Raw genomic sequence first — 57,671 nt, 5'->3', positions numbered from 1 at the left:
TCGACGATAGCCAGCTCGTCGAAGCCTTGACCACGCTGTGGTCGGACAGGCAGCGTCAGGTTGAGCTTGGCAAGAGGGCTCGCCAAGTGATTGCGAAGTACCATGCTCCTCGCCACTGTGCCGCCATATATGCCGAAGCCATCGAAGGGTATTACCAGCAGGCAGCTGTCGGCATACCGGGTTTGCTGGCCGCCATCGTTGAGCAGAAACCTGTTTTACCGTCACCGGAATGGCCAGCACTGGCTGCCTGCGTGGCAAAGAACGTGCCGCCGCGTCCGCGGCGCAGGCAATTACTGGTTGATATTTCGGCGCTAGTTGAAACAGATTTAAGAACCGGCATCCAGCGTGTTGTACGTGCGATATTAATGCATTGGTTGCTTACCCCGCTGTCCAGTTGGCAGATCGAGCCGGTGTACGGCATCACAGAGGCATATGGCTACCGCTACGCACGCCGTTTCACCAGCCGTTTTCTCGGTGTGTCTGAAGATTGGGCGGTTGATGAGATCGTCGAGGCCTATCCAGGCGATGTGTTTTTCGCACTGGACTTCCATAGTGGCCAAGTACTCAGACAAGCCCATGTATTGGGAGACTGGTATCGACGTGGGGTGGGCATTCATTTCCTTGTGTATGATCTGCTTCCTGTGTTGAGGCCCGAGGTATTTCCGTATGGCAGTCAAGACATGCACAAACGCTGGTTGGAAACCATAGTGCAGTTTGACGGTGCCATCTGTATTTCACGTGGTGTAGCCAACGAACTACAAGCATGGCTCCAGATGTTTGGCCCCAAGCGAGAGAGGCCTTATAAGGTGCAGTGGTTCTATCTGGGCGCTGATCCCGAAAACAGCGCCCCCAGCACGGGCATGCCGACCGATGCGCCGCAAATTCTGGCAGCACTACAGGCCCGGCCAAGCTTTCTGTCGGTGGGCACCATCGAACCGCGTAAAGGCCATGCCCAAACTCTGTCTGCCCTTGAAGTGTTGTGGGCACAGGGCGACGATGTCAATTTGGTACTGGTGGGCAAGCAAGGCTGGATGGTGGAAGCGTTGGGAGAGCGTTTACGCAATCATGCCAAGTTGGGCAAGCGTCTGTTCTGGCTCGAAGGCATTAGCGACGAATATCTGGAAAAGGTCTACGCTGCCAGTACCTGTTTGATTGCTGCTAGTGAGGCCGAAGGATTTGGGCTCCCGCTGATCGAAGCGGCGCAACATAAGTTGCCGATCATCGCCAGAGACATCCCTGTATTCCGTGAAGTAGCAGGGGGGCATGCGTTTTATTTTGAAAACTCGAAAGACCCGCAAGTCATTGCCAAGGCAGTTGCGCAATGGATTGAGTTAAACGCCAGCGGTCAAGCACCGCAATCGGAAAAAATGCCGTGGTTAACTTGGGAAGAAAGCGCCAAGCAGTTAATCAGCTTGCTGGGTGTTACATTGCAAAAATAATAGGAGAGCTTACAGTCAATAAAATATTTCAATCAGCGACAGAAATTTCCAAGTATTTTCAGGCGAGGTTTGTGCATTTGAATCATCTCCAGCAACCTAATCCAAGGTGAAGCGTATATTTCTAAATGGACAATCGATAATTTTTGAGGGGCTCGGGATAGAGGTATAATCTCCTGCAATCCCGGCTAGGCTGTGCTTACTTTGAACTTGGGTAGCGATTTCACAATCCAGTTGAGCAACACAGCCGTTTGATGTAGCCCTGGAATAATCACACCTTAAAGGATCTAAGCGAGACCCTATCATGATGAAGGTTGTCGTAGAAGCTACGCCGGTTTTACCTAAGCCCAGCGGTGTTGGCCTTTACATCCTCAATTTATTGGCCGCGCTGCAACCATTGCAAGAGCCAGAAGGCTTTGAATTGCGTATTGCTTATCAACCCAGCCTGCAAAACTGGCTGCGGGGTAATTTAGCAGTGCCTAAGGCTTTAAACCGCTATGACAACACTGCCATCCTCCCATTCCCTGTTAGGCTACTGAATGTCTTGGCCCAACTCCCGGGTCAGCCGCTCATATCACGACTGGAGCACCGGTTTGGTAAGCCCGACATTTACCATGGCACTAACTATGCGGTCTACCCCTGTCAGTATAGTCAGCGGGTGATGAATATCTATGATCTATCTTTTATTCGCTATCCGGACTATGTAACCGCGGTGGTGCGTAGCTACACTCAGCGGGTAAAGCAATGTCTGATCTGGGCTGATTTAGTGCTCACCATCTCGGAAAGCTCTAAACAAGATATTGTAAAGTATTTGGAAGTACCGCCAGAGCGCATCTGGGTTACCCCTCTAGCCAGTCGTTATGCTTTCGATGCCCTGTCGAGTAGTCCGGTGATACCAGAGCAAATTAATTTAGAAGAGGTTACCAAGCCAGCTATCGGCAACCGTCCCTTCATCCTATTCGTTAGTACCCTGGAACCTCGCAAAAACGTAGTCCAGCTGATTCAGGCATTTAATTTGCTCAAAAGTAGGTATCGGGTGGATCACCAATTGGTGTTGGTGGGCCAAAAAGGGTGGCAGTTTGAGCCGATCTTTGAGGCGATCGCGGCCTCGCCTTGGCAGCATCACATTCGCCATCTCAACTATCTTTCTGATGCTGAAGTGGCTTACTGCTATCAAAATGCCGATGTGTTTGCCTACCCATCTCTTTATGAAGGGTTTGGCCTGCCGGTACTAGAGGCCATGACCCTGGGCTGCCCGGTGGTTACAGCCAATACGTCGTCTCTGCCCGAGGTAGCTGGCGATGCGGCCCTGCTGGTAGACCCGAACAATGTAGAAGAACTGGCTGAGGCGCTAGGGCGGGTGATTAGCGATCGCGCCCTGCGGCAAGCCATGATTGAGCGGGGATACCAGCAGGCGGCTCAATTTTCTTGGACTCGGACGGCTAAATCGACTTTGGCGGCCTATCGTTCATTACTATAGGAAAGCTGATTCCTTTGATCTAACGAGCAACAATGGCTAAAAAAGCGTTGATTACGGGCCTGACTGGCCAAGATGGATCATATCTTGCCGAGTTATTGTTGTCGCAGGGATACGAAGTCTTTGGCATGGTCAGGCGCTCTAGCTCCAGCAGTTTTGAGCGCATCAGCCATTTTTCGAACCAAATTGAAGTTATTTCTGGTGATTTGCTCGATCAGTTCTCGCTGATGGATGCCATTGACCAGACGCAGCCGGATGAGATCTATAACCTGGCCTCTCAGAGCTACGTGCCCCTGTCCTGGACACAGCCTGCTCTGACGGCTGAGTACACCGCTCTGGGGGTGTCTCGGCTACTGGAGGCGATTCGGCGCTGTAAGCCCAGCACTCGCTTTTACCAGGCATCGAGCAGTGAGGTGTTTGGTCAACCCGATGAGTCTCCCCAAACGGAGCGAACGGCCTTCAGGCCCCGGAACCCCTATGGGGTGGCCAAGGCCTATGCCCACTGGATGACGATCAACTACCGGCAAAAATACGATCTGTACGCCTGCTGCGGCATTACTTATACCCACGAGTCGCCGCGGCGGGGGGCTGAGTTTGTCTTTCGTAAAATTACCCGGGGGGCGGTGCAGATTAAGCTGGGTTTGGCGACTGAGCTGCGGCTGGGCAATCTAGACGCCCGGCGAGACTGGTGCCATGCCCAGGACGTGGTAACAGCCATGTGGCTGATGCTGCAGCAGGAGAGCCCCGACGACTACATTATTGCCAGTGGCGAAACCCATTCAGTGCGTGAGCTGGTCGATTGTGCGTTTAGCTACCTGGGCCTGGACTACCAAAAGTATGTCAGCGTCGATCCGGCGTTTTATCGCCCGGATGAGGATGTGCAGCTAGTTGGGTCGATTGACAAAATTAAAGCTCAGCTGAGTTGGCAGCCTCAGTACTCGTTTCAGCAGCTAGTAGAATCGATGGTTGATTACGATCTCAAAACGCTGACGCAGCAAAAGGGGTAGGCCGATCGCAGGCATGGGGCACATCACTAAACGGCGACTGAATGACTGAGGCGGCGCTGCTGATCAATCTGGCGTTTGTACCCACTAAACCGACGGGGCTAGGGGTGTACGCGCTCAACCTGATTCAGCATCTTTCTACCAAAGACAGCTGTATTCTCAGCGATCGCGCGATCGCCGAATATCACCATTGGCCCTCTCCCCAGGGAGCTACAACCGATGCCGGCAAGCAAGGTCATGCCCGGCGGCTGTGGTGGACCCAGTTTCAGGTGCCTCAAATTTACCGGCAGCTGAGGTCGAAACTGTTTTTTTCTCCTGTCCCTGAGGCCCCGCTGTGGTCAGGGTGCCGCACGGTAGTCACGGTGCACGATTTAATTCCGCTGCACTTTCCGCAGCCGCGATCGCCGCTCACGCTGTACTCCCGGTATTACCTGCCCCAGGTCATTCGGCAGGCACAGCATATTATTTGCGATTCTGAGTCGACCCTGAGGGATATCTACCGCTTTTTTGGTCCGCCACCTGGGGCGACAACGGTGATTCCGCTGGCTTACGACGACGGCCACTACACGTTTCTAGATTTGCCCCGGCAGCCGTATTTTCTCTATGTCGGCAGCCACTACACCTACAAGAATCTGGGGCGACTGATCGAGGCCTTTGCTCAGACCAAACTACCTGACGTTAAGCTTCTAATTGCCGGAGTGCCTGACCCTCGCTACACGCCATTTTTACAGGCTCAGGTGAGGGAATGGGAACTCGACAATCGCGTTCAGTTTTTGTCCTACGTGCCCTATCGCGAACTGCCTCGGCTGATCAACCAGGCGATCGCGCTGGTGTTTCCCAGCCTGTGGGAGGGGTTTGGTCTGCCGGTACTGGAGGCCATGGCCTGCGGTACGCCGGTGATTACCTCAAAGGTCTCGTCGCTGCCTGAGGTGGCTGGGGATGCGGCTCTGCTGATTGATCCCTACAACGTTGAGGAACTGGCTGAGGCTATGAGAGCCGTAGCCCGCGACAGCGGCCTTTGGGCTCGACTACATGGGGCTGGGCTGGCGCGAGCAAGCGCCTTTAGCTGGCAGAAAACCGGACAGCAGACAAGCGCCATTTTGCAGCAGTATTTATGAGGTATAACCATCGCTATACGTTGTTAACCGGCCTCATACCCAGTCAGAATCGTTACTGCTCCGATGTTTACAGCCCCGATGTCATATGGGTGGCTGGCGTGAGGGCAAGCGATCTTTGCCCAGCCCAACCGGGGTTAGTTCAGGCCAATTCAGCATCAGTCACAGAAAAGCGCCGCCTAGAGGCAGCGCTTAGGAGAGGTTGTAACCGGCCTGGAGCCAGCCTACTGGGGCGGGTTTAGAAAGCGACCGGCAAATTTCATCACGGTGCCCAGGTCGGTAGTGCTGGGTGATCCGGAGTTGAGAAAGGTGTCTAGCAGCGGGTTGCCACCGCTAACCGCACCGGGTTTGGTAGCACCCATGCCGAGCAACCCCAGGGCCACGGGCAGCAGCCTGGGCAGCATGGTTTGAATCATGCCCGCGTTTAAACCGCTCTTTTGGGCGACGGCCTGAATCATTTGCTGCTGAAGCTGGGGCGAAATGGCCGCAGTCAGGGCGGCCACACCCCCGGCTCCGGTAAGCTGATCGAGCATGCCGTCGAGCTGACCAGCCCCAGCGGTGGCAGCCTGCTGCTGGAGGGCGGGCTGCAGCGCTCCACCCAGAGCGTTGAGCAGCGAGCCGACCTAATCGCTATTGAGGCCCTGGCTACCGGCCAGATCTTGAACCGAGGTGAGTACGGAGCTGAGCTGGTCAATGCTGCCCTGCTGGTTGGGGTTGTTGATCGAGCTGAGCACGTCGAAGAAGAGAGACATGGCGTTTCCTTTCAGGTAATGCAATAGTGGCAAACAGGCTAAAAGCAGAGCTGAGGGCTGGGGTGATGGGGCAAGCCCCTAGGCGGGTACGCGCACGTGGAGCGATCGCACCAGCTGTAGCCACTGGCCGCTGTCGGTGAGGTAGCCCAGTTCGGCCACGTAGTCGCGATCGGGGGTGGGGATGGGCACGTGGCGATCGGTATCGTTGGCCTGCAGAATGTACTCCTGAGTGGCGTGGGCGGCCTGGTCGTCAAGCTCCAGGTTGGTGGCATCGTGAATGCGCAGAGCCAGCACGCGGCCCCCGTCCTGCTGCAGAGCCTCCCTGTGGGCCGGGGCGACCTCCCAGTAGGCATAGGCGGCAGCGGCAGAGCGCGGCACCAAAATAATCTTGCTCTCGACTCCCCTATCGGTGCGTCGTCCGACCCCAGCGGCGGGGCTCGATTCAAAAGCGGCGATTGGGGCCGCAGCCGGGTCGGCGGTGCGATTCCACAGGGTGGCTGCTCCCAACGCAGCAGCGGCTCCGGCGGCAGCGCCCGCGATCGCCGTTTCAGGCGCTGGGGATGGAGCCGGCGGGGCAACCGGGCCTCCGTTGAGTAACCCAGTGGCCCCGCCCAGGGGAGCTTCGAGGGCGGTACCTGCGGCGGCAGGGCAGGCGGGTACCCGCACCGCCTCAGACTTGGCCAAGGTGTGCCACTGGTAGTTGCCGTCGACGTAGCCCACTTCGACCACGTAGTCGCGATCGTCGATGGCGATGGGTAGGTGCAGGTCGCCAGGGGTTTCGAGGGGAGCGTTGAATTCCTGCAGGCTGTTGAGGCCGTGACCGTTGCCCGGCAGGGCGGTGACGTCATAAAGGCGGGCCTTGAGCGCGCGCGAGCCTGTTTTAAGGTCGTCTATGGTGCTCTGGGGCAGCTCCCAGTAGGCGTAGGCATGTTTGCAGTCGCGGGGGGTAAGAATAACCCGTGTTGGGGTCGTGGCCTGAGCTGGACGGGCCATCGCAGCGGCACCTACCGCCGCCGCTCCCAGTCCCGCAGCAGCGGCGGCGGCAGTTCCAATCCCTGGTGCGGCTGGGGTAACGGTACTGGGGCAGACGGGCACGCGTACAGGGGTCGATCGCGCCAGGGCGTGCCAGGTGCCATCGGTGCCCAGGTAGCCCAGTTCGACTAAGTAGTCGCGGTTGTCAACATCGACGGGCAGGTGCAGGTCGCCCACGGCCACCGTGTCGCAGTCGAATGGGTAAGTGCGGTGGGGGGCCTGGCGATCGACATCGGCAATGTCGGTAACGTCGTGGAGCTTCAGCGCCAGTGAGCAGTTTTGCTGCCGCAGGGCCTCGACCTCGGCCTCGGGCAGTTCCCAGTAGGCGTAGGCATCGCGACAGCTGCGGGGGGTGAGAATGATGCGGCGATCGGTGGCAGCAGCCACAGGTGCGGCGGCCAGGGGACCAGCCGTCAGGAGAGTAGCCGGAGCCCGATCTTTGAGCAGCCACCAGAGCAGTCCACCTAGCAGGGGCAGGGCCAAGAGCCAGGGCCACCAGGGCAACCCACGAGCTGGATCCACAGCCACCGAATCGGTGGGTCCAAGGCTAGTTTCTGGGGCGACTTCTGAAGGAGTTTCTGGAGATACCTCAGCTGTTGGGACCGCAGCATCGGCCTCAGCGGCGGGAGCGGTTTCGGATTCAGGGGTGGCGATCGCCGCGGCCCGAGCTGCCTCTATGAGAGCTTCATTGTCGGGGTTGACGGCAAAGCCCAAAAAGGCCAGCGCTGCCGGAGTCGCCGTCTCGGCGTTGTAGACGTAGGAGAGCGGCTGCGAGAAGGGGTAGCGCGAGTCGTCGGGCAGGGTGTCGTGCATGGGCACGATTTTGACCGCCGGGTTGTTGAGAGCCTGTTCAGCCACGACGTAGCTAATGCCGTTTTCGTCGAGGGTGGCGGCAATCTCCTCGGTACTCGGTTCGCTCAGCGTGATGGCACTGGGGGCCGCCTCAAAGGCAGCCGCTTCAAACACCGGATAGGTGCGAAAGGCCTGGCGGGTGTCGCTGGTTTCGGGGTGATCGACCAGCACGATGGGAGCATCCTGGCCGCCAACCTCTGACCAGTTGGTAATTTCGCCGCGAAAGATCTGGGCAAACTGATCGATGGTCAAACTGCCCGCGAAGGGATTGCTGGGGCTGATCACAATGGCGATTTTTTGGCGCGATACAGGCACCTCGCGCAGCCCGGCGCTGGTCTCAGCCTCGGTGAGGGGGCGGCCCACGGCGGCCAGGTCGGTGCCGCCATCGCTCAACGACTGCAGGGCCTGATCGGCGCTTTCGTAGGCCACCTCTACCTCAGCGTCGCCGTAGAGGCTGGAAAAGCGCGATCGCAGCGCCTCGTTGACCAGCCGCATGGCCTCTGAGCTGTCGATGGTGAGCTGACTACCGGGCTCCAGGGACGTAGGGATTTCAACGCCCTCTAAAGGACTGGCGGTTTGAGCCCAGAGAACAGCATCTCGCTCGAACACAAGGCTGGTAGCTACCAGCAGAGGAGCTGTAGCCAGCCAAAGCAGGGCATGTCTCTGGGGTGTAGTAGCGCGGGGAACATGAGCGCCGTGGCGTTCAAACATAAGCAGGCACCAGGAAATCAATACGTAACAGGAGGCCGCAAAAAACAGTCACAAAACCTTGGTCACAAGGCCCTATCGCGAACCTGTGCAGAACAGTTTAAATTTGAATTAAACCAAACTAGCGATTTTTTAAACCACCACGACCGTTCCATAACCGTGCTGCTATGCCAAAAAACTGGCTAGAACAGCACACATTTTCTACCGCTGAACCGTTGGTCGATAACAGGTATTGAGCCTAAACTTATGGCTCAAGCCGGAGGGAGAAAACAGCTATTTTGGATGCTTAAAGCCTAGATCACAAACATAAGAAATTCATAAAAGCTGGTCCTGCTGAGCCTTTAAATCTGCGCTGCATCAAAGGTATTGCACTGATTAATATCGCCCGATTCAATACCGCGATAAAACCACTCGGCTCGCTGCTGCGACGAGCCATGGGTAAACGAGTCGGGGGTAACGTAACCCTGAGACTCCAGTTGCAGGCGATCGTCGCCAATTTGACTGGCGGCATTGAGGGCTTCTTCAATGTCGCCCTCCTCTAAAATTTGGCGCGCAGCCTGAGCATTGTGCGCCCAGACCCCGGCAAAACAATCGGCCTGCAGTTCTAGCCGCACCGACAGCTCGTTGGCCTGGGTGCTGCTGACTCGCTGCTGGGCGCGCCGCACCTCGTTAGATACCCCCAGCAGGTTTTGCACGTGGTGGCCAACCTCGTGGGCAATGACGTAGGCCTGGGCAAAGTCGCCCGGCGCGCCGAGCTGTGTCGATAGATCTCGAAAAAAGCTGGTGTCGAGGTAAATTTTTTGGTCGGCAGGGCAGTAAAACGGTCCCATAGCCGACTGCCCCAGCCCGCAGGCCGACTGAGTGGCTCCGGAGTACAGCACCAGGCTGGGTTCCGGGTAGTCGGCACCAAACTCAGAGCGGAAGATGGTGCTCCAGGTGTCCTCGGTCTCGCCCAGCACCGCCGAGACAAACTCCGCCGAGCGATCGGCCTCGGCCGGGGAAACCTGAGGCGCATTGTCGTAGGGGCTATTGCCCGAGCCCTGCTCGAATACCACCGAGGGATCGCCGCCCAGTAAAGCCACTACCAGCGCCAGCAGCAGCGATCCAATTCCTCCCGTCGCGGCCATACCGGGCACTCCCGCACCTCGGCGGTCTTCAATGTTTATACTGCGCCGACTTGACTGCCATTTCATGGGATTGACCTCGTTTTGCCCTACCCAGGCGGTGATGCTTTAGGTTACTCGATTACAAACGCTGATTTATAGATAATAAGTAGCGATCGCCCGACTGGCGATGGCAATTGTCGGCCTGATTAGCACGCTAAACAGCATAAATAAACCCCGGCCCTCCTGGGAAAGCCGGGGTGAAATGGTCGTTCCATTTATGGTCGTTGGCCTAACAATAGGACTTAAAGATAAGAAAGCCATAAGATTAGGGCGCGTCATCAATTCTGGCTGGAAACCGTGACCATCAAGCGGTGCCACGCCCGACCCAAACGACAGGCTAGGGGCTGTACCCGTTGATGCTTATGCCTTCAAAGGTTAATTGATGGCAGCCCCTAAGGCTCCAAAAGCCCCGCTGGAGGATCAATTTCGAGATAGCCCTCGGCCAAATTTACCACCGGCACAATGGCCGTGACAAAGGGCACTAGCACAGTCCGGGGCTTGGTCTGGGACGAATTTTCTACATTCGAAGCATAGTAAGTAACTTCGATGAGGTCATTGCCAGCGGCAAATACCTCGCTCACCGTGCCAATGTCTTGACCCGTCGCCTGAACAATGACCCGCAGCCCCACCAGGTCGGCCACATAAAACTCGTCGTCGTCAAGGCTGGGGCGATCGCCTGCCGCCACCAGCAGCACCGCATCACGCAGGGCTTCCGCCATCTCGCGACTGTCAACGCCAGCCAGCTGCACCACGTAGAGCCCTTTGCCGTCGATATAGCGCCCTCGCACCAGCTTGACCGGCTCGGGGGTGAGGCTGCGGGGGCGCTTCAGCCAGCGATCGCCCGGTTCGAGAAACCGCTCAGGAAAATCGCTGCTGGGGTACACCCGCACCTCGCCCTTGACCCCCTGGGGGGCGACAATGCGGCCAATTTCAACCCACTCGTCGGTGGTCGCAGCCGCCATCACGCCGGTACCGCCACGGCGTTAGTTTGATAGATCTCGGCTACCAGAGCGCCCAGGCGGGTGGCGGCCTCAGCCAGGTCTTCGCGGCTGGCGGTCAAACTCAGGCGCAGACACTGACGGGTGTGGGGCCAGGGCTCTCCCTGCTCTGGGCGCAGGCCGGGGAAGAAGGGGTTGCCGGGCACCACAATCACGCCCCGCTGCTTCAGTCGGTTGTACAGCTCCTGATCGGTGATGGGCAGCTGATCAAACCACAGCCAGGCAAAGATCGCCCCCTCACCCCGGTGCAGGTACCAGGGCAAATCGGCGGGCATGGCGCGATCCAGGGCGGCTTCAAGCACCGCAAACTTGTCCTGGTAGTAGGGGCGAATTACCTGCTCCGACAGGCGGGCCAGCTCGCCGGAGGCAATGGCTCGGGCGGCGATCGCCTGGCCGTAGCGCGACGAGTGAATGCAGAAGTTGGTCTGAAAACACTCCAGCACCCCAATCATGGCCGGATCGCCGATCGCCACCCCCAGCCGCTCGCCCGGCAGCCCCGCTTTTGAAAGGCTCATGCAGTGCAAAATGTTATCGCCAAACACCGGCTCCATGGGGGTGAAGTTGAGCGCTGGGTAGGGCGGCGCGTAGGCCGAGTCCACCAGCACCGGCACGTTGTGAACGGCGGCGAGGCTGGCAATGTGCTCGACATCCTCAGTCGTCAGCACATTGCCCGAGGGGTTGCAGGGCCGCGAAAACAGCACGAACCCGGTGTCGGCGGTAATCTCCAGCTGGCTGAAGTCGGGCCGATAGCGAAATCGATGGGCCGCCGCGTCAGCCTCAATGGTCGGGCGGTAGGCCCGCACCGCCTCCGGCACCAGCGAAATGCCGCCGTAGCCAGTGTAGTCGGGGCTGAGGGGCAGCACGATGTCTTTCATGCGCCCGGTAGCGTGGTAGCCACCAAAGGCATTGGCCGCCAAAAAATACAGCGCCTGACTGCCGGGGGTAATTAGAATATGGCGATCGCTCAGATCCAGCCCGTAGCGCTGGTTAAAGTCGTCTTTAATGGCCGTAATCAGCGGCTCGTAGCCCTGGCTGGTGCCGTAGCGGCACACCACATTGCCGTACTCATCGCTGGCCAGCAGTTCCTGGGTGCAGTCGCGCCAGAGCTGCTCAATTTCGGGCAAAATCACCGGATTGCCCGCACTCAAGTTAATAAACGCCTGCCCCTGCCCCGCCTGCAAGGTTGCAATAATGTCTTTCATAATGGCGCGTACGCCCGTTAGATGAGACATTTGCTCGCCGAATTGGGTCAGTTCAGGAGTCATGGCAAGGAAGGAGTGAGGGGTGGATGGGGAGCCCTACGGGCGGGGTGGATGGGTGCCAGCTTGAACCACGACGCTACGGCCTCTACATAGGTATGGCCACGGCCAGGATCACGACACTATGGTCAACCTAGTATAGTAGCCTCGCCAGGCTACTCACCATCCACCTCTCCTCATCCACCCTCCCACCCGCCTACTCATCCACCCACCTACCCATCCACCCTCTTCCCCCATGAACCCCTTAGCCGCTGGATTTATCGCGAGTCTCTTCGCTGGCCTGAGTACGAGCATTGGTGCGCTGCCGGTGCTGCTGCCCTTCGACCCATCAGAGCGCACCCAGGGCGTTTTGCTAGGCATTGGCGGCGGCATGATGCTGGCGGCCACCTCGTTCTCGCTGATCTTGCCCGGCACCGATGCGGCGATCGCCCTGGGCTACTCTGGCCCGATCGCTGCGATGGTGATGGTCACGGGCGTTTTGCTGGGCGGCGCGTTTTTGTGGGGGGCCCACAACCTGTTTCCCCACGAGCACTTTTTTAAGGGGCCGGAGGGACCAGAGGCCCAAAATATGAAGCGGATCTGGCTGTTTGTGATCGCGATCGCCCTGCACAATTTCCCGGAAGGCTTGGCGGTCGGGGTCGGCTTTGGCGGCGGTGAGCAGGCCGGGGCGGTGGCCCTGGCGGTGGGCATTGGGCTACAGAATATTCCCGAAGGGCTGGTAGTGGCGATCGCCCTGCGCAATATCGGCTATTCCCCTCGCTATGCCTTTGCGATCGCCTCCCTCACCGGCCTGATCGAGCCTATCGGTGGACTGTTTGGCGCTGCCGTAGTCACCCTCGCCCAGACCGCCCTACCCTGGGCCATGGGCTTTGCTGCCGGGGCGATGCTGTTTGTGATCGTCGATGAAATTATTCCCGACATCGATCAAAAATCCTTTGGCCAGCGCGGCACCGTCGGCCTGATGGGTGGCTTTGTCACCATGATGTTTTTAGATATTGCCCTGGGCTAGGCGATCGCTCCGGCCAGGTTGCCGCATTTTGCGCTTTGGCTGCGTCTTTAGTAGGTTTTGTCGGATGAAACTTTGGTGGACTTTAATGAATCTTGGTCCCAGGCGGCTGGGTTGTTTTGAATATAGTGCTGAATGCGCTCTAGGGATGCCTCGCTGCGGATGATGTGCTCGTAGTAGTTCCGCTGCCAAACCGGGGTGCCAGGAGCGTTTCGATAGAGATTGATGCGCTTTGTGGCCGCCGCCTTAAAGCCCGCTACGAAAGACGATATAGATTGAGCGCGCCGTTGGAGCGGCGGTTGGGGCGCACTGCTGTGCGCCCGTACGGGGATATCGCCTATAGCCGAAAGATTGCCCTGGAGGATTTCGGTGGGTAGCGGGGTCGGTTGGGGCGCACTGCTGTGCGCCCGTACGGGGATATCGCCTATAGCCGAAAGATTGCCCTGGAGGATTTCGGTAGGTAGCGGGGGCGGTTGGGGCGCACTGCTGTGCGCCCGTACGGGGATATCGCCTTCCACCAGATCGATCGCTTGATTGGATGGGCGAACGATTACTACGCCGTGAAGGTGGTTGGGCATGATCACCCATTCTCCCAGAGCAAAATTTGGACGTAGCTCTGGGGTCTTTAGCCACTCTTCGGCGACGATTTGGCCCAACATATTGAGCTGCATTGTGCCTTCTACAACCGTGCCAAACAGGTGCTGGCGCTGATGGCAGCACAGGGTAATGAAGTAGAGCCCCTCTGAGGCATAGTCGTAGCCGGTGAGGCGAATGGAGCGACGATGATGCTTGTTAGGGTCGTAGGGCATGGCGGCAGGGCACGCTGAGGATAGTTCAGAGTGCCCTGGTGGGTGTAGAAGGCTGCGGGGCCAGCGACACTAAATCTACACCGAGACCTCGTGATACTCGCCAGGGTGAATAGACTCAACTAGAGCCTGTATGCGATCGCAATGGGGTTAGATTCGAGGCCACGATGTAGACAACAAAACCACGATGGCAATTTGCCGCTCCGCCAGGTTTTGCTGGTAGCGCAGGTTGCGATCGGTCGTGATTAAAAGTTCATAACCCTCTTGCTCTGCGTTTTTTAGTAGGTCGCCATTGGTTAGCGCTGACCAACCTTTCTCATAGGCGGTATCGATGGTGTGCCCTGGCAGATAGCGACGGAGAGGAACTGGTGTGCCTTGGTCGAACAGGATTTTCATTGACTAGCTGACTGATTTAAAACCATCAGCTCATAATCGAGCAGGGCTTCTACCTGGGCACGGGTGACGCCGGGGAACCATTCCAGAAACTGATCGAGGGAGGCACCATCTTTGAGGTTTTCAAAGAGGGCAGCGACAGGAGCGCGAGTACCGCGAAACACCCACGCACCGCTAACTTTATCTGGGCTGCGTTCTAGGATGTGGCTGAGGTAAGTTGGCGTATCCATTCGGATTACCGTTTTTTCTCATTATAGGTGGGGGTGCGGTGCAGCTTGTTGTGGGGTGCAGCGCCGCTGTGCAACAGGGGTTAGCTCGGTGGTAAAAGACTGGATGCACCGCTTGCGCTACGGGGAAACTCGATATGGGTGGGCGGTGCGGTGCGGCCTGCCAGGAGAGGACGATGGGCGGCGGGGGATGGTGGGGCCGCGACAGCACCCTACGCACTCTGTTATTGCTCTCGAACCTGTCGCAGCAGGTCTTGGGTGATGGGGTGGTCGGAGAGGATAGAGGTTTGACCATCGGCAACAACAGCTTGCAGGAAGCCGACAAAGTTACCAAAAATGGTTTGCATGTTGGGATGGTTTTCTCCCAACCGTTGATAAGCAATTGCTATCGCTGCCAGGTATAGCGGTTCCGCCTCCCCGTAGCGGCCCTGCGACCGATATAATCCCGCGAGATTGTTCATGCTCGTCGCCACATCGGGATGATCGTCGCCAAGGCGATCGCGCGTTACCGCCAAACACTCTTGCCACCAGGGTTCTGCCTGCCCGTAAGCCCCTTGCCCTGCATAAAACCGCCCCAACCCCACAAAGGGCCAAACCAATCCCTCATTTTCTTCCGTCAGCCATGCTTGCCAAGTGGTAGCCGCCTCCGCCAGGTGCGGTATCGCGGCTGTCACGGCCAAAATCTGCTCACGAGTCGGGGTTTGTGGTATCTGCTGAGCCATCTTTACCATGGCCTGGCAGTAGCCCTGCTTTAGCGCCTCCGCTCCTTCCCATTGCTCCAGTTTGCTGCGAAAAAATTCTCGAATGAGCTGGTGCAGTTGCAGTTCTACCGGGGCACCGCTGGCGCTGACTACCGTTGCCAAACTGCGGTTGACCAACTCCTCATCGCGCCAGTCTTCTAGCTCGTCAGGGTCGGTGCCCTCGTACCACTCCTCCAGCCACTCCCAAAGAATGGGGGCCAGGGCAAATAGGCTCAGGCGATAGGCCAGCTCTTGGGCTACGGGTGTCAGGTCTTGCCAGCTCAGTTCAAAGGCGGCGGCGATGCTTTCGTGTTCGGCGGTCATGTCGGACTGGGCCTGGCACAGAGCTTTGACCTCCAGCCGTTTCTCGTTGAGCTGCTGCTGCATTTTGGCCAGAGTCCACCCCGGCTTGCGGGCCAAAAAGCGGCCCACCAGTTCTAGCCCCAGGGGCAGGTAGCCCAGCCACTCGCAGAGGGCTTTGGCGGTGTCGAGTTCCTGGTCTACTCGTTCAGCCCCAATCAGCGACCTCAGCAGCTCTAGCGATGCCGCCTCGCTCAGCACATCGATCTGCACCGTTTGGATGGATGCGCCTAGTTGCAGGCGAGTCGTGAGCAATACCCGAAAGCGGGATTCCTGCGGCGGCAGGTAAGGCTTAATGGCGGCATAGGCCGCATTGTCGTCGGGGCCGCTGACATCATCTATCACCACCAGCACATCGCCATCGCTGGGCCAACTACGCCAGCAAAACTGCGCTTGACGGGGTAGGTCTATATCGGTAGGCACGGTCAACCCCAAATGGTCACTGGCGAAGTTGACAATCTCGGTGCCGATGTCTTGCTCTTTGGCTTGCAGCCAGCAGATCCCGCCAGGGTACGTGCCTTCTTTGAGTTGACGTAGTGCATACCGCAGGGCTAGCTCGGTTTTGCCAATGCCCCCCATGCCGCGCAGAGCAGTAATAGCAACGCGATCCGACTGATGGAGTTGGGTGTGCAGGTTAGCGAGATCGCTTTCACGACCTACAAACTCCACCGCACCGCTGCGGGGCAAGTTGTGGGGCACGGCCACCAGGGCACAAGTCGCCGGCACCAGTTCCCCCAGCCGCTCGATCAGGCGATCCATATCATCCTGAAATTCGAGGGCCGAGCGGAGCGGCAGGTTTTGGCGGTAGGTTAGGGGTTCCAGACTGTCGGGCAAGTCCTCGGCGGTGGGGTGAGAGGCATTGTTCACCAGCAGCGGCAGGATAGGAATGTCGCGGCCCAGGGCCGTTTCGATTTCGCGCCGCACCCAGTCGTCGGGCTGGGGCAGGCGGCGGTTGCCCTCAGCATCCACTGCGTTCAGCCATCCGGGGCCAATCACCACCACCAGCACCCGGCAGGCATTCAGGGCTTGGTGAATGTCGTCTCGGTAGTCGTTGCCCCCACGAATGGACAGGGCATCGCGAAATACTTCCCCCGCCCCAAAGCGCCGCTCCAAATGGTCGCAGATGCGCCCTGTAATGTCGGCACTGTCGCTGATGCGGTAGGAGATAAAAATGCTGGGCATCGGTGGCAGAGCTGGCGGCGGCGGCGATGACGGGGCGGTTTGGTCAATCTTAACCTCAGTCTTCAGGCGCAGGGGGCGAGATTCCGAGCGGTTTGCTCCAGGTTCCGAGTCATTTTCTCGGCACGCCGAGCAGATTTCTCCAAACGCCGAGTAATTTTCTCGAAGCACCGAGCACTTTTCTCGGCACGCCGAGCGATCTGCTCCAAGTTCCGAGTTATTTTCTCGGAATGCCGAGCACTTTTCTCGGCGCACCGGGTTATTTACCCCAAACGCCGAGCACTCTTCTCGAAAGGCCGAGCCTTTTTGCCAAAACGCCCCAAAAGCAGCTCGTAGGGTGAGCACCGCCAGCCCTGTCAAGGCGTCCCAAAAACAAAGGTTTTAGCCCATCGAACTCTCCGAAAGCTCGATTAGGCGTAGGGTGCGTTCCCGGCCCTAGGCCAACTCGGCGAAGGTGCGGTGCGCTTTGCCCTGGCCGTAACGCACCGCTTACGTCAAGCGAATCACACGACATAGTGAGCGGTGCATTGCGGCCCCAAGGCAGTATCTCTGGGGCTTTGCGCGAATTTGTAGGCCGGGAATGCACCCTACGCGTGGAGTAGGCTGCGATCGCACTTACCTAGCCGAAAAATTGTCTGGAATATCTTCTATTCGTTCAAGTCCTAACTCCCGACCGAGCGCTTTAAGCTGGGCAAGGCTTAATTTCGCTTCGGTCTTGCCTGCAATCCAACGCTGATAGGTAGAGCGGGGTATGCCGCAGCGAACCGCCAACTCATCTTGAGTCAGTTTGGTGCGCTCTAACCTCAAAACCTCTATGGGTGAGAGCTTTGATTCTGCCTGTGGAGCGCTTTCGTCAGCCATTGGGAAATAGTGGGGGTCTCAAATCAAAGCCTCAGATTGACATATTCGAAATAAAGCCTCAAAATGAGACATGAGCTTTCAGGGAAGGCTGTATCGCATTTTGCGTAGCCTTCTCCTGGCTGTCGTGCCCCATTCTACCGTTACCGATCCTGTTCTTTTGCCATCTGCATTTGCGGGGGCCAGTTTTTGCTGCCTGTGGAGCCGATCGCCAGCCACAGGCATAGATGTTGCATCGGGCGCAATGCTTGCGCCCCGACGGAATAACCCTCGTTAAGGACGTTTTGAAATGCTGCAAACTCAATCGTTTTGCTCGCCTCCGGCCACCGAGGCGGCCCAGGCTCTGCTGCTCAGAAACGCGATCGCGGTGGTGCGCCACCGCCGCCTGCGCCACTACCTGGTCGGTGCCCCCGAAGATGCCCAGCACGCGATCGATCGCCTGCACCTGCTCGGCTACCTGGAGCGCATCAGCTGGAGCCACGCGATCGATATTCCCGCCCACGGCCTGATCATCCGCCCCGACCCTGGCGATGTGCTGCGCTACAGCCAGCGCGATGGGCGCTACTGAACATAGATATGAATCGAACATTCAACCTCCCTCGCAGGGCAAACGGCTGTTTGCCCCTACCCAAATCCATGCCTCAATTCAGCCACGCCGAAACTCCTTACACTGGGATGAGACGTTTTGAAAATCACTAACCCCGTCCCCTATGACTGTCGATGCCCCTCTGTTAAACCTGCTGTTCAGCGGTGCCAACCTCTTCGTGCTGCCCTTCTGGACCCTGATGGTGCTGGTGCCCAACACTAAGCTCACCCGCACCGTTATGGCCTCCTTTCTGCCCTTCGCCGCCCTGGCCGGGCTGTACCTGTTTCTGTTTGTCACCAGCTTTAGCAACGTGCAGGGTATCGAAGCCCTCTCCGACCCCAACCTCAGCCTCAGCGACCTGGCCGCCCTCTTTGCCAACCCCCATGTCACCGCCACCGGCTGGGTGCATTTCGTCGTATTTGACCTCTTCGTAGGCCGCTGGATCTACTGGCAGGGCCAGGAAAGCGGCGTCTTCACCCGCCACTCCCTCGCCCTGTGCCTGTTTGCTGGCCCCCTGGGGCTGCTGTCGCACCTAGTCACCGATGCTCTGTGGCGGCGGTTTTCGTCGAGCAAGGTGGAGGAGGCGTTGGGGTAGGTGAGGAAGGGGAAGTGAGGAAGGTGTATAAACTCCTCATCCCTCCATCCCCTCATCCCTCCATCCCCTCATCTCCCCGCCTACCCCACTCCCCCTCGTCCCCAAAGGGTGATACAACTATGCCAATGTTGGCCAGTTAGATAAACGTGATGACTTTAGCGTCGTGGGTTAAGAATCGTCAGCGCCTCTGGGCTAGTCGCCAGTGGCGGCGGGTGGCGCAGTTTGTGGGGCTGTTTGGTCTGTGCTTTGCGATCGCGATCGGCTGTGCGGGCAACGATCAGCCCGCCGCTGACGATGCCGCTGGGGCATCTGGGGATGGCCGCATTACCATTGGCACTACCCTCACCGCTCGCACCCTCGACCCCGCCGACGCCTACGAGACCTTCCCCGGCATTTTGCTCTACAACCTGGGCGATCGCCTCTACACCTACGAGCCCGGCACCACCGACCTGGTGCCCCAGCTGGCCACCGAACTGCCCACCGTCAGCGACGACGGGCTGACCTACACCATTCCTCTGCGGGACGATGTCACCCTCCACGACGGCACCCCCTTCAACGCCGAGGTGATGGCCTTTTCGATCCAGCGGTTTATGGAGAACGGCGGTCGCCCCGCCTACCTGCTGTCCGACAAAATTGCCGCTGTCGAGGCCACGGGTGAGTATGAGTTGACGCTGACGCTGAAGTCTCCCTTTGCCGCCTTTCCGGCCCTGCTCAGCTTCTCGGGCGTCACCCCGGTTTCGCCCGAGAGCTACGAAATCGGCACCGGCAGCTTTAGGCCCGACCAGTTTGTGGGCACTGGCCCCTACAAGCTGGCCTCTTTCACCAGCGACTCGATCAAGCTCGACGTCAACGAAGACTACTGGGGCGATGCCCCCGCCAACGACGGCATCGACATCCAGATCTTTACCAGCCCCGCCAACCTTTACAACACCTTTAGAACCGGCGGGCTGGATGTGGCCTACCAGACCCTCGACCCCGAACAGGTGGCGGCTCTGGAGCGCGAAGAAAGCTCCGGCGGCTGGCAGGTGATCGAGGCGGGCACCAACGTGATCAACTACATGGCGCTGAACCAGAAGATTGAGCCCCTAGATGACGTACGGGTGCGCCAGGCGATCGCAGCCATGGTCGATCGCCCCCTGCTCAACGATCGCGTCTTTCAGGGCCAGGCCGAGCCGCTCTACAGCCTGATCCCCGCCAGCTTCGACATTGCTGAGCCGGTGTTCAAAGAGGCCTACGGCGACGGCGACTTTGCCAAGGCCGAGGCCCTGCTCACCGAAGCCGGTTTCTCCGAGGCCAACCCCCTGACCGTGGAAATCTGGTATCCCTCCGCGTCTACCACCCGCAGCATCGTCGCCAACACCCTGAAAGAATCGATCGAGGCGGGGCTGCCCGGTCTGGTCACGGTCAGCGTGCAAAACACCGAAGGGGCCACCCTCTGGGAGAACGTCGGCAAAGGCATCTACCCGATCATTCTGGCTAACTGGTACCCCGACTACTACGACCCCGACACGTTCATTCAACCCTTTTTGAGCTGCGAAACGGGCAGCAACAACCTCTGTGAAGAAGGCCCGTCCCAGGCCAACGGGTCGTTTTACTACAGCCCCAAAGCCAACGAGCTAGTCGCCCAGCAGCAGGCCGAACAAGACCCCGCCGCTCGCGAACAGCTCATTGCCGATCTCCAGCAGATGATGGCCGACGATGTGCCCTACATTCCCCTCTGGCAAAACAAAGACTACGTCTTTGCCCAGGAAGGCATTGAGGGCGTCGCCGTAGAGCCGACCCAGCAGTTTCTGCTCTGGCAGATCAGTCGAGGATAACCCCCCATGTCCTCCCGCTCCGCCGCTCTGCGCTACTACGTCTTCACCCGGCTGCTGCTGGCCCCGCTGATGATTTTGACCATCACCACGGTGGTGTTTTTGCTGCTGCGGGCCACGCCGGGCGACCCGGTGGATGCGCTGCTGGGGGCCAGGGCTCCAGCGGCGGCGAAAGAGGCGATGCGATCGCAGCTCGGCCTCGATCAGCCCCTGATCATTCAGTACTTCAACTACCTGGGCGATCTGCTGCGGCTGGATCTGGGGTCTTCGCTGGCCACCCAGGGGCAGACGGTGTGGGAAATTATTCAGGCGCACTTTCCGGCTACGGTAGAGCTGACGGTGTGCGGCATGATTGTGGCGACGGTGGTGGGCGTGGGCGTGGGTGCCCTGGCGGCCTCGCGACCCAACTCGCCGCTCGACGCCGGGGGGCGGCTGTTTGGCATCATTACCTACGCCATCCCAATGTACTGGTTTGGCATGATTTTGCAGCTCATTTTTGCGGTGCAGCTGCGCTGGTTTCCCATTGGCACTCGCTACCCGCTGCGGGCTACCCCGCCTGACGGGCCGACCGGGCTGTACCTGCTCGATAGCCTGCTGACGCTCGATTTTGGCGCGTTTGCCACCACCCTCTACTACCTGGCGCTGCCCAGCCTAACTCTGGGGATTTTAATCAGCGGCGTGTTTGAGCGCATGGTGCGGGTCAACCTGAAGCAAACCCTGGCGGCAGACTACGTAGAGGCGGCGCGGGCGCGAGGCATTCCCGAACGGCGGATTGTGCTGGTGCACGCCCTCAGAAACGCGATGATTCCGGTGGTCACCATTCTGGGGCTGACCTTTGCGGCCATGCTGGGGGGCGCAGTGCTGACGGAGGTGACGTTCTCCTGGCCGGGACTGGCCAACCGCCTGTACGAGGCGATCTCCCAGCGCGACTACCCAGTGGTGCAGGGGCTGATGGTGTTTTTTGCCATGATTGTGGCGGTGATCAGCATTGCGATCGATATTTTGAATGCCTACATCGATCCGCGCATTCGCTACTAGAAAAGCCGCTGTTTTAAGGCGTGGTTGAGCCCGTCTGGCTGGCTAAGGAGGGGACATTGCTGGTTAGTTGAGGCGCTTTCCCGTTGACCTTTACGCCCATGGGGAAAAGACACCGAACGGCTGGTTGCACTAATTTTTAACCGCTTAAAAATAGTTCAGTCGCAGCCCCAGCGCGCGTCTGCCCAGCACCACTGTCGAGGCTATTTTTGCGTCATTAGCCCATTCAACGATTGGCGGTGTAGCCTAGAGATTAGGCCCAAACAGGGGCCTTTTGGGGGACCGTTTTCGTAGCATTGTCGCAGCGTTTTGTGGGCAATTGTTGAGAAAAACTACGATGGTTAACGTCATTTAAATACGAGTTAGCGCGTCGGTTGAGGTTTCTTTTGCGCTGTAGCAGTTGGGAATGCTAGGGCAACCGATCAACGCCTGGAGTACAGGGGTAGGCTATGTCAGTGGATGTGTTGAGTCGCAACAACGTGAGGGTAATTGGGCAGGGGCAGCGGCCCCTGATGCTGGCCCACGGGTTTGGCTGCGACCAGACCATGTGGCGGTTTATTACCCCAGCTTTTGAGGCTGAGTATCGGCTCGTTTTATTTGATTATGTTGGATCGGGCAAGTCAGAGGTTGAGGCCTACGACCCGCAGCGCTACAGCCAGCTCGACGGCTATGCCCAGGATGTGCTGGAAATCTGTGCGGCCCTTGAGCTAGAAAAGGTTGTTTTTGTCGGCCATTCTGTTAGCAGCATGATTGGTCTGCTGGCGGCGATCGCGGCCCCCGATCGCTTTGAGCGGCTGATTATGATTGGCCCGTCGCCCCGCTACATCAACGACGACGGCTATATTGGCGGCTTTGAGCGCCAGGACATTGACCAGCTGCTCGACATCATGGCGAAAAACTACCTCGGCTGGGCCCACTTTTTGGCCCCCTTGGTGATGCAAAACCCCGATCGCCCCGAGCTGGGCCAGGAGCTAGAGGAGAGCTTTTGCTCGACCGACCCCACAACGGCCACCCGCTTTGCCAGGGCCACCTTCTACGGCGACAACCGCAGCGACCTGGCCAGGGTAACGGTGCCTTCCCTGATTTTGCAGTGCGCCGAGGACGCGATCGCCCCCACTGAGGTGGGTCGCTATCTGCACCGCCACCTGCCCCACAGCACCCTGACGCTGATGGCGGCCACCGGCCACTGCCCCCACATGAGCCATCCCGAAGAAACGATTCAGCATATTAAAACCTATCTGGAGGCGGCCAGCCTGACCTCAACCTATGGTTAATCTTGGTTCTAACCCCGCGTCGGCACCCCAAAGCGTAGACCCCAGGCTTGAGCAGGCTCCCTGCGGGTTTCTGTCGGTGCGCGACGACGGCATCATCGACTACGTCAACGGCACCCTGTGTCAGCTGCTGGGTTGGGAGCAGGGTGCTCTGCATGGGCAAAACATCATCGCCATTTTGCCCATGGCCAGCCGCATTTTTTACCAGACCCACGTGTTCCCGATGCTGCGCATGCAGGGAGCGGCGAGTGAGCTTTACTTTTCGCTGCGATCGCGATCGGGTGACGATATTCCCATTTTGCTCAACGGCGTGCGGCAGCAGCGCCACGACGAGCCCATCAACGACTGCGTGGTGATTCCCATTCGCCAGCGCATGCAGTACGAAGACCAGATTCTCAGGGCCAAAAAGCTGGCCGAGGCCGCCACTGGGGGCCAAAAGCTGGCCGAGGCCACCCTCATGCAGCAGTACGAACGGGCTATAGCGCTGAGCCAGATCACTCAGCACATTCGCGAATCGCTCGAGCTACCTCAAATTTTTGCCGTGGCCGCCCAGGAAATACGCCAGGGTCTAGAGGCCGACCGGGTCGGCATTTTTCGCTTTACCCAGGCCAATGAGGGGGCTGACGAGGCGGTCGGCGGCGGGTTTGTCTCTGAGGCGGTGGCCCCTGGCGTCGATGCCGTGATGGCGACGCCGGTGCCGCACTACGGCTTTGGCAACCACTACCTGAGCGTTCGCGCCCAGGGGGGCAGCCTGGCCATTCGCAATCTGCAGGACCCAGACGAGATGCCGCCGCTGGCCGCGATCGCCTCGCTGTTTAGCCAGTTTCAGGTGCGGGCCACCCTGGTCGTACCGCTGCACAAGGGGCTGGATCTGTGGGGGCTGATTGTCATTCACCACTGTCAGGGGCCGCGCTACTGGCAGGGGGGCGAAGTTGAGCTGGTTGAAGATATTGCCGTGCAGCTGGCGATCGCCATTCAGCAGGCCGATCTGGTCAAACAGCTCCAGGTCGAGCTGCTGGAGCGCCAGCGGGCCGAGGCCCGCCTCACCGAGATCAACCGCGAACTCCAGCAGGCGACGGGGCTACTGGAGCAGCTAGCCCACATCGATCCGCTGACCAAAATTGCCAATCGCCGCCGCTTTAATGACCGCCTGGACGAAGAATGGAGCCGTCTCAGCCGCGATCGCCTGCCCCTGTCGCTGCTGCTGTTTGATATTGACCACTTCAAACCGTACAACGACACCTACGGGCACCAGCAGGGCGACAACTGCCTCTACGCCATTGCCCAGGCGGCGCAGGAGGTGGTCGGTCGCCCCACCGATCTGCTGGCCCGCTACGGCGGCGAAACATTTGCGGTGCTCTTGCCTAACACCAATCGCCAGGGGGCGATCGCGGTCGCTCAGCACATCCACCAGGCGATCGCGGCGCGGGCGATTCCCCACCGGGCCTCGACGGTGAGCGCTCAAATTACCCTCAGCCTGGGCCTCAGCACCCTCACCCCCCGCCGCGAGCAATCCTCAGCGGTGCTCATTCAGCAGGCCGACCAGGCCCTCTGTCGGGCCAAGCAGCAGGGGCGCAATGGCATCGTCACCTTTGCACCCGACTGGCTCGGTCAAGAGCAGCCCCCCTCCAGCTAGGGCTGCGGCCAAGTCCAGGGCCGGGTAGTCTGGAGGAAAATTCACCCGTTGGTATAACTTTACAAAAGCCAAACCGTTCGCCTACCTGCGTCCAGCCCGAGCACTTTAAAGTGCGTAACCATTAGGAATATAAAACTCGGTTCACGCTGATAACCTGAGGCGGAGATCTGTCCATCATCAAACTCAGACCTGCAGATGCGGCTAGGTCAGTCAAAGCCAGATAGAAAGCTCTTAGAAAAGCGCACTCGATGCATCGCTTACTCGCCAAAGCACCGCTCAGGCTGGTCTTAATCATTCCTTTTGTGGCTCAGGTTTCGGCAGCGGTAGGATTGGCCGCATGGCTCTCGATTCGCAATGGCGAAAAAGCCGTCCACGACGTGGCGATTCAGCTGCTGGATGACGTCAGCACCCTGACCCGCGATCGCATTCCTACCTTTCTAGAGATACCTAAACAGCTAAACACGCTTCACGCTAACAATGTGGAGCTCGAACATATCGATGTCACAGGCGATGTTCGCGCCCTCAGCCCCTATTTGGTCAAGTCACTCCAGGTCTTTGAGCCCGTCAACTTTACCGTGTTTGCCAATCCCCAGGGGCACTACATTGGGGCCAGGCGGGAAGCCGATGGCAGCCTGCAGATCGGGGTGATTGACGAGGCCACCGACGACAACCTGCAGTACTACAGCACCAACGAGCGGGGAGCGTTTGGTCAGCTGCTGCAGGAGATTGATTTACAGCCCGGAGATGTGCTGCAGCGGCCCTGGTACAAAGCCGCCGTAGAGGCTCAGGTTCCCACCTGGAGCGAGGTTTACACCACCCGCAGCACGGAGAGCCTGGCGATTACGGCGGCTCGGCCTTTGTATAGCGATCGCGGCAGCTTGCTCGGCGTTTTCAGCACCACGATCGCCCTAAGGCAGATCGACCAGTTTTTAGAATCGATCAAAATTGGCCCGTCAGGCCAGGTGTTTATCGTAGACGGGGCGGGGCGACTGATTGCCACCTCTACCGGCGAGCGCCTGTACCGCTTGGTCAACCGCGACGGCGTCGCAACCAAAGAGCTGCTCCAGGCTACCGAAAGCCAACACCCGCTCACCCGTGCTGCCGCCAAGACCTTACTAGACCAGGCTGGTCCTCTGGCGGTGCTAGACACGGCTCAAAATTTTGAACTGATTGCCAATCGTGAGCGAGATTTTGTCAAAGTCACGCCCCTGCAGGAATATACGGCGCTGGACTGGCGCATTGTGGTGGTGGCACCCGAAGCCGACTTTATGGCGCAGATTGACGCCAATACCCGCAATACTATCTGGCTGTGCCTGGGGGCTCTAGCCCTGGCCACCGGGTCGAGCATACTCACGGCCCGCTGGATTACGCGGCCTTTGCTGCAGCTCAATCAGGCGGCCAAAGCTATCACCCAGGGCTCCCTGGAGTCAGCCCAGAGCGGCGACGCGATCGTCACCAACCGTACTCGCGAAGTCAGCGAGTTGAGCCATTCCTTCAGCCAGATGACTCAGCAGCTCCAGGCTTCGTTTTCGGCCCTGCAAACCAGCGAGGCCAACTTTAGAAATATGGCCGCCAACGTTCCAGGAGCCCTCTTTCGCTACACGCTGCGCCCAGACGGCACAGATGCGGTGCTCTATATGAGCCCTGGCTGCTACCAGCTGTGGGAAGTTGAGGCTCACGAGGTTGAGCAAGATGCTAGCCTGCTCTGGAGCGTGATTGACCCAGAAGACTTGCCCGCCATGCAAGCGTCGGTTATGGAGTCTGCCCAGAGGTTAACAACCTGGAATCATGAGTGGCGAATTACAACGCCATCGGGTCGCCGCAAGTGGTTACAGGCAACTGGCCAGCCGATTCGCCAACCGGATGGCTCTGTGCTCTGGCACACGGTGATTTTAGATGTGAGCGAACGCAAGCAGGCCGAAGCGCAACTTCAGGATGTGACTAACCGCTTAGGGTTAGCGGCCCGGTCTGCCGACATGGGCATCTGGGAATGGGACATGGTCAACGACCACCTGGTCTGGGATGAGCAGATGTTTGTGCTCTACAACCTTTGCCCAGAAGACTTTAGCAACATCTACACCGCCTGGCAGTCGAGAGTGCATCCCGACGATTTGCCCGTGATCAACGCTATAGAGCAAAAAGCATGGGCTAGTCAGCAAGACTATGCCGCTGAATTTCGCATTATCTGGCCCGATGGCACGATCCGGCATATGGCCTCTTTTGCTCTGGTGCAGCGCGATGCTGACGGGCGGCCCTTGCGAATGGTTGGGGCAAATTTGGATATCAGCGATCGCAAACAGGCAGAGGAACAACTCATATACAGTGCCCTTCACGACACGCTCACCGATCTACCCAACCGCGCCTTACTGACCGATCAGCTGGAGTCGTCGCTTCGCCGGGTACACCGCTCAGACACCTATCACTTCGCCCTCCTGTTTCTCGACCTGGACCAGTTCAAGGTGATCAATGACAGCCTGGGGCATCTGGTTGGGGATGAATTATTGATGACGGTTGCCCAAAAGCTCCTCAACATCGTTCGACCCACAGATTTAGTCGCCCGCCTAGGGGGAGACGAGTTCGTCATTCTACTCGAGTATATTGCCGACATCCAGGCCGCTGTTCACATGGCCGAACGCCTGCTCGCCGAGTTTGAGGGCGCAACCGTAGTCGACGATCACAGCGTCTTTATCACCACCAGCATCGGCATTGTTTGGGGCACAAATGACTACACCAACGCCTCTGATCTAATGCGGGATGCAGATATTGCCCTCTATCGCGCCAAAGCCAGCGGTCGGGGCAGGTACGCAATTTTTGATGTCGAGATGCACACCCAGGCCGTCAAGCGCATGACCCTGGAGCATGATCTGCGCATCGCGATCGATCGGCAGGAATTTGCCGCCTACTATCAGCCCATCGTCGATCTCAAGACCCGGCGGCTGAGCGGGTTTGAAGCCCTGATCCGCTGGCAGCATCCCACCCGAGGGTTCATTTCTCCTGCCGACTTTATTCCTGTCGCCGAAGAAACCGGGCTGATCATGCCGATCACTCGGTGGATGCTGCACTCAGCCTGTGGGCAAGTCGCCCGCTGGCAGCGCCAGTTTCCCGATCGGGCAGACCTGAGAGTCAGTGTTAACCTGTCGGGCAAAGATTTACGACAGCCCACGCTGCTGGAGATCGTTCGGCAAATTCTCAGTCAGACTCAGCTACCGGCCACCTCATTGACCCTAGAAATCACCGAAAGCATGCTGATCGACAATATTGAAAATACTATCGGCCTGCTGCAGCAGTTTCGAGATCTGGGTATTCGCATCAGTATCGATGACTTTGGCACGGGATATTCGTCCCTGAGCTATCTTTACAACCTGCCTGCCGACTATCTCAAAATTGACCAGTCGTTCGTCGGCAACATGCAGCCCGGCGACAAAAACTATAAGATTGTGCAGGCCGTAGTCAGCCTGAGCGACCAGCTGCAGCTAGCCGCGATCGCCGAAGGCATCGAAACCGATCAACAGCTGCAGTGGCTCAAGGATCTCGACTGCGAACTCGGCCAGGGCTATCTGCTGTCGCCTCCCCTAACCGCCGCCGCGGTCACGGCACTGCTGGCTTCAGATTAACCACGCTTTAATGCCATACCAATCGTCCATGCCGCTGGCGCAGCACCCCCAAAGATAAAAATAGGCCGTTCCCTTCGACTCCGCTCCCTTCGACTCCGCTCAGGGAACGGCTATTTTCAGGGCAAATCCGAATTCCACGCCCCTGATATTCAGTCGGCCAACCTGTAGGGGCAAACGGTGGTTTGCCCTCAGTTAATCGGGTGCAGCCAAGCAGGGTTTCGTATCAGACGAGCGTCCAAACGGTTGAACGTTTTTGGGCTTTATTGATGTCCTAACCCAGGTGAATCTGGCTATACCGACAAAAACTGTAGCTTTTTCAGCACCTTAGTCATATCGGCTGCGGTACGTTGAGAAGACACACCTTGCATTCCCCATGACAAGCCGGTCGGATTGATAAAATTTAATCAGCAGGTGCCATCGTGCAGGCAGACGTATGATCGATACTTTGCCCAGCGGTTGACCGCCTCTTCAGCCCCAGCGCCCAACTGATATACTGAACGTCCAACCGTTACAAAAAGCAAAGCTCGCGCCTGCCTGCCCACGGAGATTATGCAGCCAACCGATCCCGATAAATTTACCGCCAAAGCCTGGGATGCCATCGTTGAGGCTCAGGATGTGGCCCGCCGCTGCAAGCACCAGTATATGGAGGTCGAGCACGTCATTATTGCCCTGCTCGACCAGGAAGAAGACGGGCTGGCCCACAAAGTTTTGGATAAGGCTGGCCTCGACAGCGACCAGATTCTCGACGAGCTAGAGACCTTTGCCAAGCGCCAGGCCCGGGTGCGCCCCGGCCTCGACAGCAATTTATATCTGGGCCAGAGCCTCGATCGCATGCTCGATCAGGCCGAAGCCGCCCGGCAAACCCTCAAAGATAAATACATTTCCGTCGAGCACCTGCTGCTGGGCTTTCAGGAAGACGAGCGGATTGGCCGCAGGCTATTGCGCGGCTTTAATGTGGAAGGTCCAGAGCTGATGGCGGCGGTGCAGGCGGTGCGCGGCAGCCAGAAGGTGACCGACCAAAACCCCGAGTCGCAGTACGAAGCGCTCGAAAAGTACGGCATTGACCTGACCCAGCTGGCCCGCGACGGTCAGCTCGACCCCGTGATTGGTCGCGACGACGAGATTCGCCGCGTGATTCAGGTGCTCTCTCGGCGCACGAAGAACAACCCGGTGGTGATCGGCGAGCCGGGGGTGGGCAAAACCGCGATCGCCGAAGCCCTGGCCCAGCGCATTATCAATGGCGAGGTGCCCGAGTCGCTGAAGGGGCGCACCCTGATTTCGCTCGACATTGGCGGGCTGATTGCCGGGGCCAAATTTCGCGGCGAGTTTGAAGAGCGGCTGCGGCTGGTGCTCAAGGAAGTCACCGACTCCGCCGGGCAGATTGTGCTGTTTATCGACGAGCTGCACACGGTGGTGGGGGCCGGGGCGGGTCAGGGCACCATGGATGCCAGCAACCTGCTCAAGCCGATGCTGGCGCGGGGCGAGCTGCGCTGCATTGGCGCTACCACCCTCGACGAATACCGCAAGCACATCGAAAAAGACGCCGCCCTGGAGCGCCGCTTTCAGCAGGTATACGTGGGCCAGCCCAGCGCCGAAGACACGATCTCTATTTTGCGGGGGCTGAAAAAACGCTACGAGTCGTACCACGGCGTCGAGATTGCCGACAGCGCTCTGGTGGCGGCGGCGGTGCTCTCTGACCGCTACATTTCCGATCGCTTTCTGCCCGACAAAGCCATCGACCTGGTCGACGAAGCCGCCGCCAAGCTCAAAATGGAGATCACCTCCAAGCCCGAGGAGCTAGAGGGCATCGATCGCCGCCTGATGCAGCTGGAGATGGAGAAGCTTTCTCTAGAGGCCGAAAACGGCTCTATGACCGCTGCTTCGCGGGCTCGACTGGGCCGCATTGAGCAAGAAATTGTTGAGCTTCAGGCCAAGCAGGCTGAGTTTAGCGGTCAGTGGCAGAGTGAAAAGCAGGCCCTCGACGCCATCAACGCCCTCAAAGAAGAAGAAGACCAGATTCGCCTCCAGATTCAGCAGGCGGAGCGGGCCTACGACCTCAACAAGGCCGCCAAACTCAAGTACGACAGTTTGGAGTCGGTACAGCGCGATCGCGAAACCCTAGAGGCCCAGCTGATTGAACTCCAGGCCCAGGGCAACACCCTGCTGCGCGAGCAGGTCACCGAGGCCGACATCGCCGAAATCGTCGCCAAGTGGACGGGCATTCCGGTCAACCGGCTGATGGAGTCAGAGCGGCAGAAGCTGCTGCAGCTGGAGGGGCACCTGCACGAGCGGGTGATTGGTCAAGACGAAGCCGTTGAGGCCGTAGCCGCCGCCATTCGCCGCGCCAGAGCGGGCATGAATGACCAGGGCCGCCCCCTCGGGTCCTTCCTGTTTATGGGGCCGACCGGGGTGGGCAAAACCGAGCTGGCCCGCGCCCTGGCTGAGTTTCTGTTCGACACCGAAGACGCCCTGATTCGCATCGACATGTCGGAGTACATGGAGAAAAATGCCGTGTCGCGGCTGGTGGGGGCACCCCCCGGCTACGTCGGCTACGAAGACGGCGGTCAGCTTTCCGAGGCGGTGCGCCGTCACCCCTACTCGGTGGTGCTGCTCGACGAGGTCGAAAAAGCCCACCCCGACGTGTTCAACATTCTGCTGCAGGTGCTTGATGACGGCCGCATTACCGACTCCCAGGGCCACCGGGTTGACTTTCGCAACACCGTGGTGATCATGACCAGCAACCTGGGCAGCGACCACATTCTGGAGCTGGCGGGCGACGACGATCGCTACGACGAAATGCGCGTTCAGGTGCTCAAAGTTCTGCAGAAGCAGTTTCGCCCCGAGTTTCTCAACCGCGTAGACGATCTGATTCTGTTCCACTCGCTGCGCAAGAGCGAGCTGCGCAAGATTGTGGCCCTGCAGATTCGTCGGGTGCAGCGCCGCCTGGCTGACCAGGCGATCGGGCTGGATATATCCGACGCCGCGATCGACTTCATTGCCCAGAGCGGCTATGACCCGGTCTACGGCGCGCGCCCCCTCAAGCGGGCGATTCAGCGGCTGCTCGAAAACCCGATCGCCACCAAGATTCTGGAGACGACCTTTGCCCAGGGAGCTACGATCGCCGTTGATTTGCAGGATGATGCGCTGGTGTTTAGCCACCACGAACCCACCGTTGCTGAGGTGTCAGAAGCGGTGGAAGATGACGCCGCCAAAATAGAGTCGGTGGTTGGGAGTTAGCTTTTCAATCAAAGCTCTAGCTGTGGGCGGGCGTACCCTTCGACTCCGCTCAGGGTACGCCCGCGTTGGCTTCGACTCCGCTCAACCAACGCAGGCGAGCTGATTTCTTCGCAGCAAAACTCTGTTCTGGCCAGAATGGTGCGATCGGCCTTTCGTTGGCCGCTGACCACTCAAAGGTTAGGCCCGAAAGAAACAGATACGATTGCGATCGCTCTTGTAGAGCTAGTAAGCAAAGGCTGCACGGATGCAGCCCAAATTTGCACATTCATAGATTCACACGTCGTACCTAAATCAACGGCTGCAATAACCCCTCCATCAAGCTGGTCTGGGGTCAAGGGAGGGGGTATTCAAAAGCGAGTAATTTTACCATTATAAAAATCTAAAAATTTCTGTAACAAATTTGTCAATTTAATGCTTATATCAGGACTTCTTAACGTTATTCGGCCATAATTTGGTCGACCCTGTAGTGCATTGGTTGCGTTTGCGTTTGAAATCCAACTATTAAGTAATCAAAGGTTCTCCTATGCAACTACGTTTTCTTGGTGCCGAATATGCGTGCCACTGGCCCACGGTTGAAACCCGCAAGGGGGAAGTGATTGGTAACTATCGGGGTGCGGCCTGGAGTGCCAGACAGCTATAGCCGTCGCCACAACGGTCAGGACGTTTTCGTAGGTAGCCTATGGGCGATGGCTATACGCCAGTTCGCTGTCCCAGGCTTGGCTACAGGCAGTCAGTAATGTCCTAAGCGAACTGGCCAGCGCTATACTTTCAAAGTCTAGATACACCCGCCAATCGGCAGTTTGTGGCCAACTTTAAGCAGCGCTACGGGCCTGAGCGGGTGACCAGCGCCCCCATCCAAAGCGCCTATACTCAGGTTTACCTGTGGCGGCAGGCGGTGGAGCAGGCCCAGCCCGACGGCCAGTTTCGCATTGTGCAATCCAGCCCAGGGCGCATTCAACCGCTGCCCTGGCTGGGGGTCGAGGCCGAGAGCTTTCACGCCGCCGTTGTGATTGACATGCTGGGAGAGGTTTCGCGCTGTGTGCAGTACAGCTGGGAGCTAGAGCAGCAGTCGCGCCGCCATCGTTGCTGATGTATACGCTCACATCGGCGACCACACCATCTACGACGACATTACCCTGGTGGTGCTCAAGCGTCGGATTTGAGGCTGTGCGACAGCCTGTAGCATCAGCCACAGCAGTTTTGCCTACGCGGCGGAAACGCCCAGCCACTCTGGGTTCATGGCGGTGGCATCAAATATATTGTCGGTCTTAAACGGTTCGTACTGACCAGAGTCTGCCACCGCCCTCGTGCGCGACAGCAGCTCCGTCACCGCCTCAGCACTCAGGGGATTAAACGACTCAGCGGCCTGAATGGCCTGGTCTAAAATCTCCATGCTGTCGATGCCCGTGATAACGACCGAAGTCGGCAGGTTGAGGGCATAGTGAAGGCACTCTATGGCAGAAACCACATGACTTTTGAGAATGTGCCCATCGGCCATCGATTTCATCCCTAAAACACCTATGCCGCGCTCCAGCAGCACCGGCAAAACGTAGTGTTGAAAACTGCGAAAGTGGGCATCCATTACGTTGAGCGGCATTTGCACGGTATCGAACTGAAAATCGTGCTGCCGGGCAACTTCTAACATGCGCAGATGCACCAGCGGATCTTTGTGGCCGGTAAAGCCAACGTAGCGAATTTTCCCGGCCTGCTTGGCGTCTCGAAATGCCGCAACGGCTCCCTCTTCAGCAAAAATGCGGTCTGGATCTTCTAGCCGAATCACCTCGTGAAACTGAAGAAGATCGATGTGGTCGGTTTGCAGCCGTTTTAGCGACTCGTCAATTTGCTGTGCCGCTGAGGCTTTGGTGCGGCCATCGGCTTTGGTCATCAAAAAGACGCGATCGCGGTAGCCATCCCGCAGCGCATTCCCCATCCGAATTTCGCTGAGGCCCTCGTTATAGTCCCAGCAGTTATCCATAAAGGTAATGCCGCGATCGATAGCGCTGCGAATGATGCGAAGGCTTTCCTGCTCGTCTTGTTGCTTACCGATATGAAAGCCGCCAAGGCCAATGGCTGAAACCGTTTCTTGGGTATTGCCGAGGGTTCTGTAAAGCATGTTTAGACCATTTGTTCATCAGGTAAGCCAGTCAAGTTTGGGCCACCGCTAACTTGCGATCGGTCTAGATCGGCATGTTCAGGCTCTAAATACGTCTTTAACAGTCACTGGCTCGCTCTACCCGTAGACTAGCTATGGCCAGAATAGACGCCACGGTTAGAGAAGGCGTCTATCTCTGGGCTTAGAGCCTGTTTTATAAAAGTTGAGGCGATCGCTATTGCCACCTAAAAAACTCGGGCAGCTGCGCTAAATCTAGCCAGTAGTTAATGCTCTAAACGCCAATTTTGACAACCAAAATTGGCTGTACCTATGCCAGAGCTGGCCTTTAGCTAGGTAAAGCGAGTGAGACGGTCGGCTGTAATCTTTGGCGACCATCCGCACCTCTGCCGGTTCGCAGTCGGTAGCGTCGATTTCACCAATGACTACCCAGGGTTAGATGACTTTAACGGTTTGCCCAGCAACAATTTCATCAGGTGTTTTGACGTGGTCGCCGTAATCACGCTGAAAGCAGAACTCAAGCAAAGTGGGCCAATGGTAAAAATCGCAGAAAAAACCTGGTGGCGCGTTCCGGTCATCAATCGTCGTGACTGGCAATGGGAAGACGCAAATCACGCCACTAAGGATGACGAATGGTGGCAAAATGCCGTCATTTACCAGATCTCGCCCTGGAGCTTTTTAGATACCGATGGCGATGGCAAGGGCGACCTCAACGGCATTGTGGAGCGGCTCGACTATCTCGCCAGTCTGGGCGTAGATGCCCTCTGGCTGACGCCCATCTACGAATCGCCGATGCAAGACCTCGGCTACGACATCACCGACATGCGCAAGATCGGTGAGCCGTTTGGCACCATGGCCGACTTTCAGCGCCTGCTGGAGGTGGCCCACGCCATGAAGCTCAAGGTGATTGTCGATCAGGTGTGGAACCATACCTCTGACCAGCACCCGTGGTTTCAGGAAAGCCGCTCTAGCCGCGACAATGCCAAGGCCGACTGGTACGTGTGGGCCGACCCCAAGCCCGACGGCTCGCCCCCCAACAACTGGCTCTCATCGTTTACGGGCGGCTGCGCCTGGAAGTGGAATGAGCAGCGCCAGCAGTACTACTTGTTCAGCTTTTTAGAAAGTCAGCCCGACTTAAACTGGCACAGCGACGAGGTGCTGGCGGCAATTTTGGAGCGGGCCAGGTTTTGGCTCGATCTGGGCGTGGATGGCCTCAGGGTCGATGCCGTCAACTACTTTCTCCACGACGAGCAGCTGCGCGACAACCCGCCCCGGCCCGACGATGCCCATTTGCCCGACGGCGTGCCCAAGGACAACCCCTTAAATAGCCAAATCTTGAAGTACAGCTTCAACCGCCCTGAAACCCTGGAGCGGATTAAGCCAATTCGCCAGCTAGTGGATCAGTACCCAGGCGTTGTCACCCTGGGCGAAGTTACCCTCTGCGAGGACTCGATCGCCCTGGCCAGCCAGTATACCGCCGGTACAGAGCGCCTGCATCTGGCCTACCAGAGCGGGCTTTTGGTCGAAAAACCAATGACCGCAGCGCTGATGCGCGACATTCTGCAAAAGGTGGTCGACGGCTTTGCCGATGGCGGCACCTGCTGGATCGTGGGCAACCACGACTACGGTCGGCTGCGCTGCCGCTGGACCGAAAAAGACATTCACGGCAACCCCTACCCCGAAGCGTTTTACCACCTGATGGCGGCGCTGCTGCTGTCGCTGCCGGGGGCGTTTTGCCTGTGGCAGGGAGACGAGCTGGGGCTGCCGGTGGCCGAAATTCCGGGCGATATTGCCCCTGAGCAAATTAGAGACCCCTTTGGCAAAACCCTCTACCCCGACGTGGTGGGCCGTGATGGGTCGCGCACGCCCATGCCCTGGACTTCGGCATCTCCCGGCGGCGGGTTTACGACGGCCAAAGAACCCTGGCTGCCCATTCCTGAAGCGCATTTGGCGCGATCGGTTGCGGCTCAGCACCGCGATGCCAGATCGCTGCTGAATACCTGGCGACGACTGCTGCACTGGCGCAAAAATCAGCCTGCCCTGGCGGCAGGCCACCTGGAAGGGCTGGAGGCCAAGGGGACGGTGCTGGCCTTTCGGCGCTACTACGGCGAGCAGCATTTGCTCTGCGTGTTCAACCTGGGCGACGAACCGGCCCACTACGACCTGGCGGGCTATGAGCACTGTGAGGCGGTTAGCCAACTGGAGTTTGACGTCAGCCTCGACGGCAACCAGGTGCTGCTGCCCCCCTACGGCGTCTTTTTTGCCTGCGTTGAGGCGACCAGCCGCCGCTCGGCCTGATTGCGATCGGCAGATTCAACCTTGACCCCACGTGCCACGGAGCAACGACACCATGACCCCCGATCGCCCCAGCCTGACCCAGATCCAGAGTCGGCTAGTGCCAATTCTGCTGATTATCATTGCGGTCATTCTCACGGTGCAGGCGCTGCGCCTAACCCGCCCGGTGACTATGCCGATCGCCTTTGCCTTTTTTATTGCGGTCGTGGCCTACCCGGTGCAGGCCTGGCTAGAGCGCTATGTGCCCAAGTGGCTGGCGATGGTGGGGGTGCTGGCGGTGCTGGGCGCTGTGGTGGGGCTACTGGTGGGGGCGATCGAACTCAGCCTGGAGCTGGTCGCACCCAAGCTGCCGCAGTATGGCGATCGCCTGCAGTCGCTGGCCCAGTCGGCCCAGGGCTGGTTGGGCAACCACGGGCTGCCCACGGGCGGGCAGCCGTCGGATGGTGCCATGTCACAGCTTTTGCAGCGAGCGGTGGGCGGGGTGCAGTCGGTGCTGGGCAGCCTCAGCCTGCTGGTTTTGGTGGCGTCGTTTTTGGCGCTGCTGCTGCTGGAGGTGGGTAAGTACCGCGATCGCACCCAGCGCGCCTTCCCCGACGAGGTCGGTGACCACATCATTCATGCGGTGTCGAGCATGGGCCAAAAGCTGCGCCGCTACTTTTTAGTAGTCGCCTTTACCAGCGTAATTACGGGCGTTTTGACCTCGCTCTGGTGCTGGGTGCTGGGGGTGGGGCTGGCCTTTGTGTGGGGGCTGCTGGCCTTTGTGCTCAACTTTATTCCCACCCTGGGGTCGATTATTGCGGCGATCGTGCCGGCTTTGGTGGCTACCCTGTTTCAAGGCCCCGCCGTTGGCGCGGCCACCCTGGTGGGCTTGGCGGTGCTGCAAACGATTTTGGGCAATTTTGTCGATCCCAAGCTCCAGGGCAAGTATCTCAAGCTGTCGCCCTTTGTCGCCCTGCTGTCGATTGTGTTTTGGGGCTGGGTGTGGGGCATTCCTGGGGCCTTCATTGGCGTACCCATGACCGCCGCCGTGATGCTGCTCGCCAGCGAGTTCGGCTCGAGTCGGCCCATTGCCATCATGCTGGGCGGCGGCGACTGAGGCGATCGCGCAGCCAGCCCTCAGGGTATTCTCAGGCGGTGGTTTTAGGGTTGGGCTGTGGTGATGGCTGCGATCGCTGGCTGGGTTTAGGCCTACACTACGAGCAAACCGTACCGCCCGCCTTTCTCTCAACCCAACTATGACGGCCCCATCCCTCAACCCTGAGCCCGCCCTGCAGCCGCTCAACCGCTACAACCAAACCCTGCAAGCCCATGTGCATCCGCCCGACTGGGTGAACCCCACCCCGGCTCAGCACTACGACCTGGTCGTAATTGGGGCCGGTACCGCCGGGCTGGTGGTGGCCGCCGGGGCGGCGGGGCTGGGGCTGGGGCTCAAGGTGGCCCTGGTCGAAAAAAGCCTGATGGGGGGCGACTGCCTGAATGTGGGCTGCGTGCCCTCCAAATGCGTGATTCGCTCGTCGCGGGTGGTGGCCGACATGCGCGAGGCAGCGTCTTTTGGCATTCAGCCGCCCAAGCAGATTGAGGTTGACTTCGCCGCCGTCATGGACCGCATGCGCCAGATTCGGGCCGACATCAGCCACCACGACTCGGTCGAGCGCTTTAGCAATCTGGGCATCGACGTATTTTTGGGCCAGGCCCGCTTTGTCGATGGCAAAACGGTGCAGGTGGGCGAGCACCGTCTGCCCTTCAAAAAAGCCGTAATCGCTGCCGGTGCCCGCGCCCACTGTCCCGATGTGCCGGGTTTAGCCGAGGCCGGGTTCCTCACCAACGAAACGGTGTTTTCTCTCACCGAGCGGCCCCGTCGCCTGGCGGTGATTGGCGGTGGCCCCATCGGCTGCGAGCTGGCCCAGGCCTTTCATCGTTTGGGCAGCGAGGTCACGCTGCTGCACAACCACAGCCACCTGCTCAACCGCGAAGATGCCGATGCCGCCGCGATCGTGCAGCAGCAGCTGCGCCAAGAAGGGCTCAATCTGGTGTTGGAGGCCAAGCTAGGGCGTGTGGAGACAACCGCCACAGGCAAGCGGCTCCACTACAGTCAAACCGATGCGGCAGAACTCAAAACCGTAGAAGTCGATGAAATCTTGGTCGGGGCCGGACGGGTGCCCAACGTCGATGGCCTCAACTTAGAGGCCGTCGGGGTCGAGTACGATCGCCGCCGGGGCGTGGTCGTCAACGACCATCTGCAAACCACTAACCCCCATATTTTTGCCGCTGGCGACATCTGCATGGACTGGAAATTTACCCACGCCGCCGATGCCGCCGCCCGCATTGTGATCAAAAATGCCCTGTTTGCCCCCTTTGGTCTGGGCCGCAGCAAGCTCAGCAGCCTGGTCATGCCCTGGGTCACCTACACCGACCCCGAAATTGCCCATGTAGGGCTCTATGCCCACGAGGCCAAGCAGCAGGGCATTGAGGTTGACACGATCGAAATCCCGTTTTCATCGGTCGATCGCGCCCTGGCCGACGGGGAGAGCGAGGGCTTTTTGAAACTTCTGCACAAAAAAGGCTCTGACAAAATTTTGGGAGCCACCATCGTCGCCCGCCACGCCGGAGAGATGATCAGCGAGATCACCCTGGCGATCGTCACCGGGCAGGGGCTGAGCGCCCTCAGCGGCGTCATTCACCCCTACCCCACCCAGGCCGAGGCGATTAAGAAAGCCGCCGATGCCTATCGCCGCACCCTGCTGACGCCGCGCACGCAGTCACTGCTGAAGCTGCTGACCAAGCTTAGCTAGGGCACTATCACTGTATTCGCTGCCCCTCGTGCCAAAGCTCTGCATTGGCATGCTTGTTGGCGGCTCTGCCGCATGGTTGAGATGACAAAGCCATAGAAGCGGAGGGGAAAGGTTCCACGGCAAATTCTGCCGAAGGGCGTAACTTTTTAGCAGATTCGTCCCTAGATAGAGCAAGAAAGGTCGGCATTAGTTTCACCATGACAAGAGTATCTAGGGACTACTTTGCCTGTTTTTATACTCAAGAAAAATAAGCAAACTCTGGGTTGATTTCAAGCTGTTAAAACCAGCGCTGCTTAACAAAAGCTTATGACACAATCTCCGCCTGCTACCGATAAAGCTGCCATTCAGCTTGTGTTGCCCGACGATGGACAAGCCCCAGACTTTCAAACCGGGTCGATTGTTTTTGTCGGCAATGCCACAACGATCATTCGCTACGGCGGCTTTACTATTTTGACCGACCCTAACTTTTTGCATCGGGGTGAACACGTGCACCTGGGCTATGGCCTGCGATCGGCCCGCAGAACCAATCCGGCTATGGAGCTAGAAGACCTGCCGCCGATTGACTTTGTGCTGCTATCCCACATGCATGAAGACCATTTCGATCGCGTAGTAGAGCAAAAATTAAACAAAGATCTGCCCATTTTGACCACCCATGAAGCGGCCCGAAAACTGACTCATAAAGGGTTTAGGGCTACCTACGGGCTGCACCACTGGGAACAGCGCACCCTGGTCAAAGGCGATTCTTATCTACAGCTGACGGCCATGCCGGGGCGACATGGGCCGCCGTTTCTGGCCGCGCTACTGCCCTGCGTAAACGGCAGTCTGCTGGAGTTTCAGCGATTGGGCGATCGCCCACCTTTTCGCCTTTACATCAGCGGCGACACCCTGATGCATCAACCTCTGGAAGAGATTCCCAAGCGCTACCCCAATATTGATCTGGCTCTCATTCACCTGGGCGGCACCAAAGTTTTAGGGGTCTTGCTGACAATGAATGCTGAACAAGGAATTCAGGCCATTGAGCTGATTGCGCCACGGGTGGCGATTCCCATCCACTTCAACGATTACACCATTATGAAATCACCGCTGAGTGATTTTATTGAGGCCGCAGAAGCCGCTCAGTTAAAGACCCAAATTCAGGTTTTAGAGCACGGCGATGAATATACCTTTGAGGTGCCTTTTAGCAAAGAGTAAGTAGGTAGGCAGCTCGGTGTAGCCCACGTTTGCAAGTGGCAATTTTACGCCAGTGGGATGCGTCCAGACAGCTCTGCCTCGCAACGAATCTCGCCAGCAGTAACGGGGCAATCCCCCCGCTCAATGTCCCCGCCATGAAAGCTGCTTTTTCGGCCCAGGTTTTCACGCTCGGGTCGGGAACTAAACTCGCCAGAGTCGGTCTAGGCATGCGAAGGGGGGCGTTGGCCGCTCTCGCCGACCTATAGCGAACTTTATATACCGAAACTGCCCCTGGTGCGCTCTGCATCAGGGGTTATTTAATGGCCACCAGCTTGCACCCTAGGAGCACGATGCCGCAGCGGTGGTGCATGATGAAATTGCCCCCGTTTGCAGGCCGACCCCATGCCCAAATCTGAGCCGCTAGAGCGCCTAGTCGTGCTTCGAGGTGATATCACCCGACAGAACGTCGATGCGATCGCCAATGCCGCTAATGAATCGCTGCTGGGCGGCGGCGGTGTCGATGGGGCCATCCACCGCGCTGCGGGGCCAGAGCTATTGGCCGCCTGTCGGCAGCTGGGCGGCTGCCCGACGGGGCAGGCCAAAATTACCCCAGGCTACAACCTACCCGCCCAGTGGGTAATTCACACCGTAGGGCCGGTGTGGCGCGGCGGGCAGCACAACGAAGATGATCTGCTGGCCAGCTGCTACCGCCACAGCCTGGCCCTGGCCCTGGAGTATGACATTCGCACGCTGGCGTTTCCGCCATTAGCACCGGGGTCTATGGCTTTCCGCTAGAGCGAGCGACTCAGATTGCGATCGCCGAAGTCAGTACCGCGCTAAAAGTCTCGCTGGCGATCGAGCAGGTGAGATTCATCTGCTTTGGGGATGAGGCCTATCGGGTCTATCAATCGGTGCTGGCCGAGACGTAACCCCTGCGGTAGATAGGCATCTTGGCCGTGCAGGTGAGACCTATTGCCTACGAGCAATCACAATTTACGTTGGATTGCAGAGAGCCTGTGTCTGTTCTCAACACCGTCACAAAAAGTCTAGATAACCCACAAGCTACGTTGGAGTACTTACACTGAAGCTAGTTCGCTTTAATTCAGGCGATCGCTTTTTTGACCCAGCTGCGACTAAGTAGGTGGTCCTCAGTAGAGGAGGCTGTAGGGTGAGTTGTGGCGACAGCCCAACGCACCGGGAGGTCTGGGCTGATGCGTTACGCTGGCGCGATAACACATCCTACGAATAATTAAGGCGGCCTATTTAACTATGTTTTTTGGTTGATAGGGCCAGCAGCATTTATTTATAAATCGGCTGAAAATGTCTGTCTAATAAAGCGATCGCACCTGTAATAAAGCCACCTAATGAAGCAATCGTTGAACTCTGGTACTTCTTCAACGGGCTTCAGCAAAGACGATTTGAGATGGAGCCAAGTCCATGGAAGACATCGCTACTGAGACCAATCCTCACCGGGTTGTGATTGTGGGGGGAGGGTTTGGCGGGCTCTATGCCGCTAAAGCGCTAGGCAAGCTTAAACAGGTTGACGTCACGTTAATTGACAAACGCAACTTTCATTTATTTCAGCCGCTGCTGTATCAGGTTGCGACGGGCAAGCTGTCACCTGGGGATATTTCATCGCCGTTGCGAGCTATTCTCAGCCGCTATCGCCGCGTCAAAGTGTTGATGGACACGGTGATGGATATTGACCCCCAGCAGCAGCAGGTAACGCTGAACCACACAACCCTGCCCTACGACACGCTAATTGTGGCCACGGGTGTCAGCCACCACTACTTTGGCCATGATCAGTGGGCCGAGGCCGCACCGGGGCTAAAAACCGTTGAAGATGCCCTGGAAATGCGCAAGCGAATTTTTGGCGCGTTTGAAGCGGCTGAAAAAGAGTCGGACCCAGAGCGGCGGCGGGCCTGGCTGACCTTTGTGGTGGTGGGCGGCGGGCCAACCGGCGTGGAGCTGGCCGGAGCGCTGGCCGAGCTAGCCTCCCACACGCTCAGGGACGAATTTCACCACATTGACACCACCGAAACCCGCATTTTGCTAATCGAAGGGCTCGATCGCGTGCTGCCGCCCTACCCCGCCCAGCTGTCGGCCAAAGCCGCCGAGGCCCTGAAGGATCTGGGCGTGACGGTGCGCACCCAGTCGCTGGTGACCGACATTGACGACGATGTGGTGACGGTGCGCCAGGGCGATCGCACCGAGCAGATTCGGGCCAAAACCATTCTCTGGGCCGCCGGGGTCAGGGCCTCGGCGATGGGCAAGGTGCTGGCCACCCGAGCCGGTGCCCAGCTCGATCGCTCGGGCCGGGTGATGGTGAACCCAGACCTGAGCCTGCCGGGGCAGCCCAACATCTTTGTGGTGGGCGATCTGGCCCACTTTGCCCACCAGGGCGTTGGCGCAGCCTCTCCGGAGGAGAACCAGCCCCTGCCAGGGGTTGCGCCCGTGGCCATGCAGCAGGGGGCCTACGTCGCCAAGCTAATTCGGCAGCGGCTGCGGGGCGGCGATTTAGCGGCCTTTCACTACGACGATGCGGGCAGCCTGGCGGTGATTGGCCACCACGAGGCGGTGGTGAATATGGGGCGGTTCAAGCTCTCAGGCCTGCCGGCCTGGCTGATCTGGATTTTTGTGCACATCTATTTTCTGATTGAGTTTGACAACAAGCTGGTGGTGATGATCCAGTGGCTGTGGAGCTACTTCACCCGTAAAGGCGGCGCGCGCCTGATCACCTGGGAGGAAAGCCGTCTGGATGAGCCGGTGGTGGCGACGGGGGAACCCATTGAACAGCCCTCCGCCAGCGAACGGACAGGACCCAAGCAGCCGTCGCTGGCTGAGCTGAACTAGCAGAGCAGCAGTCCATGACGCTGGCGCGTCACTCCAACCGATGAAAACGCACTCAACCGTTCCCTGAGCGGAGTCGTTGGTGAATCCGCCCCAAAGGGGCTAGGGACGGCTATTTTGAGGGCAATGATGGCAACTAAGGGATGGGGAGGTTAACTTGGCGGACGTAGTGATTGGTTTAGACCTGGGTACGGGCGGCGTGCGGGCGATCGCGGTCAATCTGCAGGGCCAGGTGGTGGCCCAAACCACCCAGAGTTACCCGCTGCTGACGCCGCACCCCGGCTGGACCGAGCAGCATCCTTCCGACTGGGTGGATGCTACTTTGAAAGCTCTGAGGACCGTGGCAGGACAGCTCGGCGGGCAGAACGTGCTTGCCTTGGGGCTTTCGGGGCAGATGCACGGCATGGTGCCGCTGGATGGGGCGGGCCAGGTAATTCGCCCAGCCATTCTGTGGAATGACCAACGCACGGGTAAAGCGGTCGAGGCGATCGAGGCAGCGGTGCCCCGACAGGAGCTAATTCAGCGCACTGGCAACCCGGCCATTACAGGCTTCCAATTGCCCAAGCTGGTGTGGCTGCGCCAAGAGGAACCGCAGGCCTACGACCAGGTGCAGCAAATCCTGCTGCCTAAGGACTACCTAGGCTACGTGCTGACCGGGGCAGCGGCGACGGAGCCTTCGGATGCCTCGGGGATTGGCTGTCTAAACCTGGCCAGCCGCCAGTGGGACAAAGACATTCTATCGGCGCTGGATCTAAACCCGGAGCTGTTTCCTCATGTGGTCGCATCGACAGCCATCGTCGGTCGGCTGCGGCCAGAAATGGCCGATCGCACCGGGCTGCCCGATGGCTTGCCCGTAGTGGCTGGCGGCGGTGACAATGCGGCGGCGGCGATCGGCCTGGGCATTTCTGAGCGCAGTCTGGGTCGGGGTAGCCTCAGCATTGGCACGTCGGGGGTGGTGTTTGCCCCCTGCGATCGCCCCACCCCCGACCCCGAGGGGCGCGTGCACCTGTTTTGCCATGCCGACGGCGGCTACCACCTGCTGGGGGTAACGCTGGCGGCGGGGGGTGCCCTGCGCTGGTACCGCGACACCTTTGCCCCCAACATTGGCTTTGCCGACCTGATGGCGCTGGCGGAAAAATCGGAGCCGGGGGCGCGGGGCGTGCTGTTTTTGCCCCATCTGGCGGGTGAGCGCAGCCCCTACCTCGACCCCGACACGCGGGGAGCCTGGGTGAATCTGTCGCTGGCCCACACCCAGGGCGACCTGATTCGAGCGGTGCTGGAGGGGGTCGCCTTTAGCCTGCGGGCGGCGCTGGAGGTGATTCAAGACATTGCGCCTGTAAACCAGCTGTTGGCCACCGGGGGCGGGGTGCGATCGCCCCTCTGGTTCCACCTGCTGGCCGATATACTGGGTACCGAACTAGTGGCCCCCAAAGCCGAGGAAGGGGCGGCCTACGGAGCGGCGATTCTGGCGATGGTGGGGGTGGGGGCCTATTCAACTCTGGAAGCGGCGTTTGACCTGCTGCCGGAGGCGATCGAGGCGGTGCAGCCGCAGAAACAGGACGCCTACGAGGCGGCGTTTGAGCGCTACACCCCGCTCTACGAGGTGCTGAAGGCTGTCAGGAATTGATCGACGTCTTGAGCCGTGGGCTGGGCGGCGATCGCCCCCGGTTTCAGCGTCGTCAGTGCCCCCACAGCGCTGGCATAGCGCAGAGTCTCCGCGATCGCCTCAGCCCCTTGCAGGCTTTCCCAGCCCCGCTGACAGAGCTGATGCAAAAATCCCGCCAGAAATGCATCCCCCGCCCCGGTGGTATCGATGCTGTCGACATCAAAGGCGGGTAGCGAAAGGCTGTGCTGCCTGGTGGCGCAGGTGCTGCCGTTGCCCCCGTCGGTGAGCAGCACGGCCTCACACTGGGGGAACTGCTGGCAAATCTCAGTGGCAGAGTCGGTATCCAGCAGCCACAGGGCTTCTTCGCGGGAGAGCTTGAGCAGGTCGGCGGCCTGCAAAAACTCGTGAATTTTGGGCGGCGCAAGCTCTACGTCAGGCCAAAACACCGGACGCCAGTTCAGGTCAATCACAATCTTGGTTCCCGCCTGCTTAGCTTTATCGAGCGCCCGCTCCATAGCGCTGGCGGTGGTGGCGTAGGCGAGCCCCAGCGTGCCCATCACCAGATACTTCACCCCCGTAAAATCAACGCCGTCAATCCACTCTGAGGAAAGGTGGGCATCGGCAAAGGCGGCGGGGTCGGGGGCGCTAAAGCCGATGAAGTTGCGATCGCCCGTCTCATCCCGCTCCACCAGCACAACCCGAGTGGGGGCAGCGGCGTAGCGCTGAATTTGGCAGGCAACCCCCTGCTCCTTTAAGACCCCAATCAGCCAGTCGCCCACGTCGTCCTGGCCCAGGCAGCTGACCATGCGGGTGGGGGTGCCGAGTTTTGCGATCGCGGCGGCCACATTGGCCGGGGCACCGCCGGGGTAGTCCGTCCATTCTGCTGAGGAACGCTGGCGGTTCTGGCCGACCTCAAACAGGCGATCGACTAAATACTCTCCCAGACAAATAACAGGCTCGGTCATGGTTTTCTCCAAATGGGTTGGCAGGCCTCAGTTGACCTGGGGGCAAGGGCGCATCATTTGGCCAAAATTGCCGTGGCCACCGCTTCGTCGGTAATCAGCCCACTGATCAGCTGGCCCTTGAGGGCGGCGAGAATGGCTTCGGTTTTACGCGGCCCGCCTGCGACGCCGATTACCAGGCGCTGGGCAGGCTGCTGTAGAGGCACGCCAGCTACGCGAGTATTGGTGCCCTGGCGCAGCAACATGCCCTGGACGTCGAAGGCCCAGCCCGCAATTTCGCCGACGGCTCCCAGCTCGATCAGCTCGGTCAGCTCGGCCTCGTTGATAAAGCCATCCTCGTGCAGAGGGGCGTTCCAGGCGATGTGGCTAACGCCAACAAAGGTGACTTTGGCCTGCTCCGCCAGCGCTTTGACCGCCGTGAACGATCGCTGGGTCTGCAGCAGGTCGCGCTCTTCCACGCTGGTGGCAACCGCTGGCGTGGGCACCGGGTAGGTCTGCGAGCCCACCCGGTCAGACAAGTGCATGACCACATCGTGGCGACCCGCTAGCCCATAATGCGACATGTTGCCCACAATCGAGACGATCTTGTGCTGGGGCTGATCCATCGCCGGAATTTGGTCGACCATAGCCCGCAGGGTACGGCCCGAGCTAAAGGCCAGCACGGAGGGCGATTTTGCCACTAGATAGGTCTCCAGGTGGGTAGCCGCGCAGACCCCCAAACCGTTGTAGGGGTCGCTGCCGTCAGCGGAATTGGGGACGACTTCGCATAGAGAGAGCGCAAATTTATCCCGCAGGGCCTCGGCCAGGGCAATGCAGTGGCTAAGGGGGTGGTCGAGGCGAAACTTGATCAGCTTTTCGCTGACGGCGAGCGCCACCAGCCGCTGGGCCGACTGCCGCGACACATTCAGCTTGCAGGCAATTTCTTCCTGAGTGTTGCCAGCGATGTAGTACAGCCAGGCCGCATGGGCTGCCAGGTCGAGTTTGCGGTCGCGCTTTTCTAAATAAATATCTCCCATCGCTCACCTCAGAACCCACCACTGCCTAAAGTAAGAATCTTATGCGATTAAAGATCTGACCAAAGATAGATTGAGCATTACTTCCACTAGAGAATATTTGCTCATTTCTATTGCCCCCCTGTGACATCTAGATTGAACCCGGTGATGTAGCTGGCCTCATCGCTCATCAGAAAGGCGACGCCGTTAGCAACCTCTTCCAGCTTTCCCAACCGCCGCAGGGGCACCGAGTTGATCATCTGCTGCTCGACGACCTTGGGGTCGGCATCAAAATACTGCGACCCTACCCCCGCCTGCAGTTCCGTCTGCCGGGTCCACATAAAGCCGGGGCCAATCAGCGACGGCGATAGAGCATTAACGCGAATGCCGTAGGGAGCCAGGTCTTTAGCTGCCGTTTGGGTCATACCGATGACCGCAAACTTGGAGGCGGCGTAGGCCAGCATGTTGGGCGGCCCGTCTACCCCAGCGTGGCTGGCCATATTGACGATCGCCCCGCCGCCGTCGCGTAAATGCTGGGCGGCAGCTTTGAGCACGTGAAACACGCCCACCACGTTGATGTCAATCACCTTTTGAAAGTCTGCTGCGGGGTACTCGTCGGTTTTGGCGAACGCGCCCTGGTACCCCGCGTTGTTAAAGACGTAGTGAATCTGTCCTGTCTGCTCAACCGCTGCCGCAAATACCTGTTTCACCTCATCAGCACTCGTCACATCGCAGCAAAAGGTATGAACCGAATTGCCGCCGTCTTTGAGCGCCTGGGCTACCTCGGTCAGCTTAGTGTCGTTAATATCCAGCAACACAACGGTTGCCCCATCGGCGGCAAATCGGTGGGCGGTGGCCCTGCCGATTTCCCCCGCCCCGCCCGTGATCAGGATGGTTTTACCCCGGAAAGCATAGGTTGCCGTCGCGCTCATACAGCTGGCCTCAGTGTGAGAACTGCAATCAAGAATTGTTGCGAATACTACTGAACGTCTCACCCTTGGGAAGCGACATCAGTATGATTCCATTATTGGGCTTTTGCCCACTACTAGGGCATAAATTCAACTTAGTTTATTTTTTTGAAATTCGAGGAGCCGTGCGATGCACCTTTTTCGCCGTGCTAGTAGGCGTGCCAGAGGGCTGGTGGCCTTTCTGATTGGCCTCCTGCTGGTGCAGCTTGTCAACGCCTGTTCGGCAGGGCCGCAGGCGGGCGGCAAAACTCGCCTCACCATTGCCACCGTCAACAACGGCGACATGGTGGTGATGCAGGAGCTGTCGAGCCAGTTCGAGGCCGATAACCCCGATATCGAGCTGCGCTGGGTCGTGCTGGAGGAAAATATTCTGCGCCAGCGCACCACCACCGATGTGGCCAGCCAGGGCGGTCAGTTCGATGTCTTGACGATTGGGTCTTACGAAGCGCCGATCTGGGCCAGGCGGGGCTGGCTGCGATCGCTCGACGGGCTGCCCGCCGACTACGACGTCGACGACCTGCTCGACCCCATTCGCACCGGGCTTTCCTACGAAGACACCCTCTACGCGGTGCCCTTCTACGGCGAAAGCTCGATGCTCTACTACCGCACCGACCTGTTTGACAAAGCAGGCATTACGGTGCCCCAAAATCCGACCTACGACCAGGTGGCTGACTGGGCCAGCCAGGTCCACGACCCAGAGAACGGCGTCTACGGTATTTGCCTGCGGGGCAAACCGGGCTGGGGCGAGAACATGGGCTTTCTTTCAACCCTGGTCAATACCTATGGTGGCCGCTGGTTTGATATGGACTGGAACCCCACCATTGACACGCCCGAGTGGCAAAACGCGATCAGTTTTTACGTGGACATCATGAAACAGTACGGGCCGCCCGGAGCCAGCTCCAACGGGTTTAACGAAAACCTGGCCCTGTTCTCCACTGGCAAGTGTGGCATGTGGGTCGACGCTACTGTCGCGGCTGGTCTGCTGTCTAACCCAGAAGCATCCCAGGTGGCCGATGTGGTCGGGTTCGCCCGTGCTCCGGTAGCGTCTTACCCCAATGGCTCCAACTGGCTGTGGTCCTGGGCGTTAGCCATTCCCGCAACCTCCCAGTCGCCGGAAGCCGCCGAGCGCTTTGTGGCCTGGGCCACCTCTAAGGAGTACATCCAGCTGGTGGCGGAGGAGTATGGCTGGGTCGCTGTGCCGCCGGGCACCCGCAAATCCACCTACGCCAACCCCAACTACCAGGCTGAGGCCCCCTTCGCCGAAATTGTGCTGAACTCGATTCAGTCCGCCGATATCACCAACCCCTCCCCCAAACCCACCCCCTACAAGGGCGTGCAGTACGTCGATATTCCTGAATTTCAGGCGATCGGCACCCAGGTGGGTCAGCGTATGGCGGCGGCCCTAGCCGATAACCTCTCGGTTGAGCAGGCGATCGCGCGATCGCAGAACGTCGCCGAACGGTTCATGCGGCACACCGGGTATATCGAGTAGCGCTTGCTTGGGGAAGGTAAGGAGATGAGGAAGATAAGGAGGTGAGGAAGGTGAAGACGTAATCCCTTCATTCCCCCCATTTCCTCATCCTCTCCATCTCCTCATCCTCCCTATCCCCCCATCCCCTCACCTCCTTTTTAAGATGACTTCCACCGTAGTAACAAGACCTCAACAACCACCGCCGCCCGCGCGGGCGCGATCGCACCAGCGCATCCCCGCCCGCCTGCTAGTGGCCCCTTCCGTGATTGCCCTGGTGCTCTGGATGGTGGTGCCGCTGGCGATGGCGATCTGGTTTGCCTTCCAGCGCTACAACCTGCTGATTCCAGACGAGCGCGAGTTCGTTGGTTTCGCCAACTTTACCTACATTCTCACCGACCCGGCGCTGTGGATTTCCATCGGCATCACGCTGGTGCTGGTGGTGTCGGTGCTGGCGATTACGATTGGCCTCGGTACCCTCTGCGCGGTGCTGTTTAACCAGGATTTTGCCGGGCGCGGCATCGCGCGGGTGCTGGCGATTTCACCGTTTTTTGTCATGCCCACGGTCAGCGCCCTGATCTGGAAAAACATGCTGATGCACCCGGTGAACGGGCTGTTTGCCCAGATCACGCGGGGGCTGGGCCTGGGGGCAATCGACTGGTTCGCCGACTTTCCGCTGCTGGCGATCATCATCATCGTGTCGTGGGAGTGGATGCCCTTTGCCCTGCTGATTTTGCTGACGGCGATTCAGTCGCTGGATGCCGACCAGATGGAAGCGGCGCGGATGGATGGCGCTAGTGCCACGCAGCTGTTTCGCTTTGTGGTGCTGCCCCACTTGAGCCGGGCGATCGCGGTCGTCGCCATGATCGAGACCATCTTCTTTCTCACCATCTTTGCGGAAATCTTCGTGACGACGGGGGGCGGCCCTGGCCTCGCCACCACTAACCTGGCCTACTACATCTACCTGAAAGCGCTGCTGGAGTTCGATGTGGGCGGTGCGTCGGCGGGCGGTTTGATCGCCGTCGTGCTGGCCAACATCGTGGCGATTTTCCTCATGCGCAGTGTTGCTCGTAATTTGGACACCTGATATGGCAAGTCATACCTCTACTCGCTGGTGGATTCCGGTGCTGGGCTGGCTGGTGGCCTGCCTGCTGTTCTTCCCCATTTTCTGGATGTTCATCACCAGCTTTAAGACCGAAGTAGCGGCGGTGGCGACCCCACCTCAGATCTTCTTCCGACCCACCCTGGAGAACTACGTCACCATTCAGGAACGAGCGTCATACTTTACCTTCGCCTGGAATAGCGTGGTGATTTCCCTGGGGGCGACGATTCTGGCCCTGCTGCTGGCGATTCCGGCGGCCTACGCCATGTCGTTCTTCCCCACCAAGCGCACCAAGGGCACGCTGCTGTGGATGCTTTCCACCAAGATGCTGCCCGCCGTGGGTGTGCTGGTGCCGATCTACATCCTGGCGCGGGAGACGGGTCTGCTCGACACCCGCATCGGCCTGATCATCATCTACACGCTGATCAACCTGCCGATTGTGGTGTGGATGATCTACAGCTTTTTTAAGGAAGTGCCCAAGGAAATTCTGGAGGCCGATCGCATGGATGGTGCCTCCACATTTCAGGAACTGCGGCACGTGCTGCTGCCATTGGCACTGCCGGGGATTGCCTCCACGGCGCTGCTGTCGATCATTTTGTCCTGGAATGAAGCCTTCTGGAGCCTGAATTTAACGACGTTTGACGCGGCTCCGCTGACGGCGTTTATCGCGTCCTTCTCTAGTCCCCAGGGTTTGTTCTGGGCCAAGTTATCTGCCGCTTCGACCCTGGCGATCGCGCCCATCTTGATCTTTGGCTGGGTCAGCCAGCGGCAGCTGGTGCGAGGTCTCACCTTTGGGGCCGTCAAGTAAAACTCTAAAACCGTAGGTTGGGTGAAGCGCCAGCGCAACCCAACAAACCCAGGCCAGTGTTGGGTTCCAAATCCGTAGGTTGGGTGAAGCGCCAGCGTAACCCAACAAACCCAGACCCATGTTGGGTTCCACTCCGTTTCACCCAACCTACAGCAATCTGTTTAGCTTTTTCACTTAGTAAGGTGAGCCACCTATGTCAACCGTCACGTTAAGAGACATCCATAAAACCTACGTCGATCACGAGGTGATCAAAGGCGTTGATCTCGACATCAACGACCAGGAGTTCGTCGTCTTTGTCGGCCCCTCCGGCTGCGGCAAATCCACTCTGCTGCGCATGATTGCGGGGCTGGAAGACATTACCTCCGGCGACCTGCTGGTCGATGGCGAGCGCATGAACGACGTGCCCCCCGACAAGCGAGGCCTGGCGATGGTGTTCCAGACCTACGCCCTCTACCCGCACATGACCGTGGCCGAAAACATGGCCTTTAGCTTGCGCCTGGCGGGAGTTTCCAAAGAACGACGCATGGAGCGGGCGCGGGATGTAGCGCGCATTTTGCAGCTCGAACCGCTGCTCGATCGCAAGCCCAAGGCCCTCTCCGGTGGGCAACGGCAGCGGGTGGCAATCGGTCGTGCCCTCGTCCGCAATCCGAAGGTGTTCCTATTTGACGAACCCCTATCTAACCTGGATGCGGCCCTGCGGGTGCAGATGCGCATCGAGCTGTCGGGCCTGCACGAAAGCCTGCAGTCGACCATGATCTACGTCACCCACGACCAGGTGGAAGCCATGACCCTGGCCGACAAAATTGTGGTGCTCCAGGGCGGCGTAGTCGAGCAGGTGGGGTCACCCCTGGAGCTGTACCACCATCCCCGCAACCTGTTTGTGGCCGGGTTCATCGGCTCGCCCAAGATGAACTTTATGGGGGTGCAGACCGTGGGCGTGCAGGATTCGGGCACCACCGTGCGGCTGCCCGGCGATGCCACCGTGACCGTGCCGGTGCAGCCCCGCTCTCTATCGGCGGGCGATCGCGCCACCCTGGGCATTCGCCCTGAGCACCTCCGCATTGACGCCAACAACCCCACCCTGATGGGCGAAGTGCTGGTGGTCGAGCGCCTCGGCGGCGAAACCTACCTCTACGTCAAGATCGCTGGCGGCGACACCTTTATCGTGCAGACCGATGGTAACAGTCGGGCCAAAGTGCGCGATCGCGTACCCCTCTCGATCAACGGCGATCTGTGCCACCTGTTCGACCCCTCCGGGCTGGCCATTCCCAAAGCCGAGCGCCATCACCTCACGCTGCAAGACCATCCTGAATTGTTACAGCACACTGAAGCACCGCTAGAGCAGACCTATGAACAGCAACCCCAACCCAACCAAATCCCTCGTCAAGCTGACTGAGCGCAACCTCTCCCAGTTGCCCAGCTCGGTGCGAGTGCCCCGGTACGATCGCAGCGCCGTCACCCCCGGCATTGTCCACATTGGCGTGGGCGGCTTTCACCGCGCCCACCAGGCCCTCTATATGGACAACTACCTGGAGCAAAACCCCGGCAGCGACTGGGCCATCTGCGGCGTCGGCCTGCTGGAGTTTGACCAGAAAATGCGCGATGCCCTGCATGCCCAGGACTGTCTGTACACGCTGGTGGAGCGCTCCCCGGCTGGAGACGATGCCCGCGTGATCGGCTCTATCACCCAGTACCTGTTCGCGCCGGATGACCGGGAGGCCGTAATCGCCACCCTGGCCGACCCCCAGTGCCGCATCGTCACCCTGACCATCACCGAAGGCGGCTACTACGTCGTCGAGGGCACGGGCGAGTTTGATGTGAATCACCCAACGATCCAGCACGACTTGCAAAATCCCGAGCAGCCCTACGGCGTCTACGGCTTCCTCACCGCAGCGCTGAAGCGGCGGCGGCAGCAGGGCATCGCGCCCTTTACCCTGCTCTCCTGCGACAACATCCAGGGCAATGGCGACATGGTGGGCCGCATGCTGACCACCTTCGCCCAGCACCAAAACCCCGACCTGGGCCAGTGGATTGCTGAAAACGTTGCCTTCCCCAACTGCATGGTGGACCGCATTACCCCGGCCACTACCCCCGGCGACCTGGCGATGGTGGCCGACCAGTTCGACATCGACGATGCCTGGCCCGTGGTGGCGGAACCCTTCACCCAGTGGGTAGTCGAAGACCGCTTTTGCAACGATCGCCCCGACCTGGAAAGCGTGGGTGTGCAGATGACCGACGACGTACACCCCTACGAAATGATGAAAATCCGGCTGCTGAACGCCAGCCACCTGCTGCTGGGCTACCTCGGCTCCCTCAAGGGCTACACCTACGCCCACGAAGCGATGGCCGATGACCAGATTCGCCAGGCGATCGCGCACCTGATGGATGAAGTCACCCCCACCCTGCGCCCCGTCCCTGGCGTCGACATCCGGGAGTACAAACAAACGCTGGTAGAACGGTTCTCGAATCCGAAGATTTGCGACCAGCTAGCCCGCTTGTGCCTCAACAGCTCCGATAAGCTTCCCAAGTTTGCCCTCGGCTCTGTGCGGGACGTGCTGAAGCAGCAGGGTGCCATTGACTACCTGAGTCTCACCATTGCCGCCTGGTTTCGCTACCTCAACGGTACCGATGATCACGGTCAGGCGATGCCCATTGATGACCCCATGGCCGATACGCTGATAGAACGGGCGCGATCGGGTCGTGAAGATCCATCCTCGTTGCTCAACCTGACCGGGATCTTTGGCGACTTGCCCCAGTCGTCGCGATTTGCGGAAACGGTGACGCAGCACCTGCACCAGCTCTACGAATCGGGCACCGCCGCCACCCTGGCCAGGCTGCTCTAGCGCAAATTTAGACGTCCTATCCCTTAAAAACTAAAGGGCAAGTAAAAAAGCCAGGATTCTCTAAAAATCCTGGCTTTGCAAACATTGGATTAGCTCAACAGTAGAGACTACTCTACCCCTTCAATGCGGTCTTCAACTTCCTGGTACAGCTCTTGCAGCTTCTCCAGGTTTTCGTCGCTGGTTTCCCAGTAGCCGCGCCCGTTCACCTCCAGCAGGGTCGAAACCATACGGCGGAAGGAGTTGGGGTTGAGATCCATCAGGCGCTTGCACATCTCCGGGTCTTGAATGAAGGTGGTGTTGACATCTTCGTAGACCCAGTTATCGACCGCGCCAGCGGTAGCCGACCAGCCCATGGTGTTGACCAGGCGCTTCGACAGCTCGCGCACGCCCTCGTAGCCGTGGGAGAGCATGCCCTCGTACCACTTGGGGTTGAGCATCTTGGTGCGGGCGTCGAGCCGAACGGTTTCTGACAGGGTGCGCACCTGGGCGTTGGCGGTGGTGGTGTCGGCAATGTAGGCTGCCGGGGCTTTGCCGTCTTCGCGCAGGCTGGCCACCAGTTTGGTGGGGTCTGAGTCGAAGTAGTGCGACACGTCGGTGAGGGAGATCTCCGACGAATCCAGGTTTTGGAAGGTGGCCTCGGCAGTTTTGAGGGCCGACTCAAACAGGCCCCGGTTGCTGTCCATGACGCCGGGGTTATCGGAGTTGAAGGCAAAGGACTTGCGCTTCAGGTACATCTCCTGGAGTTCGGCCTCGTTCTCCCAGGTGCTGTTCTCCACCGCCAGGTTGATGTTGGAGGAGTAGGAGCCGGAGGCATTGGAGAAGATGCGAGTGGCGGCTTCGCGCACCGAAAGCCCCATCTCCGCCGCCTGCTCCAGGGCGTGCTTGCGCACAAAGTTCATCTCCAACGGCTCGTCGGCTTCAGCGGCCATTTTGACGGCGCGATCCAACAACGCCATCTGGTTGATGAACAGATCGCGGAACACCCCAGAGCAGTTGACCACGATGTCGATGCGGGGGCGACCCAGCTCTTCGAGGGACAGCAGCTCCAGCTTGTTCACCCGGCCCAGGGAATCGGGCACGGGCTTGACACCCACAAACCACATCATCTGGGCAAGGGATTCGCCGTAGGTCTTGATGTTGTCGGTGCCCCAAAGCACGGTGGCAATGGTTTCGGGGTAGGCCCCGCCGTTTTCCTGCCGCTGGCGCTCTAGCAACCTATCCACCACGATTTTGGCCGACTGCACCGCAGCGGTGGTGGGGATGGACTGGGGATCGAGGGCGTGGATGTTTTTGCCCGTGGGCAGTACGTCGGGGTTGCGAATCGGGTCGCCGCCGGGGCCGGGCAGCACGTATTCGCCTTCGAGGGCCTGGAGCAGGCCACCCAGTTCGTTGTCGGCGCAGACCTGCTCCAGGCAGAACTCCAGGTACTCCATTAGGGGCTTGATGGCCTCACCATCCACGTTTTTGTAGCCCGCCTCGTGGAGAGCGCGAATCCAGGGTTCTTTGCGGCCAATATTGAGGAAGTTGAGCCGCGACACCATAGAGACGCGCCCTTCGGCGTCGATCTGCTCGTGGACGAGGGCGGAGACGGCGGCACGAACACCCTGGTTGATGTCGTAGAGGAGTTGGACATCAGCGAGGTGGCCGCGATCGCTGTTCCCGTAGATCTCATCAATATCGCGACCCAGGCTCTCGGCGATGATCCGCTGCAGGCTCTTGATGCCGTCTTCTTCGCGATCGAGGCTGCCGATGTTGACCAGCGTTGCGATCGCCTCTTCAGCCGTGGGCGGCTTGCCCACCACGTGCAGACCGCAGGGCAGCAGCCGCGACTCAATCTCCATCAGCTTGATGTAGATTTTGCCCACCAGATTGTCGCGTTCCTCGTTGGAAAGCTCCCCGGTATCACCCTCGGGCAGCGCCACATCCCGATCGAGGTTGCAGACCCGCGCCGTTTCGATGATCGCGTTGACGATCTGCACCGCTCGACCGCTCTCCTTGTTGCCCTGGTAGGAGCCGATCAGCTCGCTGAGTTCCTTCAGCCCCTTGTACAGGCCCGCGTTTTCGGCGGGGGGGGTGAGGTAGCTGATGGTTTCGGCGTAGCCCCGGCGCTTGGCGATTGTGGCCTCGGAAGGATTATTCGCCGCGTAGTAATACAGGTTGGGGATGCTGCCGATCAGGTTGTCGGGGTAGCAGGTGCCCGACATGCCCATCTGCTTACCGGGCATAAACTCCAGCGAGCCGTGGGTGCCAAAGTGCAGCACCGCGTCGGCACCCCAAATTTTGTTCAAAAAGGTGTAGTAAGCGGCGAAGCCGTGGTGGGGGCTGGCGGAGCGGGAGAACAGCAGCCGCATCGGGTCGCCCTCGTAGCCAAAGGTGGGCTGCACGCCGATGAACACATTGCCAAAGGCCTTGCCGTAGACCAGCATGTTCTCGCCGTCGGTGTTGAGGTTGCCCGGCGGTGGCCCCCAGTTTTCTTCGAGTCGTTCGGCGTAGGGGGTGAGGGCCTGGTACTCGCGCACCGGCATGCGGTAGGCGATGTTGAGTTCGGGGCTGCTGTACTGGGCCTGGGCGTCGTGGATGACTTCCTGCAGCAGAGCTTCGGGCGACTCGGGCAGATCCTGCACGTCGTAGCCGTTCTGCTTCATCGCCTCCAGCACTTTGTAAATGGAGCCGAACACATCCAGGTAGGCGGCGGTGCCCACATTGCCCTTGTCGGGGGGGAAGCTGAACACGGTGATGGCCAGCTTTTTGTCGAGCTTGGGCTTGCGGCGCAGATTGGCCCACTTCATCGCCCGCTGGGTGATCGATTCGATCCGATCCTGTAGGGAGATAGCGCGGCCAGTTAATCCGTCGCGACCTGAGAGCACAATTGGCTCGATCGCCCCATCCAGCTCGGGGATCGCCATCTGTAGCGCCACCTGGATCGGGTGCAGGCCCAGGTCGCTGTCTTCCCACTCCTCGGTGGTTTGGAAGACCAGGGGCAGCGCCACCATGTAGGGGCGGTTGAGCCGCTTCAGGGTTTCGATCGCCTTGGGGTGATCCTGCCGGGCGGGGCCACCCACCAGGGCAAAGCCAGTGAGGGAAACCACGGCATCGACGATCGCTCGATCCCTATCCACCGGGTCAAAGAAGAAGGCATCGACGGGTTTGGAGAAATCGAGCCCGCCCGCAAACACGGGGATCACCTTCGCGCCCAGGTACTCAAACTCCTGCACCATGGCCACGTAGTGGGCCTCGTCGCCCGTCACCAGGTGGGTGCGCTGGAGCACCAGGCCAATGGTAGGAGCCAGAGGATCTCTGAGATCTTCAGAAATGTCGCGGCGGGAGCTGTGCCAGTTGAGGTACTCCTTGATGTCCTCAAACATCTGCGGGGCCATGGGGTGCCAGATGCCCATGTCGGGGTAGGTGACGGGCTCCTGGTAGTCGAGGCTTTCGGTCTGGGGCGCACCCTCGATCTGGCTGTCGGTGATCACGTAGCGATCGGCCAGCATGAGAAAGAAGTTTTCCAGGTTCTCGGGCGACCCGCCCAGCCAGTACTGGAAGCTGAGCATGAAGTTGCGGGCATCCTGGGCCTTTTCCACCGGCAGGTACTTGAGCACCGTGGGCAGCGTGCGCAGCAGCTTCAGCATGGCGTCTTGGAAGCCTGCGCCCGACTTCTCCTTCCGCTTTTTCATAAAGGAGGCAATCATGCTCTTCGACTGGCCCAGCTGGGCCATCGAGAAGCTGCCCATTTTGTTGAGGCGCATCACCTGGGGCATAGAGGGGAAGCAGACGGCCACGTCGAGCTGGTCGCGCACGGGGGCGACGGCCTCGACCACCTTATCGGCCAGGTCTTCAATAAAGATGAGCGAGGCGATAAACACGTTGGCCTCGGCGACATCTTGCTTAAATGCTGCGTAGTTGTTGGCGTCGCGCAGTTCTTCGATCAGGTAGCCGTTGACTTCGAAGGCCACTTGAGAGTTGCTAGCGTTGATCGACCGAATGGCGGCAGACAGAGAGCTCTGGTATTGAGGCTCTAGAACCACATAGACCACCTTAACCAGACGCCGCCCGTTCAGATCGTCGGGGGCAATGTGGCGCACAGTGGGCTTGACGTGGGTGAACATGCAGTAAAACTCCTTTCGCGGCTAAGGCTGGGGTAGTGAAAGGCCGTGAGGGCAGGATCAGCAGCACTGACCAGAACGCACCACAGGCAAACTCTAGGGATTGTATAGGAAATATTTCGTAACGAAAGCAAAATCAAGTATGTCTTTCATGTTTGTATCAGAAAACCTTGCCAGATAAGGATTAGGGCGATCAGGTGACACAATTTGAAATAAACCTGGCTCGGCTTTGTTAACAAAATTTACAGTAAGGCGCGATCGCCCCTCTCATTCTCGTAACAAAAACTTAATAATATGATTGCGTCACTATTCTGTCGGCTGTGACTCTTTAAGCTCAAGATTTGCCTGCTGAGATGACAATCTAAACCTCTCGCCAAAGGCGATCGCATCCCTTGACGCTCTAGTCCACTAGAGTGTGTACCCTAGATGGGTAACACGGTTTGGAT

The 57,671-nt window shown here is 59.0% G+C and carries 41 protein-coding genes and 2 pseudogenes (1 of these 43 only partly in view); 27 read left to right on the top strand and 16 right to left on the bottom strand.

Annotation, left to right across the window (positions count from 1 at the left end; genetic code table 11):
• The 4 genes from ACQ4N7_RS11500 to ACQ4N7_RS11485 form a co-directional block, all read left to right on the top strand.
• On the top strand, positions 1–1,439 hold the final stretch of the coding sequence (locus ACQ4N7_RS11500; RefSeq protein WP_430711743.1) for a glycosyltransferase. 2,281 nt of this gene lie to the left of the window's left edge; the window shows 1,439 of its 3,720 coding nt (coding positions 2,282–3,720); its start codon lies beyond the left edge, outside the window; the stop codon is at positions 1,437–1,439.
• A gap of 301 nt (positions 1,440–1,740) precedes the next feature.
• The gene (locus tag ACQ4N7_RS11495) at positions 1,741–2,916 is read left to right on the top strand and encodes a glycosyltransferase family 4 protein (RefSeq protein WP_430711742.1); all 1,176 of its coding nucleotides are present in this window, start codon (positions 1,741–1,743) and stop codon (positions 2,914–2,916) included.
• Positions 2,917–2,948: 32 nt separating this feature from the next.
• Complete coding sequence (locus tag ACQ4N7_RS11490; RefSeq protein WP_430711741.1) at positions 2,949–3,920, top strand: GDP-mannose 4,6-dehydratase; 972 nt, start codon at positions 2,949–2,951, stop codon at positions 3,918–3,920.
• A 41-nt stretch (positions 3,921–3,961) separates the two neighbouring features.
• Positions 3,962–5,035, top strand: coding sequence for a glycosyltransferase family 4 protein (locus ACQ4N7_RS11485; protein ID WP_430711740.1), 1,074 nt, complete (start codon positions 3,962–3,964; stop codon positions 5,033–5,035).
• A gap of 221 nt (positions 5,036–5,256) precedes the next feature.
• Here the strand turns inward: ACQ4N7_RS11485 and ACQ4N7_RS11480 are convergent, their stop codons facing one another.
• The 6 genes from ACQ4N7_RS11480 to ACQ4N7_RS11455 form a co-directional block, all read right to left on the bottom strand.
• Positions 5,257–5,565: a hypothetical protein gene (locus ACQ4N7_RS11480; RefSeq protein WP_430711739.1), complete on the bottom strand. Its 309-nt coding sequence runs from the start codon at positions 5,563–5,565 to the stop codon at positions 5,257–5,259.
• A gap of 90 nt (positions 5,566–5,655) precedes the next feature.
• The gene (locus ACQ4N7_RS11475; RefSeq protein ID WP_430711738.1) at positions 5,656–5,784 is read right to left on the bottom strand and encodes a hypothetical protein; all 129 of its coding nucleotides are present in this window, start codon (positions 5,782–5,784) and stop codon (positions 5,656–5,658) included.
• A 78-nt stretch (positions 5,785–5,862) separates the two neighbouring features.
• On the bottom strand, positions 5,863–8,379 hold the full coding sequence (locus ACQ4N7_RS11470) for a DUF4912 domain-containing protein (RefSeq protein WP_430711737.1): 2,517 nt from the start codon (positions 8,377–8,379) through the stop codon (positions 5,863–5,865).
• Between the two features lie 338 nt (positions 8,380–8,717).
• Positions 8,718–9,569: a KPN_02809 family neutral zinc metallopeptidase gene (ypfJ, locus tag ACQ4N7_RS11465; protein WP_430711736.1), complete on the bottom strand. Its 852-nt coding sequence runs from the start codon at positions 9,567–9,569 to the stop codon at positions 8,718–8,720.
• A gap of 365 nt (positions 9,570–9,934) precedes the next feature.
• Positions 9,935–10,504, bottom strand: a complete 570-nt coding sequence (gene rimM / locus ACQ4N7_RS11460) for a ribosome maturation factor RimM (protein WP_430711735.1) — start codon at positions 10,502–10,504, stop codon at positions 9,935–9,937.
• Complete coding sequence (locus ACQ4N7_RS11455; RefSeq protein WP_430711734.1) at positions 10,504–11,805, bottom strand: valine--pyruvate transaminase; 1,302 nt, start codon at positions 11,803–11,805, stop codon at positions 10,504–10,506. Before ACQ4N7_RS11455 ends, rimM begins: the two co-directional genes overlap by 1 nt.
• 229 nt (positions 11,806–12,034) lie before the next feature.
• Between ACQ4N7_RS11455 and ACQ4N7_RS11450 the strand changes: the two genes are divergently transcribed.
• Positions 12,035–12,808 carry a ZIP family metal transporter gene (locus ACQ4N7_RS11450; protein ID WP_430711733.1) on the top strand — a complete coding sequence of 258 codons (774 nt, stop codon included), beginning with the start codon at positions 12,035–12,037 and terminating at the stop codon, positions 12,806–12,808.
• Between the two features lie 47 nt (positions 12,809–12,855).
• On the opposite strand, the gene ACQ4N7_RS11445 is transcribed toward ACQ4N7_RS11450, so the two are convergent.
• The 5 genes from ACQ4N7_RS11445 to ACQ4N7_RS11425 all read right to left on the bottom strand — a co-directional run bounded on the left by ACQ4N7_RS11445 (position 12,856) and on the right by ACQ4N7_RS11425 (position 17,371).
• Positions 12,856–13,614, bottom strand: coding sequence for a transposase (locus tag ACQ4N7_RS11445; protein WP_430711732.1), 759 nt, complete (start codon positions 13,612–13,614; stop codon positions 12,856–12,858).
• A gap of 147 nt (positions 13,615–13,761) precedes the next feature.
• A complete protein-coding gene (locus ACQ4N7_RS11440; protein WP_430711731.1) occupies positions 13,762–14,007 on the bottom strand; it encodes a hypothetical protein in 246 nt (81 codons plus the stop codon).
• Entirely contained in the window at positions 14,004–14,234 is a 231-nt protein-coding gene (locus ACQ4N7_RS11435; protein WP_430711730.1) for a DUF433 domain-containing protein, read from the bottom strand. The genes ACQ4N7_RS11440 and ACQ4N7_RS11435 overlap by 4 nt, the downstream gene beginning before the upstream one ends.
• Before the next feature lie 221 nt (positions 14,235–14,455).
• Positions 14,456–16,513, bottom strand: a complete 2,058-nt coding sequence (locus ACQ4N7_RS11430) for a tetratricopeptide repeat protein (RefSeq protein ID WP_430711729.1) — start codon at positions 16,511–16,513, stop codon at positions 14,456–14,458.
• A 612-nt stretch (positions 16,514–17,125) separates the two neighbouring features.
• On the bottom strand, positions 17,126–17,371 hold the full coding sequence (locus tag ACQ4N7_RS11425) for a helix-turn-helix transcriptional regulator (protein ID WP_430711728.1): 246 nt from the start codon (positions 17,369–17,371) through the stop codon (positions 17,126–17,128).
• A 286-nt stretch (positions 17,372–17,657) separates the two neighbouring features.
• Here ACQ4N7_RS11425 and ACQ4N7_RS11420 point away from each other — a divergent pair, with 286 nt between their 5' ends.
• The 10 genes and pseudogenes from ACQ4N7_RS11420 to ACQ4N7_RS11375 all read left to right on the top strand — a co-directional run.
• On the top strand, positions 17,658–17,936 hold the full coding sequence (locus ACQ4N7_RS11420) for a hypothetical protein (protein WP_430711727.1): 279 nt from the start codon (positions 17,658–17,660) through the stop codon (positions 17,934–17,936).
• A 142-nt stretch (positions 17,937–18,078) separates the two neighbouring features.
• A complete protein-coding gene (locus tag ACQ4N7_RS11415; protein WP_430711726.1) occupies positions 18,079–18,549 on the top strand; it encodes an ABA4-like family protein in 471 nt (156 codons plus the stop codon).
• 149 nt (positions 18,550–18,698) lie between these two features.
• Complete coding sequence (locus ACQ4N7_RS11410; protein WP_430711725.1) at positions 18,699–20,366, top strand: ABC transporter substrate-binding protein; 1,668 nt, start codon at positions 18,699–18,701, stop codon at positions 20,364–20,366.
• Positions 20,367–20,372: 6 nt separating this feature from the next.
• Positions 20,373–21,401: an ABC transporter permease gene (locus tag ACQ4N7_RS11405; protein WP_430711724.1), complete on the top strand. Its 1,029-nt coding sequence runs from the start codon at positions 20,373–20,375 to the stop codon at positions 21,399–21,401.
• A gap of 446 nt (positions 21,402–21,847) precedes the next feature.
• Positions 21,848–22,672, top strand: coding sequence for an alpha/beta fold hydrolase (locus ACQ4N7_RS11400; RefSeq protein WP_430711723.1), 825 nt, complete (start codon positions 21,848–21,850; stop codon positions 22,670–22,672).
• On the top strand, positions 22,665–24,305 hold the full coding sequence (locus tag ACQ4N7_RS11395) for a diguanylate cyclase domain-containing protein (protein WP_430711722.1): 1,641 nt from the start codon (positions 22,665–22,667) through the stop codon (positions 24,303–24,305). Before ACQ4N7_RS11400 ends, ACQ4N7_RS11395 begins: the two co-directional genes overlap by 8 nt.
• Positions 24,306–24,553: 248 nt before the next feature.
• The gene (locus ACQ4N7_RS11390) at positions 24,554–27,919 is read left to right on the top strand and encodes an EAL domain-containing protein (RefSeq protein ID WP_430711721.1); all 3,366 of its coding nucleotides are present in this window, start codon (positions 24,554–24,556) and stop codon (positions 27,917–27,919) included.
• 549 nt (positions 27,920–28,468) lie between these two features.
• Positions 28,469–31,156 (top strand): ATP-dependent chaperone ClpB, encoded by a 2,688-nt coding sequence (gene clpB / locus ACQ4N7_RS11385; RefSeq protein ID WP_430711720.1) that lies wholly within the window; start codon positions 28,469–28,471, stop codon positions 31,154–31,156.
• Positions 31,157–31,679: 523 nt separating this feature from the next.
• A complete protein-coding gene (locus ACQ4N7_RS11380; protein WP_430711719.1) occupies positions 31,680–31,796 on the top strand; it encodes a DUF4278 domain-containing protein in 117 nt (38 codons plus the stop codon).
• 129 nt (positions 31,797–31,925) lie between these two features.
• Positions 31,926–32,246: pseudogene (locus tag ACQ4N7_RS11375) on the top strand (transporter substrate-binding protein); the annotation flags it as partial.
• A 114-nt stretch (positions 32,247–32,360) separates the two neighbouring features.
• Here ACQ4N7_RS11375 and ACQ4N7_RS11370 read toward each other — a convergent pair.
• Positions 32,361–33,269 carry an aldo/keto reductase gene (locus ACQ4N7_RS11370; RefSeq protein WP_430711718.1) on the bottom strand — a complete coding sequence of 303 codons (909 nt, stop codon included), beginning with the start codon at positions 33,267–33,269 and terminating at the stop codon, positions 32,361–32,363.
• Positions 33,270–33,800: 531 nt separating this feature from the next.
• Here ACQ4N7_RS11370 and ACQ4N7_RS11365 point away from each other — a divergent pair.
• The 7 genes and pseudogenes from ACQ4N7_RS11365 (at position 33,801) to xylB (ending at position 44,000) form a co-directional block, all read left to right on the top strand.
• Positions 33,801–35,564 carry an alpha-glucosidase family protein gene (locus ACQ4N7_RS11365; protein WP_430711774.1) on the top strand — a complete coding sequence of 588 codons (1,764 nt, stop codon included), beginning with the start codon at positions 33,801–33,803 and terminating at the stop codon, positions 35,562–35,564.
• Between the two features lie 52 nt (positions 35,565–35,616).
• Entirely contained in the window at positions 35,617–36,657 is a 1,041-nt protein-coding gene (locus ACQ4N7_RS11360; protein WP_430711717.1) for an AI-2E family transporter, read from the top strand.
• A 139-nt stretch (positions 36,658–36,796) separates the two neighbouring features.
• Entirely contained in the window at positions 36,797–38,353 is a 1,557-nt protein-coding gene (locus ACQ4N7_RS11355) for a mercuric reductase (RefSeq protein WP_430711716.1), read from the top strand.
• A 306-nt stretch (positions 38,354–38,659) separates the two neighbouring features.
• The gene (locus tag ACQ4N7_RS11350) at positions 38,660–39,544 is read left to right on the top strand and encodes an MBL fold metallo-hydrolase (RefSeq protein WP_430711715.1); all 885 of its coding nucleotides are present in this window, start codon (positions 38,660–38,662) and stop codon (positions 39,542–39,544) included.
• 381 nt (positions 39,545–39,925) lie between these two features.
• Positions 39,926–40,452 (top strand): annotated as a pseudogene (locus ACQ4N7_RS11345) (O-acetyl-ADP-ribose deacetylase).
• 508 nt (positions 40,453–40,960) lie between these two features.
• Positions 40,961–42,376 carry an NAD(P)/FAD-dependent oxidoreductase gene (locus ACQ4N7_RS11340; protein WP_430711714.1) on the top strand — a complete coding sequence of 472 codons (1,416 nt, stop codon included), beginning with the start codon at positions 40,961–40,963 and terminating at the stop codon, positions 42,374–42,376.
• A 154-nt stretch (positions 42,377–42,530) separates the two neighbouring features.
• Positions 42,531–44,000: a xylulokinase gene (gene xylB, locus ACQ4N7_RS11335; protein ID WP_430711713.1), complete on the top strand. Its 1,470-nt coding sequence runs from the start codon at positions 42,531–42,533 to the stop codon at positions 43,998–44,000.
• Here the strand turns inward: xylB and ACQ4N7_RS11330 are convergent.
• From ACQ4N7_RS11330 to ACQ4N7_RS11320, 3 genes are all read right to left on the bottom strand, one after another.
• Positions 43,970–44,944, bottom strand: coding sequence for a carbohydrate kinase family protein (locus ACQ4N7_RS11330; RefSeq protein ID WP_430711712.1), 975 nt, complete (start codon positions 44,942–44,944; stop codon positions 43,970–43,972). The genes xylB and ACQ4N7_RS11330 overlap by 31 nt on opposite strands.
• A gap of 53 nt (positions 44,945–44,997) precedes the next feature.
• Positions 44,998–45,957 carry a sugar-binding transcriptional regulator gene (locus ACQ4N7_RS11325; RefSeq protein ID WP_430711711.1) on the bottom strand — a complete coding sequence of 320 codons (960 nt, stop codon included), beginning with the start codon at positions 45,955–45,957 and terminating at the stop codon, positions 44,998–45,000.
• Positions 45,958–46,064: 107 nt separating this feature from the next.
• A complete protein-coding gene (locus ACQ4N7_RS11320; RefSeq protein ID WP_430711710.1) occupies positions 46,065–46,865 on the bottom strand; it encodes an SDR family NAD(P)-dependent oxidoreductase in 801 nt (266 codons plus the stop codon).
• Positions 46,866–47,031: 166 nt separating this feature from the next.
• Between ACQ4N7_RS11320 and ACQ4N7_RS11315 the strand changes: the two genes are divergently transcribed.
• The 5 genes from ACQ4N7_RS11315 (at position 47,032) to ACQ4N7_RS11295 (ending at position 53,122) form a co-directional block, all read left to right on the top strand.
• Positions 47,032–48,393: an ABC transporter substrate-binding protein gene (locus tag ACQ4N7_RS11315; protein WP_430711709.1), complete on the top strand. Its 1,362-nt coding sequence runs from the start codon at positions 47,032–47,034 to the stop codon at positions 48,391–48,393.
• 142 nt (positions 48,394–48,535) lie between these two features.
• Positions 48,536–49,456: a carbohydrate ABC transporter permease gene (locus tag ACQ4N7_RS11310; RefSeq protein ID WP_430711708.1), complete on the top strand. Its 921-nt coding sequence runs from the start codon at positions 48,536–48,538 to the stop codon at positions 49,454–49,456.
• A gap of 1 nt (position 49,457) precedes the next feature.
• Positions 49,458–50,279 carry a carbohydrate ABC transporter permease gene (locus tag ACQ4N7_RS11305; protein ID WP_430711707.1) on the top strand — a complete coding sequence of 274 codons (822 nt, stop codon included), beginning with the start codon at positions 49,458–49,460 and terminating at the stop codon, positions 50,277–50,279.
• A 193-nt stretch (positions 50,280–50,472) separates the two neighbouring features.
• A complete protein-coding gene (locus ACQ4N7_RS11300; RefSeq protein WP_430711706.1) occupies positions 50,473–51,675 on the top strand; it encodes an ABC transporter ATP-binding protein in 1,203 nt (400 codons plus the stop codon).
• On the top strand, positions 51,629–53,122 hold the full coding sequence (locus ACQ4N7_RS11295; RefSeq protein ID WP_430711705.1) for a mannitol dehydrogenase family protein: 1,494 nt from the start codon (positions 51,629–51,631) through the stop codon (positions 53,120–53,122). The genes ACQ4N7_RS11300 and ACQ4N7_RS11295 overlap by 47 nt, the downstream gene beginning before the upstream one ends.
• Before the next feature lie 107 nt (positions 53,123–53,229).
• On the opposite strand, the gene ACQ4N7_RS11290 is transcribed toward ACQ4N7_RS11295, so the two are convergent.
• Complete coding sequence (locus ACQ4N7_RS11290) at positions 53,230–57,228, bottom strand: magnesium chelatase subunit H (RefSeq protein WP_430711704.1); 3,999 nt, start codon at positions 57,226–57,228, stop codon at positions 53,230–53,232.
• Positions 57,229–57,671: the final 443 nt, after the last annotated feature.

The sequence above is a fragment of the Nodosilinea sp. AN01ver1 genome (assembly GCF_050565655.1).
Classification (GTDB): domain Bacteria; phylum Cyanobacteriota; class Cyanobacteriia; order Phormidesmidales; family Phormidesmidaceae; genus Nodosilinea.
Note: the sequence above shows the minus strand (reverse complement) of the source record. Positions and strands in the feature narration are given on the sequence as shown.

Bases quoted from the DNA above. Each gene is read 5' to 3' on its own strand.
- ACQ4N7_RS11495 (WP_430711742.1), top strand. From the start codon at position 1,741: ATGATGAAGGTTGTCGTAGAAGCTACGCCGGTTTTACCTAAGCCCAGC.
- ACQ4N7_RS11490 (WP_430711741.1), top strand. From the start codon at position 2,949: ATGGCTAAAAAAGCGTTGATTACGGGCCTGACTGGCCAAGATGGATCA.
- ACQ4N7_RS11485 (WP_430711740.1), top strand. From the start codon at position 3,962: ATGACTGAGGCGGCGCTGCTGATCAATCTGGCGTTTGTACCCACTAAA.
- ACQ4N7_RS11480 (WP_430711739.1), bottom strand. From the start codon at position 5,565: ATGCTCGATCAGCTTACCGGAGCCGGGGGTGTGGCCGCCCTGACTGCG.
- ACQ4N7_RS11475 (WP_430711738.1), bottom strand. From the start codon at position 5,784: ATGTCTCTCTTCTTCGACGTGCTCAGCTCGATCAACAACCCCAACCAG.
- ACQ4N7_RS11470 (WP_430711737.1), bottom strand. From the start codon at position 8,379: ATGTTTGAACGCCACGGCGCTCATGTTCCCCGCGCTACTACACCCCAG.
- ypfJ (WP_430711736.1), bottom strand. From the start codon at position 9,569: ATGAAATGGCAGTCAAGTCGGCGCAGTATAAACATTGAAGACCGCCGA.
- rimM (WP_430711735.1), bottom strand. From the start codon at position 10,504: ATGGCGGCTGCGACCACCGACGAGTGGGTTGAAATTGGCCGCATTGTC.
- ACQ4N7_RS11455 (WP_430711734.1), bottom strand. From the start codon at position 11,805: ATGACTCCTGAACTGACCCAATTCGGCGAGCAAATGTCTCATCTAACG.
- ACQ4N7_RS11450 (WP_430711733.1), top strand. From the start codon at position 12,035: ATGAACCCCTTAGCCGCTGGATTTATCGCGAGTCTCTTCGCTGGCCTG.
- ACQ4N7_RS11445 (WP_430711732.1), bottom strand. From the start codon at position 13,614: ATGCCCTACGACCCTAACAAGCATCATCGTCGCTCCATTCGCCTCACC.
- ACQ4N7_RS11440 (WP_430711731.1), bottom strand. From the start codon at position 14,007: ATGAAAATCCTGTTCGACCAAGGCACACCAGTTCCTCTCCGTCGCTAT.
- ACQ4N7_RS11435 (WP_430711730.1), bottom strand. From the start codon at position 14,234: ATGGATACGCCAACTTACCTCAGCCACATCCTAGAACGCAGCCCAGAT.
- ACQ4N7_RS11430 (WP_430711729.1), bottom strand. From the start codon at position 16,513: ATGCCCAGCATTTTTATCTCCTACCGCATCAGCGACAGTGCCGACATT.
- ACQ4N7_RS11425 (WP_430711728.1), bottom strand. From the start codon at position 17,371: ATGGCTGACGAAAGCGCTCCACAGGCAGAATCAAAGCTCTCACCCATA.
- ACQ4N7_RS11420 (WP_430711727.1), top strand. From the start codon at position 17,658: ATGCTGCAAACTCAATCGTTTTGCTCGCCTCCGGCCACCGAGGCGGCC.
- ACQ4N7_RS11415 (WP_430711726.1), top strand. From the start codon at position 18,079: ATGACTGTCGATGCCCCTCTGTTAAACCTGCTGTTCAGCGGTGCCAAC.
- ACQ4N7_RS11410 (WP_430711725.1), top strand. From the start codon at position 18,699: ATGACTTTAGCGTCGTGGGTTAAGAATCGTCAGCGCCTCTGGGCTAGT.
- ACQ4N7_RS11405 (WP_430711724.1), top strand. From the start codon at position 20,373: ATGTCCTCCCGCTCCGCCGCTCTGCGCTACTACGTCTTCACCCGGCTG.
- ACQ4N7_RS11400 (WP_430711723.1), top strand. From the start codon at position 21,848: ATGTCAGTGGATGTGTTGAGTCGCAACAACGTGAGGGTAATTGGGCAG.
- ACQ4N7_RS11395 (WP_430711722.1), top strand. From the start codon at position 22,665: ATGGTTAATCTTGGTTCTAACCCCGCGTCGGCACCCCAAAGCGTAGAC.
- ACQ4N7_RS11390 (WP_430711721.1), top strand. From the start codon at position 24,554: ATGCATCGCTTACTCGCCAAAGCACCGCTCAGGCTGGTCTTAATCATT.
- clpB (WP_430711720.1), top strand. From the start codon at position 28,469: ATGCAGCCAACCGATCCCGATAAATTTACCGCCAAAGCCTGGGATGCC.
- ACQ4N7_RS11380 (WP_430711719.1), top strand. From the start codon at position 31,680: ATGCAACTACGTTTTCTTGGTGCCGAATATGCGTGCCACTGGCCCACG.
- ACQ4N7_RS11370 (WP_430711718.1), bottom strand. From the start codon at position 33,269: ATGCTTTACAGAACCCTCGGCAATACCCAAGAAACGGTTTCAGCCATT.
- ACQ4N7_RS11365 (WP_430711774.1), top strand. From the start codon at position 33,801: ATGGTAAAAATCGCAGAAAAAACCTGGTGGCGCGTTCCGGTCATCAAT.
- ACQ4N7_RS11360 (WP_430711717.1), top strand. From the start codon at position 35,617: ATGACCCCCGATCGCCCCAGCCTGACCCAGATCCAGAGTCGGCTAGTG.
- ACQ4N7_RS11355 (WP_430711716.1), top strand. From the start codon at position 36,797: ATGACGGCCCCATCCCTCAACCCTGAGCCCGCCCTGCAGCCGCTCAAC.
- ACQ4N7_RS11350 (WP_430711715.1), top strand. From the start codon at position 38,660: ATGACACAATCTCCGCCTGCTACCGATAAAGCTGCCATTCAGCTTGTG.
- ACQ4N7_RS11340 (WP_430711714.1), top strand. From the start codon at position 40,961: ATGGAAGACATCGCTACTGAGACCAATCCTCACCGGGTTGTGATTGTG.
- ACQ4N7_RS11330 (WP_430711712.1), bottom strand. From the start codon at position 44,944: ATGACCGAGCCTGTTATTTGTCTGGGAGAGTATTTAGTCGATCGCCTG.
- ACQ4N7_RS11325 (WP_430711711.1), bottom strand. From the start codon at position 45,957: ATGGGAGATATTTATTTAGAAAAGCGCGACCGCAAACTCGACCTGGCA.
- ACQ4N7_RS11320 (WP_430711710.1), bottom strand. From the start codon at position 46,865: ATGAGCGCGACGGCAACCTATGCTTTCCGGGGTAAAACCATCCTGATC.
- ACQ4N7_RS11315 (WP_430711709.1), top strand. From the start codon at position 47,032: ATGCACCTTTTTCGCCGTGCTAGTAGGCGTGCCAGAGGGCTGGTGGCC.
- ACQ4N7_RS11310 (WP_430711708.1), top strand. From the start codon at position 48,536: ATGACTTCCACCGTAGTAACAAGACCTCAACAACCACCGCCGCCCGCG.
- ACQ4N7_RS11305 (WP_430711707.1), top strand. From the start codon at position 49,458: ATGGCAAGTCATACCTCTACTCGCTGGTGGATTCCGGTGCTGGGCTGG.
- ACQ4N7_RS11300 (WP_430711706.1), top strand. From the start codon at position 50,473: ATGTCAACCGTCACGTTAAGAGACATCCATAAAACCTACGTCGATCAC.
- ACQ4N7_RS11295 (WP_430711705.1), top strand. From the start codon at position 51,629: ATGAACAGCAACCCCAACCCAACCAAATCCCTCGTCAAGCTGACTGAG.
- ACQ4N7_RS11290 (WP_430711704.1), bottom strand. From the start codon at position 57,228: ATGTTCACCCACGTCAAGCCCACTGTGCGCCACATTGCCCCCGACGAT.